Origin of the sequence: Pseudomonas sp. ADAK21, from assembly GCF_012935735.1 — a bacterium.
Lineage (GTDB): Bacteria > Pseudomonadota > Gammaproteobacteria > Pseudomonadales > Pseudomonadaceae > Aquipseudomonas > Aquipseudomonas proteolytica.
In genome coordinates this window covers 4,700,483-4,757,820 of sequence record NZ_CP052857.1, presented here as the reverse complement: position 1 = coordinate 4,757,820, position 57,338 = coordinate 4,700,483, and the positions used below count along the sequence as shown (strand labels likewise).

The following is a 57,338-nucleotide window of genomic DNA, read 5'->3' as shown; positions in this document are numbered from 1 at the left end:
AGCGTGCAATGCCTTGGGCGACGTCCAGCCCCTGGTCATCCACGGCCACCGGCACCAACTGCGCACCGGCTTCGAGTAACGCGTTGCGCGCCATGAAATAGCCGGGTTCTTCCAACCAGCAGCGATCACCGGGATGCATCAGCGTGTGGCTGATCAGGTCCAGGCAGGCGCGATAGCCCGCGCACACGAACACCTGCTCCGGGCGGCAGGTAATCCCTCGGGAAATCCCCAGGTAGCTGGCAATGGCCGCGCGCAAGGGTGCATGGCCGCGCGGGTCCGGGTACACCAGACCCTCAAGGCCAGCCTGGCGCAGTTGACGGCCTGCCAGCCGGGTCCAGAGTTTGCGCGGAAAGGCATCGAGTGCGGGCAGGCCCATCTGCAGCGCGAGCGGCAGCGCCCCGCTATGATTGGGCAGGTACGGCGCCGCAACAGGCGGCGCGTGAACGATGGATGAGGAAACCGCCGCCAGTTGGGGGCTGACAATTGTCCCGGCGGCCCCCCGAGCAATCAGGTAGCCCTCCCCGATCAGCAGTTGGTAAGCCGCCTCAACGGTGCCACGCGCCAGGTTCAATTGCGCCGCCAACGCGCGAACGGCAGGCACGCGGTCCCCGGGGCGCAAGCGGCCATCGGCGATGGATTCGCGAAATCGCTGGTAAAGCTGGCGATAGATCGGCGCACTCTGGCTTCGGTCGAGCGTGAAGGGAGGAATCATGGCCTAGTCATTTATGCACTTTTCGGCCCTGTAGCTTAAGTCATCGTGGCGCTAAGGTCTGCCTTCTCTCTACGGCGTACACCCTATGGCTTATACACTGCGACACCTGGCAGACCCGCAGGCCTTCGAGGCCAGTTTCGACCTTATGCGCGTGCTGCGGCCCCATATCACCGAGCCGGCGAACTATGTGGCGCAGCTGCTGCGCCAAACCGCACAAGGCTACCGTTTATTGGCCGCGTGGGACGCTGGGCGGGTGGTCGGCCTGGCCGGTTATCGCGAGTTGGAAAACCTGCTCTACGGGCGCTTTATCTACGTCGATGATCTGGTGGTGCACCCAGATCTGCAGCGCAGCGGCCTGGGCGCACGGCTGCTGGACGCCGTTCGCGCAGAGGCCGTGCAGCACGATTGCGCCCATTTCGTGCTGGACACCGGGCTGCATATGCCGCTGGCCCAGCGTTTTTACTTTCGCCAAGGCCTGCTGGCCCACGGCATGCACTTCACCCAAAGTCTTCAGACAGAGAATCAGCCATGAACAGTGTTCTATTGATCAACGCCAGCCCCAATGGCCAGGTTTCCCATGCCAACCAATTGGCGTTGGAGTTGGTGGATGCCCTGCGCCAGCAGCACCCCAGGCTTGAACTGGTGGAGCGCGACCTGGGCACTCACCCGCTGCCGCCACTGGGCATGGACTACGCCCGTGGGCTGGCGACAACCACGCCGCTCGATGCACCGGTATTCGAGGTTTCCGAAGCGCTGATCCGCGAACTGGAACGCTGCGACATCCTGCTCATTGCCACCCCGATGCACAACTTCACGCTGCCCGCTGCGCTCAAACTGTGGATCGACTACGTGCTGCGCATCCATCGCACGTTCAGTTCAGGGCCCGAGGGCAAGACCGGCCTGCTGAGCAACCGCCCAGTGTATGTACTGGTCGGCTCCGGCGGTTTTCACCAGGGCGAAAAGGCACGGCAACCGGACTTTCTGACGCCCTACCTGCGCCAGGTACTGGGCACGCTCGGGTTGCTCGACCTGCACTTCACCTACCTCCAGGGCCTGGTGTTCGGTGAAGAGAGGGTTCAGGCCACGGTCCAGGACAGCCGTGCGCGACTGGCCCTGGAGCCGCTGTTCAACTCGCTCGTCAAAGCACTCCGGGCACCACCAGGGTCAACCACGCAACACACGGCCCCACAAGGGCAATGACCGCGCTGTAGATCAACAGGCTGCGCAACACCTTTTCACGCTCCTGCGGCGGTGTATTGGCAACCACCAGTGCGCCATTGGTGGAGAACGGGCTGGTGTCGACGATAGTGGTGGAAATGGCGATGGCCGCGACCACGCCGACTGCACTGATATGGCCCTGGCTCAGGAATGGCACGGCCAGGGGAATGATCACTCCCAGCAATGCGGTGGACGAGGCGAAGGATGAGATGATCGCGGCGGTAAAGCACAGCAGCAACGCCACCAGCAACGGCTCACCCAGGCCGGAGATGCCATGGGCGACATAGTCAATGGTGCCGATGGTCTGCATCACGCCAATGTAGGTGATGATCCCGGTGATCAGCAGCACTGTCGACCAACTGACCTTGTCGATGGCCGCCTTCTGTGCCGTGGGCGCGAACATGGCCAGCACCACCGCGACCGTCATCGCCACCAGACCGATATTGAACTTGAACACCAGGGCCGAAATCGCCAGGGCCAACAACCCGATCAGTGTCGACAGCTTGGCCCCGTCCAGGCCGCTGACGGCCTGCAGCGGTGCGCCGGCGCCTGTCAGGTCAGTGCGGTGATAGGCCGGGGACGCCGGCGTGCCGCCATGCCCGAGAATCGCCAGAGAGGCGCCCGCCGTATGCAAGGTGGGGCCGAACGCGACCGGTGCCAGCGACAGGCGTGCGCTGCGCAAACCACCGAACACGACGAAGACCACCATGGCAATCCCCAGGTTGAACAGCAAGCTGGTGATGAACAACGTGAACGGCGCATAGGGCAGCCCGGAGGACGCCACGATCTGATTGGTAATGCCACCGAAAATACTCACGGGCGAGAAGCTGCCGCCCTGGGCGCCGTGAATCACCATCAACCCCATCAGCACCGGATTGATGCGGTACTGCACGGCAAAGTTCAGCGCAATCGGCGCAAGAATCGCCGCCACCGCCGGGCTCAGGGCACCGAAACCGGTGAGCAATGCCGCCACCACGAACATCACCCAGGGGATCCAGGCAACGTGTCCACGCACCATCAACACGGCGCGCTCGATCAGCCAGTCGATGGTGCCGTTGTTCTGCGCGATGCCGAACAGGTAAGTGACCCCCACCAGGGTGAGAAACAGGTCACTGGGAAAACCGGCAAAGATCGTCGCCGGGGTCATTTCCAGGATCACCGAGCCGACCACAAAGGCCGCCGCAAAGGCCAGCGCGCCCATATTGATGGGCAACACGCTGGCGATGCCGAAGATGACCACCAGCACCACAATCGACAGAATTTCATTGTTCATTGCAATCTGACTCCCCGCAGTCGGACGGCCCCGCAGGTACCGTCCTTGTTATTGTTTTTTCGGGATGTGGCGCGGGGGGCTTGTCCTCCGCTGGGCTGCATAGCAGTCACAAAACCTTGTGCCTCGGCCTACTCGGTAGCCCTTATTGGGGCTGCTGCGCAGCCCAACGGGGGACGAGCCCCCTCGCCACAGGGGCGGTGTTCAATTAGTTGCCGCTGAACACCGCCGGCCGGCGCTCGGCAAAGGCTGCCAGGCCTTCGCCAAAGTCGGCGCTTTCGCAGGCCTGGCGGCGCAGTTCGGCGATCTGTTCCATGGCCTGCACCGGCATCGGTTGCAGGTCTTCGAGGATGCGCAGTTGTTCCTTGACTGCCGCCACGGCCAGCGGCGCTTTGCTGGCAATGCCTTGCGCCAGTTCCACAGCGGTGGCTTCCAGCACATCGCTGTCGACCAGGCGGTTGACCAGGCCATAGCGTTCGGCGCGTTGCACATCAAGCTTGTTTGCCGTGAAGAACAGCTCTTTGAGCACATGAATCGGCAAGTTGTGGAAAAAGCGCAGCAAACCGCTGGTGGTGTACGGCAAGCCAATGTTCACGGGGGTCATGGCGAAGCTCGCGCTGTGATCTGCCACGACCATGTCGCAACTCATCACCAGGTCCACTGCGCCACCCCATACCGAGCCGGACACCAGGGCAATCACCACCCCGGGATAGGCGCGGATGCTGCGCAATACGCGCTCGAGCGGTTTGCCGTAGGCAATCGGGTCGCGGTCGTGTTGCAGTTCACGGATGTCGTGGCCGGCACTCCACACCGACTGGCCGACTTCGCTGCCCAGGATCACCACCGGGATGCGTTGCGCCGCCAGGGCCGCGAGGCTCTCGTCAAGCGCCTGCAGCAACTGTGCGCTGAGTGCATTGCGGTGGGTGGGATTGCTGAAGACCAGCCGCGCGATGCGTGGGTCGACCTGCTGGACGGTCACGGTGGCGCAAGACGTTGGATTCATGGTGCGGTTCCTGTTGTTTGGGCACAGTCTTGGAACACTACTTGCGCGGCGAGCAGTGCGTTGATCGATGCGGCGTCGAAACCCGCTTCACGCAGTACTTCGACGGTGTGTTGCCCCAGCAGTGGCGGCGGTCGGCTGGCGGCGCCGGCGGTGGCGCCAAACACCGGGGTCACGACCTGGCGCAGTGCGCCGAGTGTGGGGTGCGTGAGGGTCTCGGTCAGTTGGCTGTGCAATACCTGGGGGTCGGCGAAAACCTCATCGAGGGTATTGATGGGGCCAGCGGGTAAACCGGCGTCGACGAACATGGCCGTCCATTCGCGCTTGCTGCGGGTTTTCAAGCGGCTCTCCAGAATGCCGCGCAATTCGTCACGCCGTTCGACACGCGCCTCGTTGGTGGCAAAGCGCGGATCGTCCGGCAGCCCGGGCAACTCCAGCAGGACACACAGGCGCCCCCACATGGCTGAAGTAATCGGTGCCAGATTCAGCGGGCCATCCTGGGTCTGGAATACCCCGTAAGGCGCAATCACTGAATGGGCGTTGCCGGTGCGCCGTGGCACATCCCCCAGGCTGAGATAACGTTGGCCGTGCACACTCAACAACCCCACCAGGCTGGCCAGCAGCGAGGTGCTGACATGTTGGCCACAGCCGGTGCGCTCACGCTCCAGTAGCGCCGCCAGCACCGCCGTCACCAGCCACATGCCCGAGGTCAGGTCGCCGATGGCGGTGCCCGTGCGCGTCGGGTCGCCATCGACGAAACCGGTCAGGCTCATCAGGCCCGAGTAGCCCTGGGCGATCTGGTCGAAGCCTGGCCAACTGCTCATCGGCCCGTCGGTGCCAAAGGCATTGATGCTGCCCATCACCAGCCGTGGATTGCGGGCGCTGAGCACTTCATAGTCCAGGCCCATGCTGTGCAGCGTGCCGGGTTTGAAGTTCTCGATGACGACGTCGGCGCCATCGATCAAGCGCTGGACGGTGGCCAACCCCTTGGGGTTGCGCAGGTCAATGCACATGCCGCGCTTGTTGCGGTTGCAGGATAAATAGTAGGTGCTCACGCCGCGGTCGAAGGGGCCCCAGGTGCGGCTCATGTCGCCCGTCGGGCCGGGCTCGATCTTGATCACATCAGCCCCCAGGTCTGCCAGGACCATGGTGCAGAACGGTCCCGACAGCGCGCGACTCAGGTCGACGATTTTCACGCCTTGCAAAGCTTGCATAGGGTTCTCCAGTGAAGAACGCTTGGTGGGTTGTGGTCCGAGTCTAGGCGCCGTATCTCATAAACTAAAAATATGATATTCCTCTGCTCTCATCGGAAAATCATATGGCTCAAGAGGTACCCATGGACCTGCGCCAACTGCGCTACTTCATCAAGGTCATCGAGTGCGGCAACATTACCCGCGCCAGTGAAGCGCTGCATATTGCGCAGCCCGCAATCAGCCAGCAGATGCGCAATCTGGAACTGGACATGGGTATGCCGTTGCTCGAACGCAGCGTGCACGGCGTAGTCGCCACGGCGGCCGGGCAGACCCTTTACCGGCATGCCATCGAGCTGCTGCGCCAAGCCGATGGCACCCGGGAACTGCTGCGCCAGGACGCCGACTTCCCGCAGGGTAAAGTCTCGGTCGGCATGCCATCGAGTACCGCACGCATGCTGGCCATTCCCTTGGCGCGCGCGATTGGCCAGCGATATCCCGGCATAAAGTTGGAGTTGATTGATGCCCCCAGCGCCGAGCTTGGGCGCCTGATCACCGTAGGGCGGGTGGCACTGGCAGTGAACGTTGATGTGGTCGAAACCCGGGGCATGGCGTACCAGCGGCTGTTGACCGAAACCCTGTACCTGGTGGCGTGGCCGGCGTTTGAACTGCCCGATGAACCGGTCTCCATCGAGGCCTTGGCAAACATGCCGCTGGTGCTGCCTTGTGCGCCCAATACCATTCGCAATCGGGTCGAGTTTGCCCTGCAGGAGGCCGGCCTCAAATGCGAGGTTGAGTTTGAAGCCAACTCCACCGACCTGTTGTTCTCAGCCGTCAAGGCGCAGTTGGGTGTCACGATCCTGCCGTGGGCAGCGGCCCACGCCGAGTTGGTGCAACACCGGCTCAAGCTGGCCAGGATCGATCATCGACTGTTCAAGCGCGATCTTTCACTGTGCTGGCATGACACTGTGGTCGAGAGCAACGCGGTACAGAAGGTCAAGGCAACCATCATTGAGCTGTTCGAGGCGTTCGGGCGCCAGCCGGGGTGGGCGGACGGGCAGTGACAAGAGGCTGGGGCTCGACGCGGGCGAATAAACGGTACCATTGCCGCGCCTGGCCCACTGATCGGTTCAAATGAAGGAACAGAAGACATGATCGAAACCCGCCTGCTGCGCCAGTTCATTGCCGTGGCTGAAGAGCTGCACTTTCATAAGGCGGCGATCCGCCTGCACATGGCTCAACCGCCGCTGAGCCAGGCCATCAACCGCCTGGAGGGCAAGCTGGGGTTCAGTCTGTTCAACCGCAGCAAACGCGGGGTAAAACTGACCCCGGCCGGTGACGCGTTCCTGCACGCCGCCTACAGCACCCTCAAGGAACTGGAGCTGGGCATCGAACACGCTCGCCAGGTGTCCGAAGGGATCGCGGGCAAGCTGACAGTGACCGCCGTGTCGATCACCTACTATGAGTCGCTGCTCAATAGCCTGCGGCGGTTCCGCGAACACTTCCCCAAGGTGCAATTGATCATCAAGGAGATGCCCTCCTCCAGCCAGGCCAAGGCGATTGTGGCGGGAGAAGCCGACATTGCCTTCATGCGCAAATTGCCGATTTCGGCGCAAAACGTCGAGTCGCGCCTATTGCTGGATGAAGAGATCGTGATGGCGCTGCCTGCCCACCACCCCAAGGCGGATGCTGGCCAGATCGATTTGCGGCACTTTGCTGGCGAAGACTTCGTGTTCACCCCCCAAGCCCTGGGCACTGGCTATCACAGCCAACTTATCGCCCTGTGTGAAGCCGCCGGCTTTTACCCCAGGGTGGTACAGGAGGCCGCCCAGATCCATACCTTGATCGGCCTGGTGGCCTGTGGCTTCGGGGTCGCGTTGGTGCCTGAATCGATTGCCCACTCAATCATGCGCGACAAGGTCGTGTTTCGGCGGATCGGCCCCGTGGGCGCGACCCCCAACCCGACCATCGGCCTGTATATGAGTTGGAACACCGACAACCCATCACCGTTGCTGGACAGTTTTATCGCCATGCTCGATTTCAATCCTGCCTCGGTGCCATCGACCAGGGGTTAGTCGTCGTCAAAGGTATCAGGCAGAGACTTTTATAGTATTTCCCAGCGGGTGAGCGGCGCTCCATCATCCCCTAAAGCCTCGCTCGCCCTCCTCCCGTCACTGAGTTCTTATGCCTGCCGTCATCTACATTTTTTCACTGTGTACCTTCACATTCGGCTTGTCCGAATTCGTCGTCGCCGGCCTGGTATCGGCAATCTCCCTCGACCTGCACGAGTCCATCTCGCAAGTGGGCTCGGCCATCGCGGCCTACGCCCTGGGTGCGGCCATCGGCGCCCCGGTCATCACCGCCATGCTGGCCACTTGGCGCGACAAAACCGTGTTGCTCCTGACCATCGCCGTGCTGGCCACCGGCAGCGTAGTCATCAGCCTGGCGGCAGATATCGTGACCCTGCATGGCGTACGCTTCGTTATCGGCTTGGCGCACGGTGTATTCATGGCCGTGGCCTCCAACGCCGCGGTCAAGCTGGTTGACCCGCTACGGGCCGGGCGTGCGCTATCACTGGTGTGGATTGGCCTGACCCTGTCAATCGCCTTTGGCGTGCCGATCGGTACCTTTTTCGGCAGCTACTGGTCATGGCGCATGGTATTCCTGGCAATCGGCGGCCTGGGCTTGATCAGCACCCTGGGCCTGATTCTGCTGATGCGCCAGCCACCCGCCGACGCACTGCACAAAGACCACGGCCTGAAACAAAGCCTCGCCGCCCTGCTGCAGCGCGAACTGTTGATGGCTGCCAGCATCGCAATGCTGGTGAGCGTGGCGACTTTCTCATTTTTTACCTTTGTGTCGCCGTTCCTGCTGGAGATCACCCGCGTTCAACCACAGGTGCTGAGTTTTGCGATGCTGGTGTTCGGTGTCTGCTCCATCCTTGGCAACGTGCTGGGCGGTTACCTCGCGGATGCATTCGACGCCGACCGATGCCTGCTCGGCGGGTTGAGCGCATTGATGTTCAACCTCTTGGGTTTGTATGTGTGGGGCGACTCGATCATCGCCACCTTGATGCTGGTGGGGCTGTTGGGGGTGGTGTTCTTTGCCATTGTGACCCTGTCGACCCTACGTTTGCTGCGCCTGGCACACCAGCATATTCCCCAATCCAGTGCAGTGGCTTCAGGGCTCAATATTGCCGCGTTCAACCTCGGCACTGCGCTGGGTGGCATCGGGGCAGGCTGGGTGATCAGCCAGTTCGGGCTGGCCTATATACCCATTGCGGGTGCCGGCGCGGCGTTAGTAGCCATGGGCGTGCTTGGGCTGCAGATGAAGCCCAAAGCAGCCGCGGACAATTGAGCAGTCCCCGCCACCCACCGGTTTTGTAGGAGCTGCATTGATTGCATTGATGATGACTATCAAACCGACCGGCCTGTTTAATTGCCAACGCTGATTCCTATAATCGCCTCCACATTCTCCCCCGGCCTGGCTTCAGGCTGCATTCCCCCCGGATCTCAACACCATGCCAAGCGCCAGCCAGGCCCCTCGCAGCCTTCCCGAACATAATCAACAGAGTGTCAAACAGCAGTGGCTGGCGATTCTCTCGGTGGCCGTGGGTGCCTTTGCCCTGGTGACCAGTGAGTTCCTGCCGGTAGGCGTGCTCAATGATGTCGCCAGTGACCTGGGTATCACTGCCGGTCACGCCGGGCTGATGGTGACCCTGCCGGGCATCATGGCCGCCCTCGCCGCGCCCTTGCTGTCGGTCAGCATTGGCACCATGGACCGGCGCTATCTATTGATCGGCCTGACGCTGATCATGATCATCGCCAACTCGGTGGTGGCTTTTGCCAGCGACTTTGGCCTGCTGCTGTTGGGCCGCGTGCTGCTGGGTATCAGCATCGGCGGCTTCTGGGCGACCGCCATCGCTCTCAGCGGCCGGCTGGCGCCCAAGGGCGTGGGTGTCGCCCAGGCGACTTCGATCATCATGGTCGGCGTGACCCTCGCCACCGTCCTGGGCGTGCCCGTAGGCACCTGGCTGAGCGGCCTGATGGGCTGGCGCATGACCTTCCTGGTCACCGCGCTGATGGGCGTCCCGGTGCTCCTGGCGCAGATATTCCTGCTGCCGCGACTCAACCCCGAGAAAGCCATCCACATCCGTGACCTGCCCGCCTTGTTTATCAACCCCCAAGCGCGGGTCGGGTTGATCGCCGTATTGCTGATCGGCCTGGCGCACTTTGCCGCGTACACCTATGTCGCGCCGTTCTTCAAGCACAGCGCCGGCTTCGACGGGCCAACGATTGGCTCGTTGCTTTTGCTCTTCGGCGTGGCTGGGGTGGCGGGGAATATTTTTGCCGGCTTCGCCGCCAACCGCAGCGTACGTCACACCCTGTTGCTGGTGGCGCTGATGATCGGCACCAGCACCGCCCTGTTCCCCCACTTCGCCACCGGCATGACCGGCGCAGCCATGTTGATTGGGCTCTGGGGTTTTGCTTTCGGCGCCTTCCCGGCCTGCGCCAGCATCTGGATGTTTGTCGTGGCGCCCAAGGATGTCGAACGCGGCATGCCGCTCTTCGTCGCGCTGTTCCAGGTGATTATTGCGCTGGGCTCATTCTTCGGTGGGCGGATCGTCGACCAGTTGGGCAGCTCGGTACTCCTGAGCCTCGCCACGGTGCTGGTGGGCTTCGGTTTTGTGACCGTGCTGGTGCTGGGGCGCAATATCAGCAACAGCCTCGCGGCCCAGCCCTGCTAGTGGGCTGAGCCCCCAAGCGTGGCTCTCCCGTCGGCAGGGGGAGCCTAGTCGATTTTACCAGACAGCCTGACTTTCGCTTTACCGATGGGAAACTCTTGCAGTCCCGCCCTCAATGCCAGGGAAACCCTGGTGTTTTGCGCGTCAACCTTCACTAGCAGGTCGATATCTTTTTGCGTGCCCAGCTTCTGGAAAAGATCAAAGATTTCCTTCTCATCGAAAGCGTCGATCCACACGCCATACCGGCTGGTACCGTTGCGCCAATAGAAGCCACAGAACTTGGGAATGGCCCTTTGTTCATAGCGATTATCCAGTAGAGCCTTTGCGAATATATTTTCTTGCTCGCCGTTGTAGGCGCTGAATGCAAAATCCAGCCATTCGCCCTCTTGCAGGACAACCACAGGTCTCCAGCTATATTTTTCCCGGTAGACGCTATAGGTTTGCGGCGCAGGATAGCCTTGCGCTTGGATTTTTTGCCGGATTTGCGGGCTGAAGGTCTTATAGGACGGATCATTGAGCATGCGGTCTGCATAGCCGTCTTTAAACATGTACTGGGCGTTGCTGTAGGCGCTCTCCTTGGTCATCGTCGTGGCCTGCGCCTGAAAGACCCCGACCTCCTTCTGGTTTCCCGCCCCGCTCAGCCAGAGCACCACCCGACCCTGCGGCGCCAACCCAACGACAAAAGTGTTGTAGGTGTCTTTTTTACGGGTGTCCTGGTCGATAAAGCCCTCATCCAGGAGGAGCTTTATTTGGTCTTTGTCCAAGGCCCAGTTACCGGTATAGAACGTTCGCTCCACCAGCGAGTACCACGTAAATTCCAGCTGATAAGGCACACGCTTTTTTTCGATCGCGGTGGTCATCGTTCCACCGTGGTTGCCCCAACCGGTATTCTGCGTGCCCCAGATCGCGTCAAAACCGTAGGTAAAACCCTCAGCGATGATGGCGCCCCGGTAAACCTCCATAGGGTATTCCTGGGGTGCGGATACTGTTCCCGACCAGCTGTAAGTTTCAGCCACGTCGGTACTCTTGCAAGCCGTCAGGGAAAAACAGGACAAGACAGCAACCATCACTGTCATCAGGCTTTTTATTTTCACGCACCCCTACCTCGTCATTGCCCATCGCCAATCGCTGCAGTTCCTTCTCCCGGAATCAAGACCATGCTCTGGGGGGAAGACAATGTAATGCCCATTTCCTGAAGGCGCGCCAGCAGGATAAACAGCAAATCGCTGCGGGTACCGGACACCGAACGCGGGCTGTTGACGTAGCCGCTGACACCAATGATCAGGCCGTCCCTGGCCAAGTCCTTGAAGGTGACCGAAGGTGCGGGGGTGGCGAGAATCGCCTCATGCTCGGTAAACGACTGCATCAACAGTTCGCGAACTTTCAATACATCGGTGTCCAGCGGCAATGTGAGGGTGATACCCACCACGCCGAGCGCGTTGCCCATGGTGACGTTGCGCACGTTCTGCGAGATGAACTGTGAGTTGGGCACGATCACCGTCGAGCGGTCGGACATCTGGATTTCGGTGGCCCTGACGTTGATCCGCCGAATATCGCCCTCGACCCCACCCAGGCTGACCCAATCGCCGACTTTCACCGGCCGTTCGGTCAGCAGGATCAGCCCGGAGATGAAGTTCTGCACAATGGCCTGCAGGCCGAAGCCGATCCCCACCGACAAGGCACTGACGACCCAGGTCAGGCTGGTCAGGTTGATGCGCAAGGTCGACATCACCAGCAGACTTAACAACACAAAGCCCAGGTACCCCACCAAGGTGACCAGGGACGCACGCATGCCGGCGTCCATGTTGGTTTCCGGCAGCAGACGCTCGCTCAGCCAGCGCTTCAAGGTACGCACGGCGAACAAGCCGATGACAAACATCAGCAGCGCAACGAGGATGTCCTGGGGAATGATATGCAGGTTGCCCAGCGTCTTGCTGGACTCGCCCAACTGGCTGAAACCCTGGAGCAACTCGCTGGGGCTGGAGCCCGCCGGCAAAAAGGCCGCCATCACTGCGGTGAGCAGCAACAACGTACGGCCGACGCCAGCCAGCACCGTACAAGCCTGGGCCTGGTGCCGTGGCGACAGCCCCAATGCGTTGGCCAGTGCCAGGCCGCTCGGCTGTTTGGGCGACAGCAAGGTTTCACAAACGTCGCCGTAAAAGGCGATCAGCAGGTAGGCCGTCGCCGCCACGACGCTGACCCACAGCAGCTTGACGGTCAGGAAGTACGCCAGGGACAGGTAGCCGGTAAACAACGCCAGGACAATCACCGCCACCCATATCGACAGGACAAAAGGCAGCATGCCGGCGAGCCCGCCCGGGCGCTCCAGCGCAAGCTTTTTGCGCACGTGGCGCACGCGCAGCAACGCGGCGATAAAGATCAGCGCCGTGGTCAGCGCCGTCAGGCCATTGAGCGCCACGGTCAACGCCAGGCTGGCGCCCGTGACATTGTTGATCCGCTCTTCGGTGGCCACCAGCATCAAGGCCACCGCCAGAATCGCCGGGAAAGGCCCAAGCGCACTGGCAATCTCATCGGCAATGGCCGGCAACCGCCAGGACGGGCGCGGCAGCATCAGCAAGGCGCGTCCAAGGCCGGCAATAAACGCACAGAAGGTGGCCAGGGTGACCAGATGATCGGAAAGCCGGGCCAGGTTCTCGCTCAAGACGGCATTGCTTTCCAAGCCCCAGCGCATCAGCGAGACGGCGCCCATGATCGTCAGGATCGACGATAACCCCACCGCCACCGCCAACGTGCTGCGCCGCAAGCGACCCTCCGGCAGCCAGCGGATCATCGCCCAGGTCAGCAGATGCTCAAGCAGTCGCCTGCCGAAACTCCAGATCAGCACTGCCGCCAACAGCGTGCCGAAGAACGCCCAACGGCGCTCGGGGCTGACCGCAGTCTTCAAGGCGACAATGCCTTCGGCCTTGAGATTGTCCAGGCGTTGCAGGTCTTCCGGGGTCGGGCGGATCAAGGTCGACCAGAACGTGGGACTGAAGGGAGTATCGGTACGTGAAGTGACCTGGGAATTAAACAGATTGCGCCGCAGGTTGACGATCTGCGCAGCGAGCTCGCGGCTCGTCTGGCTCAGTTGTTTGGCCTGCTGCTCATCGTCCAGCAGGCTGTTCTTTTTGCGCGTCAGGGCATTGCGCTGGTCGGTAAGACTCTGCGCCTCCCCTGGCTGGGCCTCGCCCAGTACCTTGAGTTGATCGTCGAGGCGCTCCATCTCGGTAGCGCGTACCGTGAGCAACAGGGCTGCCTGTTGCTGTACCTGCAGTGCACCCTGTCGAAACTCCGCCAGCTTCTCGTCACTGGTGCTGATCGGCACGCTCTGGCGAATCAGCTCAAGCTGTTGGCTGAGCTGCTTGAGGTCGGCGTCTTCGGGCAACAGCGGCAAACTGTCGACGACATCGACTGGCGCCGGCGCTGCGGCCGCATCTGCCCATCCCGGCAGGCTGATAGCCAAAACCATGGCCAGCAAGGCCTGGCAGATGACGCCCCTATACATTCGCCGCATCACTTCACCCTTTTGTGTCTTTTTTCCATTGGCATTATGGACCGCCAGGGCAGAAAGGAAATTCCGCCCTGACGGCAAAAGAGTAGAGGCGGCGTTTTCTTCTCAGTCAACCAGCGTGGCCTTGGGCGCCAATGCCCACGGCGCCATCAAGCGTTGCGGGGTCTGGCAGGTCTTGCGCTTGAACACGAAGTTACGGCACTTCTCGGCGAACTGTTGGCGGTTTTCCACCATGTCCAAGCGCATCTGAGCCAGCTCGTTTTCGCGGCAGCGTTCAATCTGCTCAAGGTCCAACTGGGCTTTGCGCGCTCGATGCAGGGCGTACTTTTGATCGGTCAACGCAGCACTGGCCTGTTGCAGCAACCAGGCGCCAAATGCCCGCGGGCAATGTGGACCGATATCCTGGATCATCCCCCACTGCCGGGCCTGGAAGGTACTGATCGGCAGGCATTCTTCGATAAGTTTATGGGCGATTTCACTGCCGACCGCGCGCGGCAGGCTGTAGGTCCAGTATTCAGAGCCATACAAACCCATGGTTTTGTAATGCGGATTGAGTACCACACCTGCCCGGGCGAATACGATGTCAGCCGCCAGCGCCAGCATCACGCCGCCGGCTCCGGCGCCACCCGTCAGGCCACTGACCACCAGTTGCCGGGCCGTCAGCAGCTCCTGGCAGACATCGTCGATAGCCTGGATATTGGCCCAGGCCTCCAGCCCCGGCACCTCGGCCGCCTGAATCACGTTGAGGTGCACACCATTGGAAAAGCTCCCGCGCCCGCCCCTGATCAGCAGCACCTGGGTGTCCCGGGCCTTGGCCCAACGCAGCGCAGCGACCAGCCGCTGGCACTGTTCGGTGCTCATGGCACCGTTGTAGAACTCGAAGGTCAGTTCGCCAACATGACCGGACTCTTGATACCGAATCGGTTGATACGCCATCTCGTCGAACCCTTGGCTGGCAATCGAACCATCCAGCACCGGTACACCCGCCAACTGCCCAGCAAGTACGTGACGGGCCGGCAATTTGAAGGTTTCCTCGCCGGGCTGGGCCTTGCGCTTGAGTGAGCCGATCCACAGGCTGTGATCGCCGGTCGCGACCAATACCGCGTCATCCTGCACCGCGAGGATTTCCCCCGGCGTACCGCGGCGCGAATCCAGGTGCGCGTCATACAAGTAATACTGCCCGCCGGCGAGGCTCGCCAACACACCGGGCTGGCCGTCGGCAGCATCGATATTGCGTTTGATGAACCGGGCGCAATCGTACCAACCGAAGGTGCGATCAGCCTGCTTCATGTTCGGCTGCAAACGTCCGATCACGTCAGGTTGCGTGTAGTCCAGGGGCGTCGGTACGAAACCGCTGGCAAACTTACCCACCACGTCACGGATGCAATAGAGCGCAGCGTCACTCACCGGACCGTTGTACAACTCGGATTTACGCACATCGGCGGGCATGTCGAACTCACAGGTCGACCAGACCGGGCCGGCGTCCATCTCCTCCACCGCCTGCAACGCGGTGACGCCCCAGCGCCTGACCTGCTGGGTGATGGCCCAGTCCAGGGCGCTGGCGCCACGATCGCCCACGATCCCCGGATGAATGATCACCACCGGGCGGTCCGCATTGCTCCAGAGCTGCTGCGGTACGCGGTCCTTGAGAAACGGGCAGATCACCAGATCCGCCGCCGACTCCTCGATCTGCTGGCATACCGTGGCTTCATCGGTGAACAACACCACACTGGGCTCGTGCCCCGACTGCCGTAAATCCAGCCAGGCCCGTTGGGTCAGACCGTTGAACGCCGACGACAACAAAATAATCTTCAATGACTGCATGACTGACTCTTCCTTGAGAATGCATGGCCGGTGGCTCTCCATGAGCCATCCTTGGCCTTTTATGGAAACGCCAGCATAGAGGATGTGTCAGGAGGGGTAGATGATCGAGATCAATCTTGTGCCAGCAAGTGTGTCTGGTGAAGCGCGGGGGCGTTATCCATCATGCGCAGCGCCTCAGCATTGCGTGACGCTGTCGCACCGCCCCTCTGACGATGGATGCCAGTTTGGTGGGCTCTGCGCTCAATCGCAGCACTATCCAGTCGACCTTGAAAGATCGCTCCTACGTCTTTACCAAGCGCTTCCGAAGGCCCCGTCCGAAAAACCCGACAGTCACGAAAAATGACGAGCCCTTCTTTGCAATAAACGTTATGTATTCAGTTGTTCTGGGCAAGAAGCCCACATATCCATTCATCTCATGAAGAATGAGGATCATGCTAAATACTTCGTTTTTACCCACGCTGCGTGCCGCCCTCGGTACATCCCTGCGGCCCCGACAGCTCGACCGAGAGGAAGAGCGATTGATCCGCTACTACCGTTTATTGTCAGAGCAGGATCGTGAAGCAGTGCGCTGCCTGTTGTTTGCAGTCAAGGAAACCAGCCGGTCCGAATGCATTAAGCAGTCGCAAGTGATATCAGCCGATTCAGCGACCAAATAAAGCGGAAGGCTCTAGGTCCGATCGGACTATTAAGACCTACGACCAGAAACACAATGTTTTTGCGCACCTCTTTGGCAGTACGCTCCAGTTGCTGATGGGCCCGGGCATTGACCCACTGAAAAGTGCGCCCACAAGAACTGGATAGGCGTGTTTCAGGGAAGAGCGCAGCAAAAGCCATAGAAAGACTTTTCTTGGGACGAAAAAAATGGACCTCTTTTCAGAGATCCATTTTTTAATGTTTGGAGCGGGAAACGAGACTCGAACTCGCGACCCCGACCTTGGCAAGGTCGTGCTCTACCAACTGAGCTATTCCCGCGTCTTGGTGGTGTGCATTCTATAGATTCCAGAACACACGTCAAGCCCTTGATTCAAAAAAGTTTTATTTCTTTTCCACGGTCGTGCGCAAGTGGGGCCACGCGGCGCGCAGGTATTGCAGCATGGACCACAGGGTCAGGCCGGCGGCGATCAGTAGCAAGGCGTAGCCCAACAGCACCCAGAAGGTGAAGTTCGACGGGTTGGCCAGCAGGATGACCAGCGCCAGCATTTGCGCGGCGGTTTTCCATTTGCCCATGTTGGACACGGCTACGTGGGCGCGTGCGCCGATTTCGGCCATCCACTCGCGCAAGGCCGATACGACGATCTCGCGACCGATGATCACGGCAGCAGGCAGGGTCAGCCACAGGTTGCCGTGCTCCTGGACGAGCAGCACCAATGCCACGGCGACCATCAGCTTGTCGGCCACAGGGTCAAGGAACGCGCCAAACGGCGTGCTCTGCTCCAGGCGTCGTGCCAGGTAGCCATCCAGCCAGTCGGTCGCGGCCGCGAAGGCAAAGACCGAACTGGAGGCCATGTAGCTCCATTCATAGGGCAGGTAAAACAGCAAAATGAAGATCGGAATGAGCAGGACGCGTAGAACGGTGATCAGATTAGGGATATTCATCGGCACAACTGGCTACGAGGTGAGAAGGCATTCTACTCGCTGTGTAGGTTTGCATAAATCAACTCAGCGAGCTTTTTACTGATACCGGGGGCTTTGGCTATTTCTTCAATGCTGGCACGGGACAATTCCTGCAATCCACCAAAATGTTTCAACAGTTCACGCCGCCGTTTTGGCCCTACCCCTGCAACCCCTTCCAGGGTTGAAGTACGCCGGGTTTTACCACGTCTGGCGCGGTGGCCGGTAATGGCAAAGCGGTGGGCTTCGTCACGGATCTGCTGAATCAGGTGCAGCGCCGGTGAATCGCCCTTCAAGGTGAACTCATGGGCCGCATCATTCAAGTACAACGTTTCGAAACCAGCCTTGCGCGTCGTGCCCTTGGCCACGCCGAGCAGGATCAGGTCGGGCACCGCCAGTTCGTTAAGTACATCACGGGCCATGGACAACTGGCCCTTGCCACCGTCCACCAGCAGGATATCCGGCAGCTTGCCCTCGCCGTCCTTGAGTTTACTGAAGCGCCGGGTCAAGGCCTGGTGCATGGCGGCATAGTCGTCGCCCGGGGTGACGCCTTCGATGTTATAGCGGCGATAATCGGACTTGATCGGCCCTTCCGGCCCGAACACCACGCAAGATGCCACCGTCGCCTCGCCGCTGGAGTGGCTGATGTCGTAGCACTCCAGGCGTTGCGGCGGCTCGTCGAGTTTGAGCACGTCAGCCAGCGCTTCAAAACGCGCGGCCACATGCTGGCGGTTGGCCAGGCGGGCACTCAGGGCCTGCTCGGCGTTGGTCACCGCCAGTTGTTGCCAGCGCGCACGGGTGCCGCGCACCCGGTGGCTGATGTCCAGTTCGCGGCCGCGCAGTGCATGGATCGCGTCGATCAGTGCGGGGAAATCCTCATGCACCACGTTGACGATCAGTTCGCTCGGCAGGTCGCGCTCGGGGCTGCTGACGTAGTACTGGCCGAGGAACGCCGCCATGACTTCGGCCACCTCCTCCTCGATTCCCGTCTGGGGAAAGAAGTTCTTGCTGCCCAGCACCCGGCCGCCACGCACGCTGATCAGGTGCACGCAAGCGCCACCTGGATTGACGAAGGCCGCGATCACGTCGACATCACCGGTGCCACCTTCCATGCTTTGCTGATCCTGCACCCGCCGCAACAAGGACACCTGGTCGCGCAGTTCGGCGGCCCTTTCGAAGTCCAGGACACTGGCTGCCTGCTCCATGGCGCCGGACAGTTCGTCCGCCAGGGCATTGCTGCGCCCTTCAAGGAACATCACCGAGTGCCGCACGTCTTCGGCATATTCCTGGGGCTCGACCAGCCCGACACAGGGCGCCTTGCAGCGCTTGATCTGGTATTGCAGGCACGGGCGGGTACGGTTCTTGTAGAAGCTGTCTTCGCACTGGCGCACGAAAAAGGTCTTTTGCAGCAGGCTCAAGCTCTCGCGGATCGCCCCCGCGCTGGGGTAAGGGCCAAAATACTTGCCCTTGCGCTTCTTTGTCCCGCGATGGATGCTCAGGCGTGGAAAGTCACCGTCCGACAGAAACACGTACGGGTAGGACTTATCGTCACGCAACAGAATATTGTAGGGCGGCCGCCACTCCTTGATCAGCGTCTGCTCTAGCAGCAGCGCCTCGGTTTCATTGGCGGTGATGGTGGTTTCAACCTGGGCGATACGCCCTACAAGCGCAGCCGTCTTCGGCGCCAGGCCGGTCTTGCGAAAGTAGCTGGCTAGGCGTTTCTTGAGGTTCTTGGCCTTGCCGACGTACAGCAGGCGCGCCTCGCTGTCGAACATGCGATACACGCCAGGCCGGCCACTGCAGGTCGCAAGAAATGCACTCGGGTCAAACGCGGCGGTTATTTCAGTGGCTTGCATTTCAGGCGCTGGCGTCCACCATGCCGTGGCGAACCGCCAGCAAGGTCAGTTCCACATCACTGCTGATGGATAGCTTCTCGAAAATTCGATAACGGTAGGTGTTCACGGTTTTCGGCGACAGGCAGAGCTTGTCGGAAATCGACTGGACCTTCTGACACCCCACAATCATCAGGGCAATCTGAATTTCGCGCTCGGACAAGGCATCAAATGGCGAGTCACTGACCGGCTGAAACGACTTGATTGCCAGTTGTTGGGCAATCTGCGGGCTGATGTAACGCTGGCCAGCGAATACCAGGCGGATGGCCTGGACCATTTCCGCGAGCCCTGCACCTTTTGTCAGGTAGCCTGCCGCGCCTGCCTGAAGAAGCCTTGTGGGAAAAGGATCTTCTTCACAGACCGTCACTACGACGACCTTGATATCCGGATGACTGCGCAACAACTTGCAGGTAGCGCCAAGACCACCAATCCCCGGCATCTTGACGTCCATCAAGACCACATCGGGCTTCAATTCACGCGCTTTGATCAGGGATTCCTCCCCCGACTCGGCCTGACCGACTACTTGCAGGCCATCGATGTCAGCCAGCATTCGTGTAATGCCTGTACGAACGAGATCATGGTCATCGACTACTAGCACCCTAATCAAGCAGACACCTCGCGAAATGGTCTTATAGGTTGCCGGACACCTTAGCAAAAAACCACGGCACAGACCTAGCTGAACGCGTCATATATATAGAGTTTCAATACACTACGAACGCCTGCCGAGCGGCAGGCGGGGGTGTTTCCTGGGTAAAAGGTCAGGATTCCTTGGGGATCGGCGGGGATTTTCCATTCACCACAGAGCAATGCTCTGCCAAGGTGCTGGTCAGCCGGCGGATCGCATCCTGATCCTCTTTAAACATCGCGCGATAGTTACCCAGAACCTTTTCTTCGACCTGGCTCAGGTTTTCCAGCTGGATGGGCGTGGGGCTCCCTGTCAAAACAAACAGGATATCGACACCCTTCTCTGCAACGCGCGATAAGTAATCAGCCTTGGGCGCGCGACCACCGCTTTCGTATCGACCTTGGGCGTTAGCCTCCACGCCTCCTATTTCACCGAAAACCTTTTGCGACAAACCCAGCCGCTCCCTCTCTTGCCTTAAGCGCGAACCTATTCCACTCATTTGGATGTAATATCCTTTATGGCACACCCCAAGAGGTGACGATGTCATCTCGTTTTACACAAACTTGAACGGTTTTGAACTATGCCCGGAATCCGTACCGCTGCACAAGCCAAAGCCTGGCTGGAACATCAAGGAAAATCGGTCCAGGCATTCGCCAGGGAGCATGGCGTGGACCCGGCGACCACCTATCAAGTGCTCGCTGGGCGCAAAAAGGGGCGGCGTGGGGAAGCCCATAAGGTCGCGGTCCTTTTGGGCATGAAAGACGGGATCATCCTTAACGAGGCAAATAGCCTGGGCAATGATCAGGAGATCGGCTCCTAAAGGGCAGTATGCACCGATTCAAGTCGAGCGCGAGGTTTAACGCGACGACTGCGCTGGCAGACAAACGGACTCCATGCGCCAGAAACAACCCTCTTCACCGACGATACTCAGGCCCTGGCGTTGATACAGCCTTTTTGCCGGATTGGTCTTGAATACCGTCAAGCGCAAATAGCCCCGGTTTTCGACACGCGCCTTGGCAATCATCTGCTCCAGCACCCAACTGCCTGCGCCCTGGCGGCGAAAAGTGTCGAGAATGTGCAACTCGCGAATGTATAGCGCGTTGTCATCCCGGCTCAGACTGACAAACCCTACCAGCCTGTCATCCTGGCAAATCAACCAATTTTCCCGCCCGGCCCAGGCGGTATCGAAGCCTTTATCGGACCACGTCAAATCGTACTGCCGATAATAATGGCCCATCGCCTGATGTGTCAGGGTGCGCGCAAAGGCCAGGTGCTGGTCCGATGCGGCCTTGAGGGTGAATGCCATCGCGCTGGCCTCCATTACGTCACAGCATGACCTGCCAGCCGCTCCAACTGCCAGCCTCCCTGCGCGCTATTACCAGGGCATCGCCCATACCGGGCGCAGCCGCAATCAACTCGCCATCAGGCCCCCAGATAGCACTGCGCCCGGCACACGCCCAACCGCCGGACGGCCCGCCATGATTGGCCATCAACACCACCATCGAGTGCTCGGCGGCGTATCCCTGAAGCAACGCACTGTCTACGGCGTAACCACCCTCGCTGATCAAGACACCGGCCGCATAGACCGTAGCGCCGAGCTTCGCCGCATCATGTGGATGGCTGGCGTGGGAAAAGTCGGCGCAGACCGCCAGGGCGATCCGATCCTCACCCCACACCAACGCCTCTCCACCCGAACCTGCCGTAAATGCCGCCTCTTCGCCAGGATGCAGATGCTGCTTGCTGTAGACCGCCATAGAACCATCCGCCGCCAACACGAGCGCACCAATCAGCACCCCGCTGCTCGACGGCACACGAATCGGCATGCCAACCACCACCGTCATGTGCAGCTCACGCGCCAGCTCCCGCAGGGGCGCCAGCACTGCATTGTCCGGCGCAATCGCCAACCCCGCCGCCAGCGCAGGCTCGTAGCCGGTCAGGGACAATTCCGCAAATACCAGCAGTTGCACCCCCTGCTCGGCGGCCGCGACCATAAATGCCAGGTGACGCTGGATATTGCCCGACAGGTCGCCAGCGATGGCACAGGTTTGGGCACTGGCAAGGGTCAAGGTGGTCATGGTCGCGTCCTGGCTATCATTGTGAGTATCCATCCAGCATATCGGGACACCCCCCATAGTGGTAAGCCCCTCATCGCGATAGAAATTACTGATTGAATCCACCGCCATGCCTCAGTTAAGCTCCACCCCATCATTTGGAGAAACACCATGTTGCAACTCACCCTCACCCAGGCTTGCCCTACTGCCAACGCACAGCGTTCGGTCGTGGTTACCCGCGTGAACGGTTTGAGCGCACTGGTCAGCTTTTATTTTGGGTATTGGTTTAGCCACTGGCGCGCCTGATACCTGAAATCGGCGCCCACTACTCAAGGGGTCGCCTGCCAGAGAAATCTAACCCCCGGTCGGCTCCCCGACCGGGGGTTTTGTTTTTTCAGCCCTGAACAATTTTTGCTACACACCGAACTTAAAGGAAATCACACCATGAACTACTCCACTTATTACCGTTATGACACCTGCACCGCCTGGCGATTTAGCAAGCTCCGTTCGGGACAGCCTGCCGCCTCCGATCGGTCACCTATTGGTGGCAAGCCAACACACGCAGCCAATATGGCCAATTGTCGAACACCCCAGTAGGGCAGAGCGTGCGGGAACAGCCCGCCGCTTGCCCAGGAAGCAGAAACCATGAACTCATCCATCGCCGCCCTGCCCGTCACCACCCTTGCCAGCGCCAATGAAGCGCTGACCCAGCGCTTGCCCAGCGCCCTTGAGCTCAAGCATCAGTTGCCCCTGAGCCCGTTCCTGACCGAGCAAGTCAACGCTCATCGCCAAGCCATCCGCGCGATTCTCAAGGGTGAAGACTCCCGCCTGCTGATCATAGTCGGCCCCTGCTCGATCCATGATCCCGAATCCGCCATGGAATACGCGCGCAATCTGAAAAAGCTGGCCAATGACGTCAGTGACCAGATGCTCCTGGTGATCCGCGCCTACGTCGAAAAACCGCGCACCACCATCGGCTGGAAAGGCCTGGCCTACGACCCGCACCTCGATGGCAGCGATGACATGGCCGCCGGCCTCACGCTGTCGCGGGAATTGATGCGCGAAATGCTGCGCCTGGGCTTGCCGGTTGCCACCGAGCTGCTGCAGCCGATGGCCGCCGGCTACTTCGATGACGTGCTCAGTTGGGTCGCCATCGGCGCCCGTACCACCGAATCGCAGATCCACCGGGAAATGGCCAGCGGCCTGGGCATGCCCGTGGGCTTCAAGAACGGCACCGACGGCGGCGTGGCCATCGCCTGTGACGCCATGCGCTCTGCGGCTCACCCGCACCGCCACTTCGGCGTCGACAGCCAGGGGCACCCGGCGATCATCCAGACCCCGGGCAACGCCGATACCCATCTGGTATTGCGTGGCGGCCACCGTGGCCCGAACTACGATCGCCAGAGCGTGGCCCAGGTCAAGACCGACCTGGCCAAAAGCAAAGTGGCCACGCGGATCATGGTCGATTGCAGCCATGCCAACAGCGGCAAGGACCCGATGCGCCAGCCTGGGGTATTCAATGACGTGCTGGAGCAACGCTTGCAGGGTGACACCTCATTGATCGGCATGATGCTGGAAAGCCATCTGTTCGAAGGCTGCCAACCGCTCAGCCCGTCGATGCGCTACGGCGTTTCGGTGACCGACGGCTGCCTGGGGTGGGACGGCACCGAGCAATTGCTGCGTGAAGCGGCCGCACGCCTGCGCGCTCAGAAAACGCCGGGGTCTGCGTAAGCGAACTGGCCGTGCCGTTGAACGGTAACGGGCTTGTGGTGGCGAGCGGGCTTGCCCCGCGCTGGGCTGCGCAGCAGCCCCAGTAAGCCCGCTGCGGTTTTTCAGATAAACCGAGGCTGTAAGTTTTAGGGCCGCTGCGCAGCCCAGCGCGGGGCAAGCCCGCTCGCCACAACAATCCTGCTTGTCACAACAACCCCTCCCACTACAACCGATACCCTGCCTACAACAGGCACTCCAGCTACATTCTCCGATGCCTGAACCCGACCCGATAATTCAGTGGAACTTTGCCGGGAAATAACCGCCTGAATCCGGTACGCTCACCTTTTTTATTCAAGGAGTTACCCACCATGCCCAAAGCTACCGCCCGTCACATCCTGGTTGCCACCGAAGACAAGTGCAACGAACTCAAAGCCCAGATCGAAGGCGGCGCTGATTTCGCAGAAATCGCCAAAGCCAACTCCAGCTGCCCATCGAGCCGTGATGGCGGCAACCTGGGTTCGTTCGGCCCAGGCCAAATGGTCAAGGAATTCGACACTGTCGTATTCAGCGCCCCGGTCAACACCGTGCAAGGCCCAGTGAAAACCCAGTTCGGTTATCACCTGCTGGAAGTGACCAGCCGCCAGGACTGATCCCCGTCTTTGCAAAACACAACGGCCCGCCTTTTGGTGGGCCGTTGTGTTTGTGTGGCAGCAGGGTGACTGGCGACCCGCACGCGGTTAGGGTACAAGTCCCCTTCCTTCTTCACCCGGCGCCCAAGGCTGATAATGCGACTGGACTTCCTCACGTTGGTTGGTTCTACCCTGGCCCTGCTGCTGGCGAGCACTGTCTCGTTCGCGGCCCCTCAACACGCACTGACTGTCTACGGCGAGCCCGCCAAGTACCCTGCCGGGTTCAGTCATTTCGACTATGTAAACCCCAATGCCCCCAAGGGCGGCAGCCTCAAGCGCTCGGCCCTCGAAGTCGGCCGCTTCGACCATGTGCTGCCGTATATCGACAAAGGCATCGGCGTCAGCCAACTGGACGGCTGGGTGTATTCGCCCCTGGCCTACCGCTCGCTGGATGAGCCCTATACCGTCTACGGCCTGGTGGCTGAAAAGATGGAGCGCGCCGAGGATGGCCTTTACCTGCGATTTTTCCTCAACCCCAAGGCGCGGTTTGCCGACGGCAAGCCGATCACCGCCCAAGATGTAAGCTACAGCTTCAACCTGCTGATGACCCAGGGCAGCCTGCGCTTTCGCACGCTGTTTGCCGACGTCAAGCGCGTCGAGGTCGAAGGCCCCTTGCAAGTGCGCTTTGACTTCTCCAGCAATCAAAACCGTACCCTGCCCCTGGATGTCGCGACCCTGCCGGTACTCCCCGAACATTGGTGGAAGAGCCGCGACTTCGCCAATGGCGGCGGTTATGAAGCACCGCTGGGCAGCGGCCCGTACAAGGTCAGCAAGATCAATTCCGGCAGCACCATCACCTTCCAGCGCGACCCCGATTGGTGGGGCAAGGACCTGCCCGTCAACCGCGGCCTGTACAACTTCGATCGCCTGAGCCTGGAATACTTCGGCGATACCGAAGTCGCCCGCCAGGTCCTGCGTGGCGGCGCCTACGACTTCAACCGTGAGTTTTCCGCCACCGGCTATTCCATCGGCTACAACGGCCCGGCCCTGGATGATGGCCGCCTGCAACGGGCGCACTTGGCCAAGGATGCGCCGCAAAACTCCCAGGGCTACGTGTTCAACCTGCAAAAACCGATGTTCCAGGACCGCCGTGTGCGCCAGGCCCTGGCCATGCTCTGGGATTTCGAGTGGGCCAACCGGCAGATGATGCGCAACCTGTACATCCGCCAGCAAAGCTACTTTTCCAACAGCCCGCTGGCCGCGACGCAACTGCCAGACGCCCAGGAGCTGGCGATTCTCGAACCCTTGCGCGGGCAAATCCCCGACGAAGTGTTCACCCAGGTGTTCAAGGCGCCCACCACCGACGGCACCGGGATGATTCGCGACAAGCAGTTGCAAGCCCTGGCCCTGCTGGAAGCAGCAGGCTGGACGCCCAAGGGCGACAAACTGGTGAATGCCGCCGGCGAGCCGCTGGAGTTCACTTTCCTCAATGTGCAAAACGGCCTCGAACGCCTGCTGCTGCCCTATAAGCGCAACCTGGCGCAGATCGGCATCACGCTGAATATCAGGCGCATCGACTCCTCGCAGTACGTCAACCGGCTGATGAGCCGCGACTACGACATGATCGTCACCGGTTTCCCTGTCACCACCTCGCCGGGCCTTGAGTTGTACAACTACTTCGGCTCAGCCGCGGCGTTCGACCGAGGCGCCAACAACTACTTCGTCCTGCAAAACCCGGCGGTCGACACCCTGATCACCGGCCTGGTGCGCGCCACCACCCAGACGCAGATGCTCAGCTACGCCCATGCCCTGGATCGGGTGCTGCAATGGAATTACTACTGGATCCCCAATTACTACCCGCCCGGCACCTCGGCGGCCTGGTGGAACCGCTTCGGCCGCCCGGCCATCGAAGCCAGCAACGACGAGGCGCTGGAATCGTGGTGGGAAGTCAGCCCGACACCCCTGACCAATGAGCAGATGAAAGCCCAACTGAGCAAGTCGCGAGGTGCCCACTGATGTTTGCCTATATCGTGCGGCGCCTGCTGCTGATCATCCCGACCCTGGTGATCATCCTGCTGGTGAACTTTGTGATCGTCCAGGCCGCGCCCGGCGGGCCGGTGGAACAGGCCATCGCCCATCTGCAAGGCATCGGCGGCGCAAGCGTCGGCGGGTCGTCCGGCGACGGCGTCAGCAGCGGCTCGCGAGCCAGCCGCGGCCTTGACCCGAAACTGATCAAGGACATCGAAAAACAATACGGCTTCGACAAACCAGCCCACGAACGCCTGTGGCTGATGCTCAAGAGCTATGCCCAACTGGACTTCGGCAACAGCTTCTTTCGCGGCGCCACAGTGACCGACCTGATCCTGGAAAAACTGCCAGTGACCGTGTCCCTCGGCCTCTGGGCGACGCTGATCACCTACCTGGTGTCGATCCCCCTGGGGATCCGCAAGGCGGTGCGCCATGGCAGCAGTTTTGATGTCTGGAGCAGTACCGCCATCGTCATCGGCTACGCGATGCCGGCGTTCCTGTTTGCGATGTTTTTGATCGTGGTCTTCGCCGGCGGCACCACCCTGAACTGGTTCCCGGTGCGCGGCCTGGTGTCGGAGAACTTCGAGCAACTGAGCACCGTTGGCAAGATCGCTGATTACTTCTGGCACCTGGTGTTGCCCGTCACTTCACTGGTGATCGGCGGGTTCGCCACCTTGACCATTCTCACCAAAAACTCGTTCCTCAATGAAATCACGCGCCAGTACGTGGTCACGGCACGGGCCAAGGGCCTGAGCGAACGGCGCGTGCTCTACGGCCATGTATTTCGCAACGCCATGCTGCTGGTGATTTCCGGAATCCCCCAGGCGTTTATCAGTGTGTTCTTCGCCGGTTCCTTGCTGATCGAAGTGATTTTCTCCCTCGACGGCCTCGGCCGCATGAGTTACGAGGCCGCCGTGTCGCGGGACTACCCAGTGGTCTTCGGCTCGCTGTTTATCTTCACCCTGTTCGGCCTCTTGATAAAACTGATCGGCGACCTCTGCTACACCGTGGTAGACCCGCGTATCGACTTCGCCGCGAGGAACGCCTGATGCTCAATCTGTCTCCCGTGGCCCGCAGGCGCTTCGAACGCTTCAAGCAAAACCGCCGCGGCTGGTGGTCGCTGTGGCTGTTTATCGGCCTGTTTATCCTGACCCTGGGTGGCGAGCTGATCGCCAACGACAAACCACTGGTGCTCAGCTACCAGGACGAACTGTACTTCCCCGTGTTCAAGCGCTACACCGAGCAGCAGTTCGGCGGGCAACTGCCGTTCCAGGCCGACTACCGCAGCGACTACGTGCAGCAACTGATCAAGAAGGACGGCGGCTGGATGCTGTTCCCGCCAATCCCCTTCAGCGATGACACGCCCAACTACGAACTGACCCGCCCTGCCCCCAGCCCGCCGTCCACGGTGAACTGGCTGGGCACCGACGACCAATCCCGGGACGTGCTGGCGCGGGTGATCTTCGGTGCGCGGGTGTCGATCCTGTTCGCCCTGGCGCTGACCGCCATCAGCGCCACCATCGGCATTGCCGCCGGCGCCTTGCAGGGCTATTACGGCGGCTGGGTCGACCTGCTCGGCCAGCGCATCCTCGAAGTGTGGTCGGGGCTGCCGGTCCTGTACCTGCTGATCATTCTCTCGGGGTTTGTCGAGCCCAACTTCTGGTGGCTGCTGGGGATCATGGCGCTGTTTTCCTGGCTGGCCCTGGTGGATGTGGTCCGCGCCGAGTTCCTGCGCGGGCGCAACCTGGAATACGTCAAAGCCGCACGCGCCCTGGGCCTGGGTGACGGCAAGATCATCCGCCGGCATATCCTGCCGAACGCAATGACGGCCACCTTGAGCTACCTGCCCTTTATCCTGACCGGGGCGATTTCCACCCTCAGCGCCCTGGATTTCCTCGGCTTCGGTATGCCGGCAGGCAGCGCGTCCCTCGGTGAATTGATCGCCCAGGGCAAGCAGAACCTGCAGGCGCCTTGGCTGGGATTGACGGCGTTTTTCACCCTGGCACTGATTCTGTCGCTGCTGGTATTTATCGGCGAGGCGTTGCGCGATGCCTTCGACCCACGTTCATGAGTGAATCCGTATGAGCGACAACCTGATCGAGATCCGCAACCTGTGCGTCGCCTTCAGCGGCCAGACCGTGGTGCGCAATCTGTCCCTGGATATCCGCCCCGGCGAGTGCCTGGCGCTGGTGGGCGAATCCGGTTCGGGCAAGTCGGTGACCGCCCATTCGATCCTGCAATTGCTGCCCCAGGCCGGTACCGCGAGCAGCGGCTCGGTGCGTTACCGCGGTCAAGAGTTGATCGGCGCCGGGCCCAGCGCCCTGCAAAAACTGCGCGGCAACCGCATCGCGATGATCTTCCAGGAGCCGATGACCTCCCTCAACCCCCTGCACAGCATCCAAAAGCAGATCGGCGAAACCCTGCTGCTGCACAAGGGCCTCGCCGGCAAAGCGGCCCAGGCTCGTATCCTCGAACTGCTGGACCTGGTGGGCATCCGTAACCCCCAGGAGCGCCTCAAGTCCTACCCCCATCAGTTGTCGGGCGGGCAGCGCCAGCGGGTGATGATTGCCATGGCCCTGGCGTGCGAGCCGGAATTGCTGATCGCCGACGAACCAACCACCGCGCTGGATGTGACGGTGCAGCGCAAGATCCTGCAGTTGCTCAAATCCTTGCAGCAACGCCTGGGCATGTCCTTGCTGTTGATCAGCCATGACCTCAACCTGGTGCGCAGCATTGCCCAGCGCGTGTGCGTGATGCAGGCCGGGGAAATTGTCGAGCAGGCCGACTGCCAAACCCTGTTCAGTGCCCCGCAACACCCCTACAGCCGCCTGTTGCTGGATGCCGAACCGGTCGGCACGGCGCTGGGCCAGGATCAACGCGAAAATGTCCTGCAGGTCGACAGCTTGAGTGTGCGCTTCCCCATCGGTGGCGGGCTGTTCCAACGCAAGCAGTACCTGCAGGCGGTGGACGGCATCAGCCTGGACCTGCAACGGGGCAAGACCTTGGGTATCGTCGGCGAGTCCGGCTCCGGCAAGTCCACCCTGGGCCAGGCGATCCTGCGCCTGCTGGACTCCAGCGGCAGCATCCGCTTCCAGGGCGAGGCCCTCGATGGCCTGAGCCAGAAGCAGATGCGGCCCTGGCGCAAGCAGATGCAGGTGGTATTCCAAGACCCCTACGGCAGCCTCAGCCCGCGCATGTCTGTGCACCAGATCATCAGCGAAGGCTTGGAGGTACACGCACCCTGCAGCGTGCAGGAGCGTGACGCGCAGGTGATCAAGGTGCTGCAGGATGTGGGCCTCGACCCGGCCAGCCGCTATCGGTACCCCCACGAATTTTCCGGTGGCCAGCGCCAGCGCATCGCCATTGCCCGCGCGCTGGTGCTACGCCCGGCCTTGATGCTGCTGGACGAACCCACCTCGGCCCTGGACCGCACCGTGCAAAAACAAGTCGTGACGCTGCTGCGTGAACTGCAGGAAAAGTACGGCCTGACCTACCTGTTTATCAGCCATGACCTGGCCGTGGTACGGGCCATGGCCCACGATATGATCGTGATCAAGGACGGCAAGGTGGTCGAACGCGGCCCGAGCGCTGAGGTGTTCGACTCACCACAACATCCCTACACCCAAGAACTGCTCGCAGCCACACAACTGCCCTTGTAGGAGCGAGCTTGCTCGCGAAGATCGTTAACGATAACGCGAAAAGCCTGCCACCCCGAGGCGTCCTCAGGTTTTTCGCGAGCAAGCTCGCGCCTACAAGGGGCGGCGTGATCCTATTCACCTTTTTATTGGCGGCGCCAGCATGAACACCAGCGAAAGCCTCAAGGACTACCAGCACGTTCGCGGCCTGGCGATCCAGTCCCTGTTCGAAATCATCGAGCAGTCCAGCGAAGGCACTGTGATTGTCGACCGCGACGCCAATATCGTGTGGATGAACGAGCGCTACGCCAAGCGCTTTGGCCTGAAAAGCGCTGACCAGGCCATCGGCCAACCCTGCGAACAGGTCATTTCCAACAGCCTGCTGCGCCAGGTGGTACGCAGTGACCAACCGATCCTCCTGGATATCCAGGACACGCCCAAAGGCCCGCTGGTGGTGATGCGCCTGCCGATCCACGATGATGCCGGCAAGGTGATCGGCGCCATCGGCTTTGCCCTGTTCGATGAGTTACGCAACCTCTCGCCGATGATCGAGCGCTACCTGAGCATGCAACAGGAACTGGCCTCGACCCGTTCGCTGCTGCGCTCACGCCAGAGCAAATACAACTTTGCGCACTTTATCGGCACCAGCGCCGCCAGCCTGGAAGTCAAGCGCCGCGCTAGGCGCAGTGCGAGCGCCGAGTCACCGGTGTTGCTGCTGGGCGAGACCGGCACCGGCAAGGAGCTGCTGGCCCAGGCCATCCATGGTGCCTCGCCACGCGCCAATAAAGCCTTTGTCAGCATCAACAGCGCCGCCATCCCCCACGACCTATTGGAAGCCGAGTTCTTCGGCACCGCACCCGGCGCATTTACCGGTGCCGACCGCAAGGGCCGCCCCGGCAAACTGCAAATCGCCCAGGGCGGGACGTTGTTTCTCGATGAAATCGGCGACATGCCCTTGCCCCTGCAAAGCAAACTGCTGCGGGTGTTGCAGGAAAAAGAGTTTGAGCCGGTGGGCTCCAACGAGATGATCCACAGCGACGTGCGCGTGATCGCCGCGACCTCCACCGACCTGGAAGCCGCGATCAAGCGCGGCGAATTTCGCGCCGACTTGTACTACCGCCTCAACGTGTTGCCGATCCAGGTCCCGCCCCTGCGCGAACGCCTGGATGACATCCCGGCGTTGAGTGAAGCGATCCTTGAAGAACTGCGCAGCCAGCATGAACTGGACCGCGAAGCCCTGGCGTTGCTGGCCCAGCATGCCTGGCCGGGGAACATCCGCGAATTGCGCAACGTGCTGGAGCGGGCCGCCTTGCTCAGTGATGATCTGGTGCTGGATGCGCGGGAGATTCGCGCAGCAATCGGTACGTTCAGCCCGGTGGAACGCGATGCCGTGGCACCCGTTGAAGTCGAAACCTTCAGCATGGCGCGGGAGCGCTTTGACCGGCAGTTGATCGCTGCAGCATTGCGCCAGTGCGAGGGTAATGTGGTGGAGGCGGCCAAGCGGCTGGGGCTGGGGCGCTCGACGCTGTACAAGAAAATGGTGGCGTTGGGCATCGCCAAATCTCAATAAAGAGACACACATCTCAAACAAAAGACAATCCCATTGTGGGAGCGGGCTTGCTCGCGAAAGCGGCCTATCAGCAACAAAATCATTGGCTGACACACCGCTTTCGCGAGCAAGCCCGCTCCCACATTGGAACTTCGTTTGTCTTGATATAGAGACAAGACTCGAAAACCAATCACAAAAATCTTTAATTATCCTTATATATCAATGAGTTACAAACCTGGCACAATTCCCGCTATAGCCCCTTCCTACAGCTTTACCCCACAACAATAACAATCCGATGGAGACACACCATGAGTGTGATCATTGCCCTGGCGGCGCTCGCGCTGCTGATGCTGGCTGCCTACCGTGGCTACAGCGTCATCCTGTTTGCCCCCATCGCCGCCCTCGGCGCCGTCCTGCTCACCGACCCTTCCGCCGTAGCCCCTGCGTTTACCGGGGTGTTCATGGAAAAAATGGTCGGTTTTATCAAACTGTATTTCCCGGTGTTCCTGCTCGGCGCGGTGTTCGGCAAGTTGATCGAGCTGTCGGGCTTTTCGCGCTCGATCGTGGCAGCGGCCATCCGCTTGCTCGGCACCCGCCAAGCGATGCTGGTGATCGTGCTGGTCTGCGCCCTGCTGACTTACGGCGGCGTGTCGCTGTTCGTGGTGGTGTTTGCGGTGTACCCGTTTGCCGCCGAGATGTTCCGCCAGAGCAATATCCCCAAGCGCCTGATCCCGGCGACCATCGCCCTGGGCGCGTTCTCGTTCACCATGGACGCCCTGCCCGGCACGCCGCAGATCCAGAACATCATCCCCAGCACGTTCTTCAACACCACCGCCTGGGCCGCGCCCTGGCTGGGCTTGATCGGCACGATCTTTGTGTTCTGCGCCGGCATGCTGTACCTGGCACGCCAGCGCAACAAGGCCCAGCGTGCCGGTGAAGGCTATGGCACCGACTTGCGCAACGAGCCGGAAACCGCCGAAGACCTGAGCCTGCCCAACCCGTGGATCGCCCTGTCACCGTTGATTCTGGTGGGGGTGATGAACCTGCTGTTCACCCACTGGATCCCACAGTGGTATGGCAAGACCCACAGCCTCGCGCTGCCGGGCATGAGTGCGCCGGTCACCACGGAAATCGCCAAGCTCACCGCCATCTGGGCGGTGCAGGCCGCGTTGCTGGTGGGGATCATCATGGTCCTGGTGTTCGGCTTTTCGGCGATCAAGAGCAAGCTGGCCGAAGGCAGTAAGAGCGCCGTCAGCGGCGCCCTGTTGGCGGCGATGAACACCGCCTCGGAATACGGCTTCGGAGCCGTCATCGCCTCGCTGCCGGGGTTCCTGGTATTGGCCGACTGGCTCAAGGGCATCCCCAACCCGCTGGTCAACGAAGCGATTACCGTGACCCTGCTGGCCGGTATCACCGGCTCTGCCTCCGGCGGCATGAGCATCGCCCTGGCGGCGATGTCCGAGAGCTTTATTTCGGCAGCCCATGCAGCCAATATCCCCCTGGAAGTGCTGCACCGCGTCGCAGCCATGGCCAGCGGCGGCATGGACACCCTGCCGCACAATGGCGCGGTGATCACCCTGCTGGCGGTCACCGGGCTGACCCACCGCGAAGCCTACAAGGATATTTTCGGCATCACGATCATCAAGACCCTCGCGGTGTTCGTGGTGATCGGTACTTTCTACGCCACCGGCATTGTGTGAGGTTTTCATGACGACATTGAACGGCAAGACCGCCCTGGTCACCGGCTCCACCAGCGGCATCGGCCTGGGCATTGCCCTGAGCCTGGCCAAGGCCGGCGCCAACCTGATCCTCAACGGTTTCGGCGATGCCAGCGCGGTGATCGCCCAGGTGCAAGCCTTTGGCGGCAAGGTCGGCCACCACCCGGCCGATGTCAGCGACCCGGCGCAGATCGCCGAGATGGTCGCCTACGCCGAGCGCGAGTTCGGCGGTATCGACATCCTGGTCAACAACGCGGGCATCCAGCATGTGGCGGCGGTAGAGGACTTTCCAGTGGAGCGCTGGGATTCGATCATCGCCATCAACCTTTCATCGGTGTTCCACAGCACGCGCCTGAGCCTGCCGGGCATGAAGGCCAAGGGCTGGGGGCGGATCATCAATATCGCCTCGGTACACGGCCAGGTCGGCTCGGTGGGCAAGGCGGCGTATGTCGCAGCCAAACACGGCGTGATCGGCCTGACCAAGGTCGTGGGCCTGGAAACCGCCACCAGCAATGTGACCTGCAACGCCATCTGCCCCGGCTGGGTGCTGACGCCGCTGGTGCAAAAACAGATCGATGATCGCATCGCCGCAGGCGTTGACCCGCAGCAGGCCCAGCATGACCTGCTGGCCGAGAAGCAGCCGTCATTGGAATTCGTGACCCCATCGCAACTGGGCGAACTGGTCCTGTTCCTGTGCAGCGAGGCCGGCAGCCAGGTGCGTGGCGCGGCGTGGAATATCGATGGCGGTTGGCTGGCCCAATAACCCAAACACCGCAAATCCCCTGTGGGAGCTGGCTTGCCTGCGATAGCGGTGGGCCAGCCACCGCCGCTATCGCAGGCAAGCCAGCTCCCACAGTTTGGATGTGTGGTGCCTGGCAGATTTCATACAAGAACAAGAGAGTGCGCCATGTCCGACATCCTCTGGCAACCCAGCCCGGAACGCATCCACAACACCCGGATGGACCAGTTCCGGCGCTTTATCAATGATCGCCACGCGTTGCAGATCAACGATTACCCCACCCTGCACCAATGGAGCATCGATCAGCGCCCGGCCTTCTGGGCGGCGATTGTCGAGTTCTTCGAGGTGCAGTTCCGTACGCCGCCCAGCACCGTGCTGGTGGAAGGCGCACAGATGCCCAGTGCCCAGTGGTTCCCCGGCGCTACCCTGAACTTTGCCGAGCACCTGCTACGTCGCCGCGACGACCATCCCGCCGTAGTCGCCATCGGCGAAGACGGCCAGCGCGAACAATTGACCTATGCCGAACTGGCTCGCCACGTCGCCGGCCTGCAGCGCAGCCTGCAAGCGGCCGGCGTGGGCGTGGGCGACCGGGTGGCGGCGTGCATGCCCAATACCTGGCAAACCCTGGTAGGCATGCTCGCTACCACCAGCCTGGGGGCGATCTGGTCTTGCTCCTCGCCGGACTTTGGCACCCAAGGGGTGATCGATCGCTTCGGCCAGATCGAACCCAAGGTGCTGATCACCTGCGCCGGTTATCGCTACGCGGGCAAGCTGATCGACCAGAGCGCCAAGCTCAATGAAATCCTCGACCGCCTGCCGTCCCTGCAACAACTGATCATCGTGCCCTACGCCCGGCCCGAAGCGCGTGTCGACGACTACCAGACCCAGGCCGAAGTAACCCTGTGGGGTGACTTCTACCGCCCAGGCGGCGAACCGCAGTTTGCCGCCGTACCCTTCGACCATCCGCTGTACATCCTCTACTCCAGCGGCACCACCGGCGTGCCCAAGTGCATCATCCACGGCACCGGCGGCGTGCTGCTGACCCACCTCAAGGAGCACGGCCTGCACGCCGACCTGTCGCGCGACGACTGCCTGTTCTACTACACCACCTGCGGCTGGATGATGTGGAACTGGCTGGTCTCGGTATTGGCCATTGGCGCCACGGCGGTGCTGTATGACGGCTCGCCGTTTCACCCCGGGCCAGAGCGTCTGATTGACCTGATCGACCAGGAGCGCATCAGCGTGTTCGGCACCAGCCCGAAATTCCTCGCCACCCTGGAAAAGGCCGGCCTGCAACCACGCCTCAGTCACGACCTGGGCAGCCTCAAGGGCCTGATCTCGACCGGCTCGCCGCTCTCGCCCCAGAGCTACGACTATGTGTACCGCGAGATCAAGCAGGAGCTGTGTCTGTCGTCGATGTCGGGGGGCACCGATATCGTCTCCTGCTTCGTGATCGGCAACCCCGTGTTGCCGGTAAGGCGCGGCGAGATGCAATGCAAGAGCCTGGCGATGGCAATCGAAGTGTGGGACGACCAGGGCCGCCCACTGATTGGCGACAAAGGCGAACTGGTGTGTACCCGGCACTTCCCCGCCATGCCCATCGGGCTATGGAATGACCCTCACGGGGACAAGCTGCGCGCCTCGTATTTCAACCAGTTCCCCGGCGTGTGGGCCCAGGGCGACTATGCCGAACAACGGCCCAATGGCAGCCTGCTGATCCATGGCCGTTCGGATGCGGTGCTCAACCCGGGGGGCGTACGCATCGGCACGGCGGAGATTTACCGCCAGGTAGAAAAAGTCCCGCAGGTCCTGGAAAGCCTGGCCATCGGTCAACGCTGGCAGGACGATGTGCGCGTGGTGCTGTTTGTGCGCCTCAATGACGGCGAGCACCTGGACGCCGCCCTGGAACAGCAGATCCGCGAGGTGATCCGTGCCAACACCACGCCGCGCCACGTGCCGGCAAAAATCCTCGGCGTCAGTGATATTCCGCGCACCATCAGCGGCAAGGTCGTCGAGCTTGCGGTAAGAAACGTCGTGCACGGGGAACCGGTGAAAAACACCGATGCCCTGGCCAACCCCGAAGCCCTGGAGCAGTTTCGCAACCGGCCGGAGCTGGGATAAAAAGATGAAAGGTTTCAGCGTCCATGCACTCATTTGAAGATAAACCCCTCAAGCATGCTATTTTTCGAGGGGTAGTCAGCCGTTTCCGCAGCACGGGATAATCGGCTTCTGTCATTCTTCAAGCGTTACGCGCGGGACACTTACATGAACGGATCACCCACCGGCAGCCAGGCCGCGGCCCTGATCGCACGGCTGGACTGGGCCACAAGCCCCCTCGGTGATGCCAGCCACTGGCCGCAAAGCCTGCGCACGGCAATCGATATTGTCATCCACTCGCCGATGCCAATGTTGTTGCTGTGGGGCGACGAACTCACGCAAATCTACAACGACGGGTTTGCCCTGCTGGCCGGCAACAAACACCCCCAGGCTTTCGGCCAGCCGACACACGCGGTCTGGCCGGAGCTGCAACACTTCACCGCGCCGATCTACAGCGCCGTATTGACCGGCCAGGTGCGCACCTTCAGCGAGCAGCGTTTTGTCCTGCAGCGCAACCACCGCGATACGGAAATCTGGCTGGACCTGACCTACAGCCCGATCCGCGACGAACGTGGCCGGGTTGCCGGGATCCTGGTGACCGCCATTGAAACCAACGAACGCCGGCAACTGGCCGAGGAGCTGCAGCAACGTTCCGAAGCCAGTCTCAAGGCCCAGCACAACACCGAGCAACGCTTGCAACTGGCCCTGGCCGCCACCGACGCGGTGGGCACCTGGGACTGGGATATCAGCGAAGACAACTTTATCGCCGACAGCCATTTTGCCCAGCTGCATGGGGTCGATCCGCTCAACGCCCACCAATTGCCCATCAGCGACTACCTGCAAGGCGTGCACCCGGAAGACCGTGGCATGGTGGCGCGCAGCATCAAGCATTGCATTACCCATGGCACCGAATACGCCGAGGAATATCGCCTGCTTCAGGCCGACGGCCAGGTACGCTGGGTGTTTGCCCGTGGCCGCTGCTACAAGGATCATCATGGCCGGCCGGTGCGCTTTCTCGGCGCAGCGCTGGACCTGACCGAACGCAAGCACACCGAACAGGCCCTGCGCCAGAGCCAGACCGAGCTGCAACTGATCATCAACGCCATGCCCGTGCTGATCGGCTATGTCGACCACGAAGAACGCTTTCGCCTGAACAACAGCGCCTACCTCGACTGGTACGGCCTGACCCCGCAAGAACTGTATGGCAAGAGCATTCGCGAAGTGATCGGCGCCGAAGTGTATGCCGGGCGCGCCGATAAAATCGCCGCCGCGCTCAAGGGCAAGGCCTGCAGCTTCATCACCATCTCCCCCCATCGCGATGGCCGGCCCCGGCACGCACTGATGAAGTACCTGCCGCGCTTCAGCGCCGATGGCTCGGTCAATGGCTTCTACATCTTTGTGATCGACGAGACCGAGCGCAAACTCACCGAAGAGGCCCTGCGCCATCTCAACGATAACCTCGAAGAGCGCGTGGCCCAGCGCACCCAGGCCCTGGCCGAGGCCAACCAGCGCCTGCAAAACGAGATGTTCGAGCGTGAGCGCGCCGAAGACGCGTTGCGCCATGCGCAAAAAATGGAAGCGGTCGGCCAGCTTACCGGCGGTATCGCCCACGACTTCAACAATATGCTCACCGGGATCATTGGCAGCCTGGACCTGATGCAACGCTACATCGCTGCCGGGCGCAGCGATGAGATCGGTCGTTTCACCGATGCCGCCGTGTCCTCGGCCCATCGTGCGGCCGCCCTGACCCACCGCCTGCTAGCCTTCTCCCGGCGCCAGTCGCTGGATCGACGGCCACTGGACCCCAATCAGTTGGTGGCGTCCCTGGAAGAACTGTTCCGGCGTACCAAAGGCGCCCATATCGACCTCAAGGTAAAACTGGGCAACGACATCTGGCCGGTCAACACCGACGCCAGCCAACTGGAAAATGCCCTGCTCAACCTGGTGATCAACGCCCGCGACGCCATGCCCGATGGCGGGCAACTGAGCATCGAGACAGCCAACAGCTACCTCGACGGCACCGATATCACCACCCTGGAACCGGTCAAGGCCGGCGACTACGTGATGCTCGGCGTATGCGACAACGGCGCCGGCATGACCCCGAAAATCCTGGCCAAGGCCTTCGACCCGTTCTTCACCACCAAGCCCATCGGCCAGGGCACCGGGCTGGGGTTGTCGATGATTTATGGCTTTGCCCAGCAATCCGGCGGCCACGTCACGATCCATAGCGAGCCGGGCCGAGGCACCTGTGTGCGCTTGTACCTGCCGCGCCTGCACGGCACCGCACTGGAAAAACCCCAGCCCCAGAGCCCGATGGAAGCTCCAGTGGCGCGCGATGGCGAAGCCGTGGTGGTGGTCGAGGACGATGCGGCGGTGCGCATGCTGGTGATCAACCTGCTCGATGAGCTGGGCTACACCGCCCACCAGGCCGCAGATGCGCGAGCGGCGCTGCCGTTGCTCGAATCCGATCTGCGGGTGGATTTGCTGGTGACCGATGTCGGCCTGCCCGGCATGAACGGTCGGCAACTGGCGGAAATCGCCCGCCAGCAACGCCCCGAGCTCAAGGTACTGTTCATGACCGGCTACGCCGAAACCGCCGCCGAACGCCAGGGTTTCCTGGAAGACGGCATGGACATGGTGGCCAAGCCATTTTCTATCGACCAGTTGGCCACAAAAATCCGCAGCATGATCGGCGTCAAAGGCCAAGTTGATGCATAATCCCGCGCCTTCAAGCCCGACCGTTGCAAGGTAACTGCCCGATGAAAGCCCAAGCCCGCCACATCCTGGTGAAGACCAGCGAGGAAGCCGAACAGCTCAAGCAGCGTATTGCCAAGGGCGAAGCCTTTGATGTGCTGGCCAAGAAATTCTCCACCTGCCCATCCGGCAAGCGCGGCGGCGACCTCGGTGAAGTGCGGCCGGGGCAAATGGTCGGAGTGATCGATGCGGTGATTTTCAAGAAACCCCTGCGGGTGGTACACGGGCCGATCAAGAGCAAGTTTGGTTACCACCTGGTGCAGGTGTTCTACCGCGACTGACGAACTCAGTGGCAAGCAACCATTGTGGCGAGGGGGCTCGTCCCCCGCTGGGCTGCACAGCAGCCCCAGTCAGCCTCACCTCGGCCTTTCAGAAACACCGAGGTGACCGGTTTTGGGGCTGCTTCGCAGCCCAACGGGGGACGAGCCCCCTCGCCACAACTAGCCCCATCAGCTCGACTCGTTCAGGGGAAGCAGCGCGCCCGCAACCTGAATAACCCGGCTCGCCAGCCGGTGCCCAGCCAAGGCCGCCTCTCGCGGCGAACCGCCCCTGAGCCGGCTGGCCAGGTAAGCCGCACTGAACGAATCCCCCGCCGCCGTGGTGTCCACCACCTTCTCGACCACTGCCGCCGCCACCGCGAAACGCTGGCCGCTTTGGCGAATCAGGCAGTCATCCGCGCCGCACTTGAGCACCACTTCATCAATCCCCGAATAGGCCGCAAACACCTGCTCGCTGTCGGCATAGCCGAACAAGGCACGCTCGTCGTCCTCGGTCAGCAAGGCCAGATCCACATGCTCCAGCACCTGCCGGTAAGCCTCGCGGGCGGCTTCGACACTGGCCCAAAGACGTGGCCGGTAGTTGTTGTCGAACACCACTCTGGCACCCCGCTGACGGGCTTCGACCAACACAGCCAGTAGGCGTGTACGCCCGACTGCACCCAACACCGCGAGGGTGATCCCGCTCAAATACAGCACATCGTAGCCCGGCAGGGCCGCCAGGATCGGTTCCGCCCCAGGGGTGGTGAAGCAATCGCGCACCGCCGCTTCGTTGCGCCAGTAGAGGAATTTACGCTCGCCATTGGCATCGGTCTGGATGCAGTACAACCCCGGCAGACGGCCCGGCAAGCGCTGGACTCGCTGCAGGCCAAGGCCTTCGGAGGCCCATTGCGCGCACATGGCATCGCTGAAGCTGTCATCGCCCAGGGCGGTGACGTAGTCCACCGTGCTGTCTGCCCCCAGTTCGCGGCGCAGGTAGACGGCGGTGTTCAGGGTGTCGCCGCCGAAGCTCTGGTGCAGGCTACCGTCGGCGCGGTGTTGCAGTTCGATCATGCATTCGCCGATCAGGGCGATGCGCGGATGTGGGTTCATGTTCGGATTCTCGGGTGGGTTTGGGGGCCTCATCGCAGGCAAGCCAGCTCCCACATTTGAATGTGTTCACAAATCCAAATGTGGGAGCTGGCTTGCCTGCGATGGCCGCGACGCGATCTAGAAACAGGTCTGCAATGTCTCGATTACCTGCAACTGCTCATCCACCAGGCACCCCACTTGCCACTTATCGAACGTCAAGCATGGGTGCGATGTGCCAAACGAGATGATGTCGCCAATCCGCAGCTCAACCCCCGCCGCCACGCTCATGAACGCATGCTGGTCCATCACCGCCGTGACCTTGCAGCCACTCACGTCATCGCCCACCGCCGGCAGCACGCCGGCCTTGTAGCGCTTGAGCGGCATCGGCAAGCCCGCGTCGTAGGCCACGTCACGCTTGCCCAGGGCAATCACCGCAAACCCAGGCTCCGGCAATGACTGCACATGGGCCCAGACTTCCAGGGCCGGACGCAGGCCTTCGCTGAGGTCGCTGCGCCGGTCCAATACGCAGCATTGCGCGTCCTTGTAGATGCCGTGGTCGTGGGCCACATAGCTGCCGGGGCGCAGCACGCTGAGGAAGCGCCCCTCGGCATTTTGCGCGGCAAAGGATTCGGCGATCAGGTCATACCACGCAGAACCCGAGGCGGTGATGATCGGCTGGCCAAGGTCGAAAGCACCGCTGTTCTGCATATCCACCGCCAGGCGCACCAGCGACGCGGCAAACTCGCGGATACCGCTGATGGCATGCTCGCCGTGGATCACCCCTTCGTAGCCTTCGATACCGGTGAGCGCCAGGGCCGGTTGGGCCTTGATCGCCCGCGCCAGGTCCAGCACCTCTTGCTCGCTGCGGCAACCGCAGCGGCCGCCGACCACACCGTATTCGATCATCACGTTCAGGCGCAGGCCACGGGCGGCGAAGAACGCGCCCAGGTCAGCCACGTTGTCCGGGTGGTCGACCATGCAATGGAAGTCAAAGCCTGGGTCCGCCAGCAGTTCGGCGATCAACGCCATGTTCGGCGCGCCCACCAATTGGTTGGCCATTAATACCCGGCGCACACCACCGGCATAGGCGGCGCGGGTCTGCACAGCGGTGGCCAGGGTGATGCCCCAGGCGCCTTGCGCCAACTGACGCTGGAACAGCGCCGGCATCATGCTGGTCTTGCCATGGGGCGCCAGTTGCGCGCCGCTTTTGCTGACGAAGTCCTGCATCCACTGAATATTGTGTTCCAGCGCCGCGCGGTGCAGCACCAGGGCAGGCAAGCTGACATCGCGTACCAGATGGGCACCGCTGGCGGCAGCGCCTTTTTCAACGGCATTGAAGACCGGCATGGGATTACTCCGTTTGGCTATTCATTGATACGACGGGCCAGGTTGTTTGCGCTGTCGATCAGCACCCGGCGGTAGTCGTTGTAATGGTTCTGGGCGTCGGCCCGTGGGGCGACGATGCACAGGGTCGCAATAGCGATGCCCAGGGCATCGCGCACCGGCGCGGCAAAGCAGTGGGTAAAGGTGTCGGCGACACTGTCGAAGGAAAAGAAACCATCGAGGCTGGCCTGGCGGATCTGCCCGAGAAAGGTGTCCAGGGGCAGGCGTTGGCCGTCCGGCAGGATGAAGTCATCGTGGTCGATCAGATCGATGATCTGCTGGTCGCTCAAATGCCCCAGCAGCAAGCGCCCGGAGGCGGTCCAGGGGATCGGCGCGTTCTCACCGATATCCGAAGAAATCCGGAAATGCCGCTGGCCCTCGCGCATCAGCGCCACCGTGTACTTGCGCCCGTTGAGCAGGCACATCTGCGCGGTCTCGTGGGTTTGGCGGACAATTTCCTGCAACGCGTGATCGGCCTCGCGGGTCAGGTCGAAATGGCGCAAGTGAGCCTGGCCGAGGAAGTACAGTTGGCGGCCCAGGTAGACATGACCGTCCTTGCCCACGGTTTCGAGAATCCGCCGCTCCAGGAGGGACGCGACCAACTCGTAGACCGTGGACTTGGGGCTGCCGATGCCACTGGCAATATCGTTGGGGCGCAGGGGCTGGCCGACTTCCTTGAGAAAATCGAGGATATCGAACGCCCGGTCGAGGCCTTTGGCGCGGCGTTTGATGGTGTCTTCGGTCATGGCAGTCTTCATCGGCATAAAAGGTCCATGTGGGAGCGGCGCTTGTGTGGGAGCGGGCTTGCTCGCGAAAGCGCTGTGTCAGCCAACAAATCTGGCACTGATACAGCGCTTTCGCGAGCAAGCCCGCTCCCACCCAAACCGAGTCCACTTTGGATTGGAGTGGGCTTTAGATCAGGCATTCAGCCTTTTTTCTTGTAGGCCACGCAATCGATCTCGACCTTGCAATCAACCATCATGTTTGCCTGCACACAGGCCCGTGCCGGGGCGTGTTCGGGGGTGAAGTATTCGCCGAAGACTTTGTTGAAACTCCAGAAATCCCGTGGGTCTTCCAGCCATACGCCCACCCGGACCACGTCTTTAAGCTCGAAACCGGCCTCTTCAAGGATTGCCACCAGGTTCTTCATGGTCTGGTGGGTCTGCTCGACAATCCCGCCATTGATGATTTCGCCATCCACTGCCGGCACCTGCCCCGATACGTACAGCCAGCCATCCGCCTCCACTGCACGGGCGAATGGGCGGGGTTGGCCACCGCCGGCGGTGCTGCCGGCGCCGTAACGAGTAACGCTCATAAAATTGCTCCTTGATTAAAAATGGATATTTTTCAGGAATTGCGCCAGGCGTGGCGGAAGCCGCTTATTCCGCTGTAACGGAACATGGTATGTAACAACGGAATAAGCAGCAGAAAGTGTGCCACAGCCAGTCCCAGGAAAACATTCAAACGTTAAAGTCGTCTTAAATCATGCACATAAGAAATAGCCAAGCCACCGACGCCCCGCCCGTGACGACCCGCGCACTGCTACCGCGCCCCACAATCCGTTGCGATCCGACACATTGGGGTGCGCTACCTGTGAATTCTGACAGTAGACCGCCTGCCCCACCCGGCTTAGGGTTTGGCCACGGACCTGAGAAGGAGACTGTCATGGGACTGATCAACACAGTGATCGATGACGCGGATGCGTATAGACGGGCGCTGCAGACACAACGCACGGTGTTCATGCTCTTTGTATCGCCCCAGTGCCCGGCATGCGGAACGGCCAAGCCACTGTTCAGTAAAGTGGCCAGCCGCTATCGCCGCCAGGCCGCCCTTTATGTGCTCGATACCAGCCAGACGCCTCGGCACCCCGCTGTCACCGGCACACCGACGCTGCTGATACTAAAAAACGGCAAACTGGTCGAAACACTCAAAGGGTTCGGCCCCTGGGAAACCCAGGAGCAGACCCTGAAGAAAACCTTCGCGCGGCACACCCGTGGCGTGCCGACCAAAAGGGCCAGGCCCCGTTAACCCACCGCGAGCGGGGTCAACAGCACCTGCGTCACCCGCCGCTCCTCCACCGCTGCCACGGTCAGGCGCCAGCCGGCGTGTTCCAGGCTGTCGCCCACTACCGGTAGGCGATCCAACAGGCTCATCACCAGGCCGGCGAGGGTCTGGTAATCCTCGGTGGCCATCGCCTGAAAACCGGTGCGCTGGCGGATCAGGTTCAGGTTCAACGCACCGTTGGCGCGGTAGCCGCCCTGCTCTTCGACGATATCCGGGCCTTCTACTTCACTGGCATCCGGCAATTCACCGGCGATGGATTCAAGAATGTCGGTCATGCTCAACACCCCCATGAAATCGCCGAATTCATTGATCACAAAGGCAATGTGCGTCGACTCCTGGCGCATCTGCTCCAGGGCGTTGAGGATCGAGAAGCTGTCGAGCAGGTTGATCGCCCGTCGCGCCAGGTGTTCCAGGTTCGGCTCATTGCCGGCCAGGTACTCCTTGAGCAGTTCCTTCTTGTGCACGAAGCCCAGGGGCTCATCCACCGCGCCGTTACGGATCAACGGCAAGCGCGAGTAGGACGAGTGCATCAGTTTCAGGCGAATGGTCTCCGGATCGTCAGCCAGATCGATGTAGTCCACATTCGCGCGCGGGGTCATCAAGGTGCGGATCGGCCGTTCGGCCAGCTGCAATACGCCGCTGATCATGATCCGTTCGCGGCGATCGAACAGCGGGCCTTGGCTATTATCGGCGCCATCCAACAGGTCGGTAACGTCCTCACCCACCTCTTCCACCGCCAGGCTGCGACCACCCAGCAAACGCATGACCGCATGGGCCGTGCGCTCACGAATCGGCCGCAGGCCTTGCGCGGACTTCTTGCGGCGCGCCCGGGCGATCTGGTTGAACACCTCGATCAGGATCGAGAAACCGATGGCCGCGTACAGGTAGCCTTTGGGGATATGGAAGCCCAGGCCTTCGGCGGTCAGAGCGAAACCGATCATCATCAAGAAGCCCAGGCACAGCATGATCACTGTCGGGTGCGCATTGACGAAGCGGGTCAGCGGCTTGCTGGCCACGATCATTACGCCGATGGACACGATCACCGCGATCATCATCACCGCCAGTTCATCCACCATGCCGACCGCAGTAATCACCGCGTCGAGGGAGAACACCGCGTCCAGCACCACGATCTGCGCCACGATCGGCCAGAACATCGCGTAGGCCGCATTGCCGGTGCGTTCGGTGACATGCCCTTCGAGCCGCTCATGCAACTCCATGGTGGCCTTGAACAACAGGAACACACCACCAAACAGCATGATCAGGTCGCGTCCGGAGAAGCTCTTGTCGAACACCTCGAACAACGGCTGGGTCAAGGTCACCAACCAGGAAATACTTGCCAACAGGCCCAGGCGCATCAGCAGTGCCAGGGACAAGCCAATCAACCGCGCACGGTCACGCTGCTCCGGTGGCAGCTTGTCCGCCAGGATCGCGATAAACACCAGGTTGTCGATGCCCAGTACCAGTTCCAGCACAATCAAGGTCAACAGGCCGAGCCAGGCCGTTGGATCCGCTAACCATTCCATATAGAAGTCTCTGTCTCTTTATTGATATTCAGAATGCCGGGCACAACAAAACGCGGTCCGATGGCCGGGAAAAGGTTAGCAGTCTGAATAGGGGATGCTTCAGCGGGAACGGCGGCAATAGAGGTCTTGGGGAAAGACGACTGGGAGGCTCCGAGAGGGTGTTCATGCAAGTCCTGCAGTGAGAAAAGGACTTTAATCCTACAGCCGAAATACAAACTTCCTACAATTTAAAACTATTACAAGATCTGTAAAAGCACCCCGCAACCCCCCTGTAGGAGCCGGCTTGCGATGCACGCCCCTCGATGTATCCGTCACGCTGCGGTGATGCTATCGCAGGCAAGCCAGCTCCCACACAAGCCAGCTCCATGAGCGAGCGGGTCAGGTTTTGCGGGTTGCGTCGTCCAGCGCCAGGATGGTGTGGGCATTCGTTACCGTGGTTGCCAGGGTATTGATCACCCCCGAGCGCAGCGCCCCCAGCGTCGCCGCCGCCTTGGTGTTTTCACTGGCGATTGCCACTACATCTGGGATACGGAACAGCTCCTGTACCGTCAAGCCGATCACCCGCCCTTGAATGGCGTTGACCGCCGGCTGGCCATGGATGTCGATAAAGTCGTAGCCCATCATGTCGCCCACAGTGCCGGACAAACGCGCCTGGGCGATTTCCTGGGGTGAGAACCAGCCCATGCGCACCATATTGCTGTTTTCGCTCATGTCACCGATGCCGATCAGCGCCATGTCGGCCCGCCGTGCACGGTCGAGGGTGGAGCGTACGGTGTCGTTGCTGATCAGTACGCTGCGCAGTTCCGGGTTGGCCACCAGTGCCGGGGCGTACAGGCTTTCGCTTTCACCGCCAAAGCGCAGGGCCAGGCGTCGGCAGATGTGGTCGGGGTTCATGTATTCGCCAGCCTTGAGCGAACCGCCAATGGCGCAGACAAACGTGCAGTTGCGCGTCACCGGCAAAAACACATTATCGGCCACCGCTCCCACATTGCGGCCCATGCCCACGGCGACGATCATCCCGTCGCCCAGGGTCTTGTTCAGGTAGTTGGCCACCAGGCTGGCCACGGCGGAGCGCTGGGTGTCGGCGTCGCTGTGGTCGACCGCGATCAACGCACGGTCCAACTGGAAGCGCTCCACCAGCGCCTGCTCCAGTTCATTGTTCATTGCCGGATGCTGCAACACCCGCACTTCGACAATCCCTTCATCGCGCGCACGCTTGAGCAGCCGGCTGACTTTGGCCCGGGACAGGTCGAACCGCTTGGCGATGGCTTCCTGAGTGACGTTCTCAAGGTAATAGAGCATCGCCACTTCGGTCATCAGATCGATATCGCTGGCGGTGCGCAGGGTGCTGTCACTCATGGGGACGGGCTTCCGTTTCGGCGTCAAAGGCGCATTCTCCCGACTCTTGCCCCGCTACGTCCACTACTGATGCCCATCACGCTCAATGGCATTGATGCGCTCGACCTTGGCCCCGGACCGCGCCGCCTCGAACTCCGAGGCCAGAAACGCGGTGACGATGCTCTTGGCCAGCTCCGCACCCACCACCCGCGCACCGATGGACAGGATCTGCGCATCGTTGCTCTTGCGCGCCCGTTCTGCCGAATAGGTGTCGTGGGCCTGGGCCGCGCGAATCCCCAGCACTTTATTGGCCGAGATGGCCATGCCGATGCCCGTGCCACACACCAGCACGCCCAGGCGCTGCTGCCCGGCGTTGATGGCCGTGGCCACCGCCAGCGCAATATCCGGGTAGAGCACCGGGGCCGTGGAATGGGTGCCAAAGTCGGTCACCGGATACCCCAGCGCCTCGATATGGCGCTTCAACAGCCCCTTGAGCTCAAAACCTGCTTCATCACATCCGATAGCCACCGGGAAAGGTGTGTTCATGGCATTAGGCTCCGCTGCCGTGGTGAAATTTAAGACTGATCATATGATCACTCAGTGAAATTTAGATCAGTCATTTCTCGGATATTCCCCGACAACTGTCAAGCACGATTTAACTGACCTGCCAGTCAAACCCCTCTAAAACGCCACGAATTAAGAAATAGCAGGCAATTACAAGTTTTCAATGAAAGAGATTGACTGATCAGAATTTCATTTGATACACATATGCTCACGCAGCAACACGACTGTGTACCTAATAAGAATTCACAGCACGAGGACACGCCGATGGCTACGCCATTACTGCTCCAGGCTGAACACGTCGCCAAGGCCTACGCCGGCATCCCTGCCCTGCGTGACGGCCGCCTCTCGCTGCGGGCCGGCAGTGTGCATGCCCTGTGCGGCGGCAACGGCGCCGGCAAATCCACGTTCCTCAGTATTTTGATGGGCATCACCCAGCGTGACGCCGGCAGCATCCTGCTCAATGGCGCCCCTGTGCATTTCCATCGCCCCAGTGAAGCGCTGGCGGCGGGTGTCGCGATGATCACCCAGGAGCTGGAACCGATCCCCTACATGACCGTCGCCGAAAACATCTGGCTGGGCCGCGAACCACGGCGCGCCGGCTGCATCGTCGACAGCAAGGCGCTGAGCCGACGCACCCGCGAACTGCTGGAAAGCCTGGAGTTCGACGTCGAGGCTACCGCGCCCATGCATCGCTTGAGCGTGGCGCAGATTCAGTTGGTAGAGATCGCCAAGGCGTTCAGCCATGACTGCCAGGTGATGATCATGGACGAGCCCACCTCCGCCATTGGCGAGCGCGAAGCCGAAACCCTGTTCAAGGCCATCCGCCGCCTCACCGCGCGGGGCGCCGGGATCGTGTATGTGTCCCATCGCCTCAGCGAACTGGCGCAGATTGCCGACGACTACAGCATCTTCCGCGATGGCGCCTTCGTCGAAAGCGGGCGCATGGCCGATATCGACCGCGCCCACCTGGTGCGCGGCATCGTCGGCCAGGAATTGACGCGCATCGACCACAAGGTCGGCCGCGAAAGCGCCGCCGAGTGCTGCCTGGACGTCCAGGGCCTGAGCCGCAGCGGCGAGTTCCAGGACATCAGCCTGCAATTGCGCCAGGGCGAAATCCTCGGCATCTATGGGCTGATGGGCTCGGGGCGCAGCGAGTTCCTCAATTGCATTTACGGCCTGACCACCCCGGATGCCGGCAGCGTCACCCTGCAAGGCAAACCGATGCCCATCGGCCTGCCCAAGGCGACCATCCGCGCCGGCATGTCGCTGGTCACCGAAGACCGCAAGGAAAGCGGCCTGGTGCTCAGCTCCAGCATCCTCTCGAACATCGCGTTATCGGCGTACAAGCAGCTGTCGAGCTGGTCGCTGATCAATGCGCGCAAGGAAAACCAACTGGCCGAAGACATGGTCAAGCGCCTGCAGATCAAGACCACTTCCCTGGACCTGCCAGTGGCGTCCATGAGCGGCGGCAATCAGCAGAAGGTGGTGCTTGCCAAATGCCTGTCGACCCAACCGGTGTGCCTGCTGTGCGACGAGCCGACCCGGGGCATCGATGAAGGCGCCAAGCAGGAGATCTATCACTTGCTGGACCAGTTCGTGCGCGCCGGTGGTGCGGCCATCGTGGTGTCGTCGGAAGCCCCGGAGCTGCTGCACCTGAGCGACCGTATCGCCGTCTTCAAGGGTGGCCGGCTGGTGACTATCAGCAGCGACACCGCCCTTTCCCAGGAAGCCTTGTTGAGTCTTGCCTCATGAATGCCAAAACCATTACCGCCCCGCTGACCACCCCCGCGCGCAGCCGCCTGCGGCTTTCCCTCGACCGCTTTGGCCTGCCGCTGGTGTTTATCCTGCTGTGCGTGGTCATGGCGTTCTCCAGCGAATACTTCATGACCTGGCGCAACTGGATGGACATCCTGCGCCAGACCTCGATCAACGGCATCCTTGCGGTGGGCATGACCTATGTGATCCTGACCAAGGGCATCGACCTCTCGGTGGGCTCGATCCTCGCCTTCGCCGGCCTGTGCAGCGCACTGGTCGCGACCCAGGGCTACGGCCTGCTCGCCGCCGTCAGCGCCGGGATGTTTGCCGGGGCGATGCTGGGGGTGGTCAACGGCTTTATGGTGGCCAACCTGTCGATCCCGCCCTTTGTCGCCACCCTGGGCATGCTCAGCATTGCCCGGGGCATGACCTTCATCCTCAACGACGGCAGCCCGGTCACCGACCTGCCGGACGCCTACCTGGCCCTGGGCATCGGGAAGCTGGGGCCGATTGGCGTGCCGATCATCATCTTTGCCGTGGTTGCGCTGATTTTCTGGATGGTGCTGCGCTACACCACTTACGGGCGCTATGTGTACGCGGTGGGCGGCAATGAAAAAAGCGCGCGCACCTCGGGAATCGGCGTGCGCAAGGTGACGTTCTCGGTGTACGTGGTCTCGGGCTTGCTCGCCGGCCTGGCAGGCGTGGTGCTGTCTGCGCGCACCACCTCGGCCCTGCCCCAGGCCGGCATGTCTTATGAGCTGGATGCGATTGCCGCGGTGGTGATCGGCGGCACCAGCCTGTCGGGCGGCGTCGGCACCATCGTCGGCACGCTGTTCGGCGCCCTGCTGATCGGGGTGATCAACAACGGCCTGAACCTGCTCGGCGTGTCCTCCTATTACCAGCAGGTCGCCAAGGGCCTGATCATCGTGCTCGCGGTGTTGATTGACGTGTGGCGCAAGAAAAAACGCTAGTCGCTTTTCCTCTGAACGAACTGAACGACCACAACAATAAACGGAGTTCTCATCATGAAAGTCGCTACATCATTTGCCGCCGTTGCGGCCCTCACCCTGCTCGCCAGCAGCATCACCCTGGCCGCCGATGGCAAGACCTACAAAGTCGGCGCTGCCGTGTACGGCCTCAAGGGCCAGTTCATGCAGAACTGGGTACGCGAGCTGAAAGAACACCCGGCGGTCAAGGACGGCACCGTGCAGTTGACCGTCTTCGACGGCAACTATGACGCGCTGACCCAGAACAACCAGATCGAAAACATGGTGACCCAGCGCTACGACGCGATCCTCTTCGTGCCCATCGACACCAAGGCCGGCGTTGGCACCGTGAAGCAGGCGATGTCCAACGATGTGGTGGTGATTGCCTCCAACACCAAGGTCGCCGATGCCAGCGTGCCGTACGTGGGCAACGATGATGTCGAGGGCGGGCGCCTGCAGGCCCAGGCCATGGTCGACAAACTCCAGGGCAAGGGCAATGTGGTGATCATCCAGGGGCCGATTGGCCAGTCGGCGCAGATCGATCGGGAAAAGGGCGAGCTGGAAGTACTGGGCAAGCACCCCGGGATCAAGATCATCGAGAAAAAGACCGCCAACTGGGACCGCGCCCAGGCCCTGACCCTGACTGAAGATTGGCTGAACGCCCACCCCAAAGGCATCAACGGGGTGATCGCGCAAAACGACGACATGGCCCTCGGCGCCGTGCAGGCCCTCAAGTCCCATGGCCTGACGTCCAAGGACGTGCCCGTCACGTCCATCGACGGCATGCCCGATGCGATCCAGGCGGCAAAAAGAGATGAAGTCACCACCTTCCTGCAAGACGCCCAGGCCCAGTCCCAGGGCGCACTCGATGTGGCCCTGCGCCAATTGGCCGGCAAGGACTACACGCCCAAGTCGGTGATCTGGGAGCGCTATGCCAAGGACGTGACCTGGGGCGACGGCACTGCCAAGAACTACATCCTGCCGTGGGTGCCGGTGACCAATGCAAATGCGGATGCGCTGTACCAGCAGGTCAGTGGCAGCAAGTAAATATTGATGTGCAATACAGCCCAGTGTGGGAGCTGGCTTGCCTGCGATGCGAGCACCTCGGTGTATCAGGGTTACCCAGTCGCTGCTATCGCAGGCAAGCCAGCTCCCACATTTGATCTGCACTGTTTTTGAGAATGGAGTTAAACCAATGTCTGGATTCTGGAACCAAGCCTTCGACCTCAGCGGCCGTTGCGCCGTGATCACCGGCGGGGCGGCGGGGATTGGTCTGGCGTGCGCCAGCCTGCTGGTGGAGCGTGGTGCCCGCGTGGCCTTGCTCGACCGCGATCCGGCCGTGGTTGAAGTGGCCGCCAGCCTCGGCGCCGGGCATATCGGCCTTGCCGTCGACCTGCGCCAACTCGACCAGGTGCAGAGCAGCATCGACTACGTGTTCGCGCACTTCAAGCGCCTGGACTACCTGGTCAACAGCGCCGGCGTGGTGATGCTGGACAAGGCCATCGACGTCAGCGAAAACGCCTGGGACATCACCCTGGACATCAACCTCAAGGCCAGCTTCTTCGTGGCCCAGGCCTGTGCCAAATACATGCTGGCCCAGGGCAGCGGGCGCATCGTCAACCTGGCGTCCCAGGCAGCGGTGATCGGCCTGGATCGACATGTGGCGTATTGCGCGAGCAAGGCTGCGATTGTCGGCATGACCAAGGTCCTGGCCATGGAATGGGCACCGCACATCAATGTAAATGCCATCTCCCCCACCATCGTCGAGACCGCCCTGGGCAAGAAAGCCTGGGCAGGCGAAGTGGGCGAACGGGCCAAATTGCAGATCCCGGCGGGCCGTTTTGCCCAGCCCGATGAAATCGCCGGGCTGGCGTTGTACCTGCTCAGCGATGCCGCCCAGATGATCACCGGCGCCAATATGGTGATCGACGGCGGCTACAGCATTCAGTAACCCATCTATTCGTCGTGAGGTTTGTCATGTCCACCGCTACCGAACGTACCGCCGAACAACTCCACCCGGTGATCCCCAAGACCATGCAGGCCGTGGTCTGCCATGGTCCGGAAGACTATCGCCTGGAAACCGTCGACGTGCCCACCCCCGGCCCCGACGAGATTCTGACCAAGGTCGAGCTGTGCGGCATCTGCATGGGCGATATCAAGACCTATCGCGGCGCGCCATCGTTCTGGGGCGACGCCGAGCAGCCGCGCTACGTCAAGCCGCCGATGATTCCCGGGCATGAGTTTGTGTGCCGCGTGGTCGCTCTGGGCCCCGGCGCCGAGAAGCGTGGGGTGAAGGTTGGCGACCGGGTGATTTCCGAGCAGATCGTGCCCTGCTGGGGCTGCCGCTTCTGCAACCACGGCCAGTACTGGATGTGCCAGAAACACGACCTCTACGGCTTCCAGAACAACGTCCAGGGCGCCATGGCCCAATACATGATTTTCACCAAGGAAGGCATCATCCACCAAGTGCCGGACTCCATCGCGCCGGACGAGGCGATCCTGATCGAACCCCTGGCCTGCTCGCTGCACGCGGCGGAACGGGCCAATGTGGATTTCGACGATGTGGTGGTGGTGGCCGGCGCCGGCACCCTGGGCCTGGGGATCATCGGCGCGGTGCGCATGCGCAACCCCAAACGCCTGATCGTGCTCGACATGAAACCCGAACGCGCCGAACTGGCCCTGCGCATGGGTGCCGATGAGGTGTGGAACCCGGCCGAGGTCGATGTACTGGCGAAAATCCGCGAAATCACCGACGGTTATGGCTGCGACATTTACATCGAAGCCACCGGGCACCACAAGGCGGTGAACCAGGGCCTGGCGATGCTGCGCAAGCTGGGGCGCTTTGTCGAATTCAGCGTATTCAACGACGAGGCCACGGTAGATTGGTCGATCATTGGCGACCGCAAGGAACTGGACGTGCTGGGTTCGCACCTGGGGCCCTACATGTACCCACGGGCCATCGACTTTATCGGCAAGCGCAAGATCGACATGCGCGACGTAGTGACCCACAAGTTTGCGTTGGCGGATTTCAAGGAAGCGTTTGCGGTGATGGAGCGCGGGGACAAGTCCTTGAAGGTTGTGCTCGAACCCTGACCCCAACACATATCCCAAATGTGGGAGCGGGCTTGCTCGCGAAGGCGGTGTGTCAGAAGACACATCAGTTGGCTGACCCACCGCTTTCGCGAGCAAGCCCGCTCCCACATTTAACCGACTGCGTCCAAGACAACAAGAACAGGAACCCGCGTTATGAATCGAGTCATCAACGATCCGGACCAAGTGGTCGAGGACATGCTGCGCGGCATTCTGGTCGCCCATCCCGAGCTGCGCCAAAGCGAAACCAACCCCCGCGTCATCAGCAAGGCCAAGCCGTCCAGACAAGGCTGCGTGGGCATCGTCACCGGCGGTGGCTCCGGCCATGAGCCGGCGTTTCTCGGCTACGTGGGGCCCGGCCTGGTGGACGCCGTGGCCGTCGGCGAAATTTTCTCTTCGCCCACCGCCAAAAGCTTCTTCGATGCCTTCCGCGCCGCCGATCACGGCGCGGGCGTGGCCTGCCTGTACGGCAACTATGCCGGCGACAATATGAACGTGAAGCTGGCGATGAAAATGGCCGCCAGCAAAGATATGCAGATCCGCACCGTAGTCGCCAACGATGACGTGGCGTCGGCGCCCAAGGCCGATATCGCCAAGCGGCGCGGGGTGGCCGGGGAAATTTTCATGTGGAAAATCGGCGGTGCCGCCGCCGCCCAACACTATGACCTGGACGGGGTGATCCGCGTCGCGCAGAAGGCCGTCGATCACTGCCGCTCGATCGGTATCGGCCTGACGCCCTGCACCATTGCGGCCGTGGGCAAGCCGAACTTCCAGATCCCCGATGGCCAGATGGAATTGGGTATCGGCCACCACGGCGAACCCGGCATCGAAGTGATTCCGATCGAGTCCGCCGCTGCCATGGCCACGCGCATGCTGGCACCGATCCTCGCGGATCGGGATTTCAGCCAGGATGACAGCGTGGTGGTGCTGGTCTCGGGCCTGGGCGCGACGCCGGTGATGGAGCTGTACATTTTCTACGCCGAAGTCGAAAGCCAGCTCAAGGCCAAGGGCCTGAAGATCCATCGCTGCTACGTCGGCAACTACTTCACCTCCCTGGAAATGATGGGCGTGACCCTGACCCTGCTGGGCCTGGATGCCGAGCTGAAAACCCTGATCGACCAACCTTGCCGCTCCATCGGCATGACCCAGGCGGAGTAAACCATGAGCCAGCATTTCTCTACCCACGACGGCAGCGCGATTGTCACTGACCTGGTGAGCGTGATCGTCGCCAACCGTGAATACCTCAGCGCGGTCGACGGCGCGATTGGCGATGGTGACCACGGCATCAATATGGCCAAGGGCTTCGCCCATTGTGGCCGCACCATTGAGGGCCGGCAGTTGACCCTGGCCGAGGCCCTGGATGAACTGACCCTGAGCCTGATGGAAGGCATCGGCGGCTCCATGGGCCCGCTATATGGCAGCCTGTTTATCGGCATGGCCGACGAAGTACGCGGCTGCGAAGACATCGATGGCGCCACCTTCGCCCATTTACTGCGCGGCGGCCTGACCTCGTTGCAGGACATCACCGAAGCCGGCGTGGGCGACAAGTGTTTGATGGACACCTTGATTCCCGCGGTGGAGGCGTTTGAACGGGCGCAGGCGGGGGGCGCCTCCTTCGGCGATGCCCTTGAGGCGATGAAAAGTGCAGCCTCCCAGGGCCGCGACTCGACCAAGGACCTGGTGGCCAAGATCGGCCGGGCCAGCCGCCTGGGCGAACGGTCGCTGGGGGTGCTGGACGCCGGGGCGGTGTCCTGCTGCCTGATCCTCACGCAACTGGCAGACTCGATCCAACCCCGCCTGGCCCTGTAGGGGCCAGCTTGCCGGCTCCTACAGGGTGGGGTTGTGTTTGATGTGCTGGATATACCGCGCCACGGCCGGGGCCTTTTCAAAGCGCCGGTAAATCAGCGACAGCCACGACGACGCATCGCTGCCCTGGATGTGGCGGTACTGCACGCCCGGCAGGCTGACATGCCCCACCACCGATTCCGGCACTACCGCCACCCCCTGCCCCAGCGACACCAGGGCAATCACCGCCACCAGGCCTCCCGGCTGCGGCCCCAGGCGCGGGGCATACCCGCCTTGCGCGGCCACCTGCAAGGTGCCGCTGATCTGTTCGGGCAGGATGAAGGTCTCGTTCTGCAAATGCTCGCAGGTGATCGCCTTCAAGCCCAGCAGCCACGAGCCCTGGGGCAGCGCCAGGACAAAACCTTCGCTGCCCAGGCGTAGCGCCTCCACACCGTCGGGCAAGGTCATCGGTGAGCGAATGTAGCCAATGTCGTAGCGCCCTTCGGCCACCAGCCCCGGCAACAGGGCCATGGGGCTTTCCCGCACGCTGAGGCTCACATCGGCAAACTCCGCGCAAAACGCCTGCACCTGGCGTTGCAGCACCCCCGAATACACCGCCGACGCCACATAACCCAATTCGATATGGCCGATTTCGCCACGCCCGGCGCGCTGGGCATTGCGCTGGGCAAACTCGAACTGGCGCACGGTAGCCTCGGCTTCGGCCAGCAGCGCGGTACCCGCCTCGGTCAGACTGACGTCACGCTGACGCCGGATAAACAGACGGGTGCCCAGGGTGCGCTCCATATCCTGGATCTGCCGGCTCAAGGTGGGTGGGGCAATATCCAACTGCTCGGCGGCACGCGTGAAGTTGCGGTGCCGGGCAACGGCCAGGAAGTAGCGGAAATGACGTATTTCCATTGCAGGATTAGCTCAAAGGTAATGATGTGCTTCGCCTCGGCTAACAGAACCACTGGGCGCCGACGTTAAGCTGACAGGACGCCCACAGTAGAGAGTCGCTACGATGCCCGTCAAATCCAGCTTGCCTGTTGCCTGCCAGGTAATCATGCCATGAGCCAGGTCAGCCCACGCCTTACCTTGTTGACCGCCTCGGGGGTCTGCTCGCTGATTGTCCTCGATACCAATATTGTCGCCGTGACCCTGCCGACTATCGCCCGCGACCTGGGGGCCAATTTTGCCGATATCGAATGGGTGGTCAGCGCGTATATGCTGGCGTTCGCCGCCCTGCTGTTGCCGGCAGGGAGCATTGCCGACCGCTTTGGTCGCAAGAAAACCCTGCTCTGTGGCCTGGTTATTTTTATCCTCGCCTCCCTGGGCTGTGGCGCCGCCCCCAACGTGCTGCTGCTGGATATCGCCCGCGCCGTCAAAGGTGTCGGTGCGGCGTTACTGCTGACATCAGCCCTGGCGTCCATCGGCCACGCCTTTCACGACGAACTGGAACGGGCCAAGGCCTGGGCCTTCTGGGGCGCCTGCATGGGCGTGGCGATGACCGCCGCGCCGACCCTCGGCGGCCTGATTACCCACTACCTGGGCTGGCGCTGGATTTTCTACCTCAACCTGCCGGTGGGCCTGGCGTTACTGGCGCTGGTCCTGCATGCCATACCGGAATCGCGCGACAGCCAATCGGCGCGCCTCGACCCTTGGGGCAGCCTGACCTTCAGCGCCAGCCTGCTATGCCTGATCTGGGGCCTGATCGAAGCCAACCGGATCGGCTGGGACAACCCGTTGACCTCTGCGCGACTACTCGGCGGCGCGTTCCTGCTGGGCCTGTTTGTGTGGGTGGAGCGCTTGCAACACCGACCGATGGTGGACCTGCAACTGTTCCAGTCGCCACGGTTTGTCGGCGCGTTGCTGGGGATGTTTGCCTATGCCGGCTGTGCCCAGGTGATGATGACGCTGCTGCCGTTTTACCTGCAGAACGGCCTGGGGTTTTCGGCGATTGCCTCGGGCTTGGGGATGCTGCCGTTTGCCCTGACCATGCTGATCTGCCCGCGTATCGGCGCACGCCTGGCCAGCCGCTTTGCCCCGGCCACCCTGATGGCGGCCGGGCTGGCCCTGGTGGGCAGCGGCAACCTGCTCAGTGCCTGGGCCGTGAGTGTCGGCGGTTATCTACCGTTCGCCCTGGCAATTGCAGTGACCGGCGCCGGTGCCGGGCTGCTTAATGGCGATACCCAGAAAAACATCATGGCCTGCGTGCCGAGGGACCGGGCGGGCATGGCCTCGGGCATGAGTACCACCATGCGTTTCAGCGCGATCATGTTGGCGATCGGGGTATACGGGGCGCTGCTGGCCAGCCATAGCGAGCACCTGCTGCAAGCCAGCCTTGGCGCGCAATGGCAGGCTCAGGTACCGGGGATTGCCTCGCGGGTGGTGGCCGGGGACATGCCTGCGGCCATGGCGCTGCTGCCGGAATCGGCGCAAGGGCAAGTGCAACCTTTGGCCTGGCAGGCGTTTGTCGGTGGGTTTGGCCGGGTATTGTGGGTGGCGGGAGTGTTGAGCCTGCTGGGGGCGCTGGTGGTGGGCCTGCTGATGAGGCATCCGATTCCCACACCTTGTAGGAGCGAGCTTGCTCGCGAAGGTCGTCAACGGTAACGCGGGTTTGTTGGATGACCGCGTTGGTCTTGAGTTCTTCGCGAGCAAGCTCGCTCCTACAGAGGCGGGCCCGGCTCCAGGCGGGCCGTGTTACCAGAAGCGCTGCTGGGTCAGGCGGCTCCACCAGGTCAGCAGTACCCGGTCCACCGAGCCGCTGGCCGCCAGGCCAACCCGCTCCTGCAGGCTTTTGCGCTCGGCATAGTGCAGGTGGAACAGTTCGGCGGTCTTGGCCTTGGTCGCCAGGTATTCGTCGCTGGTCTGCAGGGCGTCCACCAATTGCTTGTCCAGCGCTGCGACGCCCAGCCAGACTTCGCCGGTGGCCACATCATCAATCGCCAGTTGCGGGCGATAGCGCGAGACGAAGTTCTTGAACAGTTGGTGGGTGAT

At 61.6% G+C, this 57,338-nt stretch carries 51 protein-coding genes and 1 tRNA gene (2 of these 52 running past the window's edge); 29 read left to right on the top strand and 23 right to left on the bottom strand.

From position 1 onward, the window contains the following. Positions 1–712 carry the beginning of a MocR-like pyridoxine biosynthesis transcription factor PdxR gene (pdxR, locus tag HKK57_RS21585; protein ID WP_169390735.1) on the bottom strand. Its footprint begins 737 nt before the window's first position, so only the first 712 of its 1,449 coding nucleotides appear in the window; the start codon lies at positions 710–712; the stop codon falls past the left edge of the window. 85 nt (positions 713–797) lie between these two features. Here pdxR and HKK57_RS21580 point away from each other — a divergent pair, with 85 nt between their 5' ends. Both HKK57_RS21580 and HKK57_RS21575 read left to right on the top strand, forming a co-directional pair. After that, positions 798–1,244: a GNAT family N-acetyltransferase gene (locus HKK57_RS21580; RefSeq protein WP_169390734.1), complete on the top strand. Its 447-nt coding sequence runs from the start codon at positions 798–800 to the stop codon at positions 1,242–1,244. Continuing rightward, positions 1,241–1,912, top strand: coding sequence for an FMN-dependent NADH-azoreductase (locus tag HKK57_RS21575; RefSeq protein WP_169390733.1), 672 nt, complete (start codon positions 1,241–1,243; stop codon positions 1,910–1,912). Before HKK57_RS21580 ends, HKK57_RS21575 begins: the two co-directional genes overlap by 4 nt. Here the strand turns inward: HKK57_RS21575 and HKK57_RS21570 are convergent. From HKK57_RS21570 to HKK57_RS21560, 3 genes are all read right to left on the bottom strand, one after another. Next, positions 1,851–3,203 (bottom strand): SLC13 family permease, encoded by a 1,353-nt coding sequence (locus HKK57_RS21570; RefSeq protein WP_029293786.1) that lies wholly within the window; start codon positions 3,201–3,203, stop codon positions 1,851–1,853. The two genes, HKK57_RS21575 and HKK57_RS21570, sit on opposite strands and share 62 nt — an antisense overlap. Before the next feature lie 205 nt (positions 3,204–3,408). After that, the gene (gene scpB, locus HKK57_RS21565; protein WP_169390732.1) at positions 3,409–4,203 is read right to left on the bottom strand and encodes a methylmalonyl-CoA decarboxylase; all 795 of its coding nucleotides are present in this window, start codon (positions 4,201–4,203) and stop codon (positions 3,409–3,411) included. Then, a complete protein-coding gene (locus tag HKK57_RS21560) occupies positions 4,200–5,414 on the bottom strand; it encodes a CaiB/BaiF CoA transferase family protein (protein ID WP_169390731.1) in 1,215 nt (404 codons plus the stop codon). The genes scpB and HKK57_RS21560 overlap by 4 nt, the downstream gene beginning before the upstream one ends. Positions 5,415–5,536: 122 nt before the next feature. Here HKK57_RS21560 and HKK57_RS21555 point away from each other — a divergent pair, with 122 nt between their 5' ends. The 4 genes from HKK57_RS21555 (at position 5,537) to HKK57_RS21540 (ending at position 10,137) form a co-directional block, all read left to right on the top strand. Next, positions 5,537–6,454, top strand: a complete 918-nt coding sequence (locus tag HKK57_RS21555; protein ID WP_169390730.1) for a LysR substrate-binding domain-containing protein — start codon at positions 5,537–5,539, stop codon at positions 6,452–6,454. An 87-nt stretch (positions 6,455–6,541) separates the two neighbouring features. Next, positions 6,542–7,465 (top strand): LysR family transcriptional regulator, encoded by a 924-nt coding sequence (locus HKK57_RS21550; RefSeq protein WP_169390729.1) that lies wholly within the window; start codon positions 6,542–6,544, stop codon positions 7,463–7,465. 109 nt (positions 7,466–7,574) lie between these two features. Next, on the top strand, positions 7,575–8,747 hold the full coding sequence (locus HKK57_RS21545) for an MFS transporter (protein WP_169390728.1): 1,173 nt from the start codon (positions 7,575–7,577) through the stop codon (positions 8,745–8,747). A 163-nt stretch (positions 8,748–8,910) separates the two neighbouring features. Next, positions 8,911–10,137: an MFS transporter gene (locus tag HKK57_RS21540; RefSeq protein ID WP_029293780.1), complete on the top strand. Its 1,227-nt coding sequence runs from the start codon at positions 8,911–8,913 to the stop codon at positions 10,135–10,137. A gap of 44 nt (positions 10,138–10,181) precedes the next feature. Here the strand turns inward: HKK57_RS21540 and HKK57_RS21535 are convergent, their stop codons facing one another. From HKK57_RS21535 to HKK57_RS21500, 8 genes are all read right to left on the bottom strand, one after another. Next, positions 10,182–11,228 (bottom strand): DUF2931 family protein, encoded by a 1,047-nt coding sequence (locus HKK57_RS21535; RefSeq protein ID WP_169390727.1) that lies wholly within the window; start codon positions 11,226–11,228, stop codon positions 10,182–10,184. A gap of 14 nt (positions 11,229–11,242) precedes the next feature. Further along, positions 11,243–13,651: a DUF3772 domain-containing protein gene (locus HKK57_RS21530; RefSeq protein WP_428984952.1), complete on the bottom strand. Its 2,409-nt coding sequence runs from the start codon at positions 13,649–13,651 to the stop codon at positions 11,243–11,245. 99 nt (positions 13,652–13,750) lie between these two features. Further along, positions 13,751–15,469 carry a hydrogenase maturation protein gene (locus tag HKK57_RS21525; RefSeq protein ID WP_169390725.1) on the bottom strand — a complete coding sequence of 573 codons (1,719 nt, stop codon included), beginning with the start codon at positions 15,467–15,469 and terminating at the stop codon, positions 13,751–13,753. An 896-nt stretch (positions 15,470–16,365) separates the two neighbouring features. Continuing rightward, positions 16,366–16,441, bottom strand: a tRNA-Gly gene (locus HKK57_RS21520). Positions 16,442–16,504: 63 nt separating this feature from the next. Then, the gene (gene pgsA, locus HKK57_RS21515; RefSeq protein ID WP_029293776.1) at positions 16,505–17,065 is read right to left on the bottom strand and encodes a CDP-diacylglycerol--glycerol-3-phosphate 3-phosphatidyltransferase; all 561 of its coding nucleotides are present in this window, start codon (positions 17,063–17,065) and stop codon (positions 16,505–16,507) included. A gap of 32 nt (positions 17,066–17,097) precedes the next feature. Beyond that, the gene (gene uvrC, locus HKK57_RS21510) at positions 17,098–18,921 is read right to left on the bottom strand and encodes an excinuclease ABC subunit UvrC (protein WP_169391229.1); all 1,824 of its coding nucleotides are present in this window, start codon (positions 18,919–18,921) and stop codon (positions 17,098–17,100) included. Between the two features lie 16 nt (positions 18,922–18,937). Further along, positions 18,938–19,579, bottom strand: a complete 642-nt coding sequence (gene gacA, locus HKK57_RS21505) for a response regulator transcription factor GacA (RefSeq protein ID WP_029293774.1) — start codon at positions 19,577–19,579, stop codon at positions 18,938–18,940. 151 nt (positions 19,580–19,730) lie between these two features. Next, positions 19,731–20,096, bottom strand: a complete 366-nt coding sequence (locus tag HKK57_RS21500) for a helix-turn-helix domain-containing protein (protein WP_070996119.1) — start codon at positions 20,094–20,096, stop codon at positions 19,731–19,733. Positions 20,097–20,177: 81 nt separating this feature from the next. Between HKK57_RS21500 and HKK57_RS21495 the strand changes: the two genes are divergently transcribed. After that, positions 20,178–20,417 (top strand): DNA-binding protein, encoded by a 240-nt coding sequence (locus HKK57_RS21495; protein ID WP_029293771.1) that lies wholly within the window; start codon positions 20,178–20,180, stop codon positions 20,415–20,417. 36 nt (positions 20,418–20,453) lie between these two features. On the opposite strand, the gene HKK57_RS21490 is transcribed toward HKK57_RS21495, so the two are convergent. Together HKK57_RS21490 and HKK57_RS21485 are read right to left on the bottom strand one after the other, a co-directional pair. Beyond that, on the bottom strand, positions 20,454–20,903 hold the full coding sequence (locus HKK57_RS21490) for a GNAT family N-acetyltransferase (RefSeq protein WP_104912572.1): 450 nt from the start codon (positions 20,901–20,903) through the stop codon (positions 20,454–20,456). A 19-nt stretch (positions 20,904–20,922) separates the two neighbouring features. Continuing rightward, positions 20,923–21,672 carry a carbon-nitrogen hydrolase family protein gene (locus HKK57_RS21485; protein ID WP_169390724.1) on the bottom strand — a complete coding sequence of 250 codons (750 nt, stop codon included), beginning with the start codon at positions 21,670–21,672 and terminating at the stop codon, positions 20,923–20,925. A 147-nt stretch (positions 21,673–21,819) separates the two neighbouring features. Between HKK57_RS21485 and HKK57_RS27180 the strand changes: the two genes are divergently transcribed. From HKK57_RS27180 to HKK57_RS21425, 13 genes are all read left to right on the top strand, one after another. Continuing rightward, complete coding sequence (locus HKK57_RS27180) at positions 21,820–21,954, top strand: hypothetical protein (protein WP_272899025.1); 135 nt, start codon at positions 21,820–21,822, stop codon at positions 21,952–21,954. Positions 21,955–22,293: 339 nt separating this feature from the next. Next, the gene (locus tag HKK57_RS21480) at positions 22,294–23,379 is read left to right on the top strand and encodes a 3-deoxy-7-phosphoheptulonate synthase (protein ID WP_092239311.1); all 1,086 of its coding nucleotides are present in this window, start codon (positions 22,294–22,296) and stop codon (positions 23,377–23,379) included. A gap of 347 nt (positions 23,380–23,726) precedes the next feature. Next, positions 23,727–24,008, top strand: coding sequence for a peptidylprolyl isomerase (locus tag HKK57_RS21475; RefSeq protein WP_133714773.1), 282 nt, complete (start codon positions 23,727–23,729; stop codon positions 24,006–24,008). 135 nt (positions 24,009–24,143) lie between these two features. Beyond that, entirely contained in the window at positions 24,144–26,003 is a 1,860-nt protein-coding gene (locus HKK57_RS21470; protein WP_169390723.1) for an extracellular solute-binding protein, read from the top strand. Further along, a complete protein-coding gene (locus tag HKK57_RS21465) occupies positions 26,003–27,064 on the top strand; it encodes a microcin C ABC transporter permease YejB (protein WP_169390722.1) in 1,062 nt (353 codons plus the stop codon). The genes HKK57_RS21470 and HKK57_RS21465 overlap by 1 nt, the downstream gene beginning before the upstream one ends. Then, a complete protein-coding gene (locus HKK57_RS21460; protein WP_029293756.1) occupies positions 27,064–28,086 on the top strand; it encodes an ABC transporter permease in 1,023 nt (340 codons plus the stop codon). Before HKK57_RS21465 ends, HKK57_RS21460 begins: the two co-directional genes overlap by 1 nt. Before the next feature lie 10 nt (positions 28,087–28,096). Next, positions 28,097–29,674, top strand: a complete 1,578-nt coding sequence (locus HKK57_RS21455) for an ABC transporter ATP-binding protein (protein ID WP_169390721.1) — start codon at positions 28,097–28,099, stop codon at positions 29,672–29,674. A 139-nt stretch (positions 29,675–29,813) separates the two neighbouring features. Then, on the top strand, positions 29,814–31,220 hold the full coding sequence (locus HKK57_RS21450; RefSeq protein ID WP_169390720.1) for a sigma-54 interaction domain-containing protein: 1,407 nt from the start codon (positions 29,814–29,816) through the stop codon (positions 31,218–31,220). 287 nt (positions 31,221–31,507) lie between these two features. Then, a complete protein-coding gene (locus HKK57_RS21445) occupies positions 31,508–32,899 on the top strand; it encodes a GntP family permease (RefSeq protein ID WP_029293751.1) in 1,392 nt (463 codons plus the stop codon). 7 nt (positions 32,900–32,906) lie between these two features. Then, positions 32,907–33,680, top strand: a complete 774-nt coding sequence (locus tag HKK57_RS21440) for a 3-hydroxybutyrate dehydrogenase (RefSeq protein ID WP_070996113.1) — start codon at positions 32,907–32,909, stop codon at positions 33,678–33,680. A gap of 144 nt (positions 33,681–33,824) precedes the next feature. Continuing rightward, entirely contained in the window at positions 33,825–35,777 is a 1,953-nt protein-coding gene (locus HKK57_RS21435) for an acetoacetate--CoA ligase (RefSeq protein WP_169390719.1), read from the top strand. 144 nt (positions 35,778–35,921) lie between these two features. Then, positions 35,922–38,471: a PAS domain-containing hybrid sensor histidine kinase/response regulator gene (locus HKK57_RS21430; RefSeq protein WP_169390718.1), complete on the top strand. Its 2,550-nt coding sequence runs from the start codon at positions 35,922–35,924 to the stop codon at positions 38,469–38,471. Positions 38,472–38,512: 41 nt separating this feature from the next. Further along, a complete protein-coding gene (locus HKK57_RS21425) occupies positions 38,513–38,788 on the top strand; it encodes a peptidylprolyl isomerase (RefSeq protein WP_029293742.1) in 276 nt (91 codons plus the stop codon). Positions 38,789–38,956: 168 nt separating this feature from the next. Here HKK57_RS21425 and HKK57_RS21420 read toward each other — a convergent pair whose 3' ends face one another. From HKK57_RS21420 to HKK57_RS21405, 4 genes are all read right to left on the bottom strand, one after another. Beyond that, the gene (locus HKK57_RS21420; RefSeq protein WP_169390717.1) at positions 38,957–39,874 is read right to left on the bottom strand and encodes a sugar kinase; all 918 of its coding nucleotides are present in this window, start codon (positions 39,872–39,874) and stop codon (positions 38,957–38,959) included. Between the two features lie 117 nt (positions 39,875–39,991). Continuing rightward, positions 39,992–41,200, bottom strand: a complete 1,209-nt coding sequence (locus HKK57_RS21415) for an amino acid deaminase (RefSeq protein WP_169390716.1) — start codon at positions 41,198–41,200, stop codon at positions 39,992–39,994. A 17-nt stretch (positions 41,201–41,217) separates the two neighbouring features. After that, positions 41,218–41,982: an IclR family transcriptional regulator gene (locus HKK57_RS21410; protein WP_169391228.1), complete on the bottom strand. Its 765-nt coding sequence runs from the start codon at positions 41,980–41,982 to the stop codon at positions 41,218–41,220. A gap of 179 nt (positions 41,983–42,161) precedes the next feature. Beyond that, positions 42,162–42,551, bottom strand: a complete 390-nt coding sequence (locus tag HKK57_RS21405) for a RidA family protein (RefSeq protein ID WP_169390715.1) — start codon at positions 42,549–42,551, stop codon at positions 42,162–42,164. Between the two features lie 350 nt (positions 42,552–42,901). Between HKK57_RS21405 and HKK57_RS21400 the strand changes: the two genes are divergently transcribed. After that, on the top strand, positions 42,902–43,264 hold the full coding sequence (locus tag HKK57_RS21400; protein ID WP_133714781.1) for a thioredoxin family protein: 363 nt from the start codon (positions 42,902–42,904) through the stop codon (positions 43,262–43,264). Here HKK57_RS21400 and HKK57_RS21395 read toward each other — a convergent pair. From HKK57_RS21395 to rpiB, 3 genes are all read right to left on the bottom strand, one after another. Continuing rightward, a complete protein-coding gene (locus HKK57_RS21395; protein ID WP_029293728.1) occupies positions 43,261–44,823 on the bottom strand; it encodes a TerC family protein in 1,563 nt (520 codons plus the stop codon). The genes HKK57_RS21400 and HKK57_RS21395 overlap by 4 nt on opposite strands. Before the next feature lie 378 nt (positions 44,824–45,201). Continuing rightward, the gene (locus HKK57_RS21390) at positions 45,202–46,182 is read right to left on the bottom strand and encodes a sugar-binding transcriptional regulator (protein WP_029293725.1); all 981 of its coding nucleotides are present in this window, start codon (positions 46,180–46,182) and stop codon (positions 45,202–45,204) included. A 63-nt stretch (positions 46,183–46,245) separates the two neighbouring features. Beyond that, positions 46,246–46,707, bottom strand: coding sequence for a ribose 5-phosphate isomerase B (gene rpiB, locus HKK57_RS21385; RefSeq protein ID WP_169390714.1), 462 nt, complete (start codon positions 46,705–46,707; stop codon positions 46,246–46,248). 282 nt (positions 46,708–46,989) lie between these two features. Here rpiB and HKK57_RS21380 point away from each other — a divergent pair, with 282 nt between their 5' ends. The 7 genes from HKK57_RS21380 to dhaL all read left to right on the top strand — a co-directional run bounded on the left by HKK57_RS21380 (position 46,990) and on the right by dhaL (position 54,365). Beyond that, positions 46,990–48,477 (top strand): sugar ABC transporter ATP-binding protein, encoded by a 1,488-nt coding sequence (locus HKK57_RS21380; protein WP_169390713.1) that lies wholly within the window; start codon positions 46,990–46,992, stop codon positions 48,475–48,477. Beyond that, the gene (locus tag HKK57_RS21375; protein WP_029293719.1) at positions 48,474–49,451 is read left to right on the top strand and encodes an ABC transporter permease; all 978 of its coding nucleotides are present in this window, start codon (positions 48,474–48,476) and stop codon (positions 49,449–49,451) included. The genes HKK57_RS21380 and HKK57_RS21375 overlap by 4 nt, the downstream gene beginning before the upstream one ends. A 54-nt stretch (positions 49,452–49,505) precedes the next feature. Beyond that, the gene (locus HKK57_RS21370; RefSeq protein WP_029293717.1) at positions 49,506–50,513 is read left to right on the top strand and encodes a substrate-binding domain-containing protein; all 1,008 of its coding nucleotides are present in this window, start codon (positions 49,506–49,508) and stop codon (positions 50,511–50,513) included. 148 nt (positions 50,514–50,661) lie between these two features. Continuing rightward, a complete protein-coding gene (locus HKK57_RS21365; protein WP_029293715.1) occupies positions 50,662–51,417 on the top strand; it encodes an SDR family oxidoreductase in 756 nt (251 codons plus the stop codon). A gap of 26 nt (positions 51,418–51,443) precedes the next feature. Further along, positions 51,444–52,559, top strand: coding sequence for an MDR/zinc-dependent alcohol dehydrogenase-like family protein (locus HKK57_RS21360; RefSeq protein ID WP_029293713.1), 1,116 nt, complete (start codon positions 51,444–51,446; stop codon positions 52,557–52,559). Between the two features lie 153 nt (positions 52,560–52,712). Continuing rightward, positions 52,713–53,714 (top strand): dihydroxyacetone kinase subunit DhaK, encoded by a 1,002-nt coding sequence (locus HKK57_RS21355; RefSeq protein ID WP_070996106.1) that lies wholly within the window; start codon positions 52,713–52,715, stop codon positions 53,712–53,714. A 3-nt stretch (positions 53,715–53,717) separates the two neighbouring features. Continuing rightward, complete coding sequence (dhaL, locus tag HKK57_RS21350) at positions 53,718–54,365, top strand: dihydroxyacetone kinase subunit DhaL (RefSeq protein ID WP_029293709.1); 648 nt, start codon at positions 53,718–53,720, stop codon at positions 54,363–54,365. Positions 54,366–54,383: 18 nt separating this feature from the next. Here dhaL and HKK57_RS21345 read toward each other — a convergent pair whose 3' ends face one another. Beyond that, positions 54,384–55,259 carry a LysR family transcriptional regulator gene (locus HKK57_RS21345; RefSeq protein WP_070996104.1) on the bottom strand — a complete coding sequence of 292 codons (876 nt, stop codon included), beginning with the start codon at positions 55,257–55,259 and terminating at the stop codon, positions 54,384–54,386. 150 nt (positions 55,260–55,409) lie between these two features. Here HKK57_RS21345 and HKK57_RS21340 point away from each other — a divergent pair, with 150 nt between their 5' ends. Continuing rightward, a complete protein-coding gene (locus HKK57_RS21340) occupies positions 55,410–56,951 on the top strand; it encodes an MFS transporter (RefSeq protein WP_169390712.1) in 1,542 nt (513 codons plus the stop codon). Between the two features lie 90 nt (positions 56,952–57,041). Here the strand turns inward: HKK57_RS21340 and sohB are convergent, their stop codons facing one another. Beyond that, on the bottom strand, positions 57,042–57,338 hold the 3' portion of the coding sequence (gene sohB / locus HKK57_RS21335) for a protease SohB (RefSeq protein WP_029293703.1). Its footprint extends 726 nt past the window's final position; the window shows 297 of its 1,023 coding nt (coding positions 727–1,023); its start codon lies off the right edge, out of view; the stop codon is at positions 57,042–57,044.

What these genes read in the sequence shown, in the direction of transcription:
- HKK57_RS21560 (WP_169390731.1), bottom strand. Translation starts at nt 5,414, where the DNA reads ATGCAAGCTTTGCAAGGCGTGAAAATCGTCGACCTGAGTCGCGCGCTG.
- HKK57_RS21345 (WP_070996104.1), bottom strand. Translation starts at nt 55,259, where the DNA reads ATGGAAATACGTCATTTCCGCTACTTCCTGGCCGTTGCCCGGCACCGC.
- HKK57_RS21340 (WP_169390712.1), top strand. Translation starts at nt 55,410, where the DNA reads ATGAGCCAGGTCAGCCCACGCCTTACCTTGTTGACCGCCTCGGGGGTC.
- HKK57_RS21465 (WP_169390722.1), top strand. Translation starts at nt 26,003, where the DNA reads ATGTTTGCCTATATCGTGCGGCGCCTGCTGCTGATCATCCCGACCCTG.
- scpB (WP_169390732.1), bottom strand. Translation starts at nt 4,203, where the DNA reads ATGAATCCAACGTCTTGCGCCACCGTGACCGTCCAGCAGGTCGACCCA.
- HKK57_RS21355 (WP_070996106.1), top strand. Translation starts at nt 52,713, where the DNA reads ATGAATCGAGTCATCAACGATCCGGACCAAGTGGTCGAGGACATGCTG.
- HKK57_RS21360 (WP_029293713.1), top strand. Translation starts at nt 51,444, where the DNA reads ATGTCCACCGCTACCGAACGTACCGCCGAACAACTCCACCCGGTGATC.
- HKK57_RS21480 (WP_092239311.1), top strand. Translation starts at nt 22,294, where the DNA reads ATGAACTCATCCATCGCCGCCCTGCCCGTCACCACCCTTGCCAGCGCC.
- HKK57_RS21400 (WP_133714781.1), top strand. Translation starts at nt 42,902, where the DNA reads ATGGGACTGATCAACACAGTGATCGATGACGCGGATGCGTATAGACGG.
- HKK57_RS21555 (WP_169390730.1), top strand. Translation starts at nt 5,537, where the DNA reads ATGGACCTGCGCCAACTGCGCTACTTCATCAAGGTCATCGAGTGCGGC.
- HKK57_RS21500 (WP_070996119.1), bottom strand. Translation starts at nt 20,096, where the DNA reads ATGAGTGGAATAGGTTCGCGCTTAAGGCAAGAGAGGGAGCGGCTGGGT.
- HKK57_RS21460 (WP_029293756.1), top strand. Translation starts at nt 27,064, where the DNA reads ATGCTCAATCTGTCTCCCGTGGCCCGCAGGCGCTTCGAACGCTTCAAG.
- rpiB (WP_169390714.1), bottom strand. Translation starts at nt 46,707, where the DNA reads ATGAACACACCTTTCCCGGTGGCTATCGGATGTGATGAAGCAGGTTTT.
- HKK57_RS21455 (WP_169390721.1), top strand. Translation starts at nt 28,097, where the DNA reads ATGAGCGACAACCTGATCGAGATCCGCAACCTGTGCGTCGCCTTCAGC.
- HKK57_RS21405 (WP_169390715.1), bottom strand. Translation starts at nt 42,551, where the DNA reads ATGAGCGTTACTCGTTACGGCGCCGGCAGCACCGCCGGCGGTGGCCAA.
- HKK57_RS21410 (WP_169391228.1), bottom strand. Translation starts at nt 41,982, where the DNA reads ATGACCGAAGACACCATCAAACGCCGCGCCAAAGGCCTCGACCGGGCG.
- HKK57_RS21580 (WP_169390734.1), top strand. Translation starts at nt 798, where the DNA reads ATGGCTTATACACTGCGACACCTGGCAGACCCGCAGGCCTTCGAGGCC.
- HKK57_RS21525 (WP_169390725.1), bottom strand. Translation starts at nt 15,469, where the DNA reads ATGCAGTCATTGAAGATTATTTTGTTGTCGTCGGCGTTCAACGGTCTG.
- HKK57_RS21420 (WP_169390717.1), bottom strand. Translation starts at nt 39,874, where the DNA reads ATGAACCCACATCCGCGCATCGCCCTGATCGGCGAATGCATGATCGAA.
- HKK57_RS21475 (WP_133714773.1), top strand. Translation starts at nt 23,727, where the DNA reads ATGCCCAAAGCTACCGCCCGTCACATCCTGGTTGCCACCGAAGACAAG.
- HKK57_RS21430 (WP_169390718.1), top strand. Translation starts at nt 35,922, where the DNA reads ATGAACGGATCACCCACCGGCAGCCAGGCCGCGGCCCTGATCGCACGG.
- HKK57_RS21545 (WP_169390728.1), top strand. Translation starts at nt 7,575, where the DNA reads ATGCCTGCCGTCATCTACATTTTTTCACTGTGTACCTTCACATTCGGC.
- HKK57_RS21490 (WP_104912572.1), bottom strand. Translation starts at nt 20,903, where the DNA reads ATGGCATTCACCCTCAAGGCCGCATCGGACCAGCACCTGGCCTTTGCG.
- HKK57_RS21425 (WP_029293742.1), top strand. Translation starts at nt 38,513, where the DNA reads ATGAAAGCCCAAGCCCGCCACATCCTGGTGAAGACCAGCGAGGAAGCC.
- HKK57_RS21390 (WP_029293725.1), bottom strand. Translation starts at nt 46,182, where the DNA reads ATGAGTGACAGCACCCTGCGCACCGCCAGCGATATCGATCTGATGACC.
- HKK57_RS21415 (WP_169390716.1), bottom strand. Translation starts at nt 41,200, where the DNA reads ATGCCGGTCTTCAATGCCGTTGAAAAAGGCGCTGCCGCCAGCGGTGCC.
- HKK57_RS21570 (WP_029293786.1), bottom strand. Translation starts at nt 3,203, where the DNA reads ATGAACAATGAAATTCTGTCGATTGTGGTGCTGGTGGTCATCTTCGGC.
- HKK57_RS21575 (WP_169390733.1), top strand. Translation starts at nt 1,241, where the DNA reads ATGAACAGTGTTCTATTGATCAACGCCAGCCCCAATGGCCAGGTTTCC.
- HKK57_RS21365 (WP_029293715.1), top strand. Translation starts at nt 50,662, where the DNA reads ATGTCTGGATTCTGGAACCAAGCCTTCGACCTCAGCGGCCGTTGCGCC.
- pgsA (WP_029293776.1), bottom strand. Translation starts at nt 17,065, where the DNA reads ATGAATATCCCTAATCTGATCACCGTTCTACGCGTCCTGCTCATTCCG.
- HKK57_RS21435 (WP_169390719.1), top strand. Translation starts at nt 33,825, where the DNA reads ATGTCCGACATCCTCTGGCAACCCAGCCCGGAACGCATCCACAACACC.
- HKK57_RS21375 (WP_029293719.1), top strand. Translation starts at nt 48,474, where the DNA reads ATGAATGCCAAAACCATTACCGCCCCGCTGACCACCCCCGCGCGCAGC.
- HKK57_RS21395 (WP_029293728.1), bottom strand. Translation starts at nt 44,823, where the DNA reads ATGGAATGGTTAGCGGATCCAACGGCCTGGCTCGGCCTGTTGACCTTG.
- HKK57_RS21540 (WP_029293780.1), top strand. Translation starts at nt 8,911, where the DNA reads ATGCCAAGCGCCAGCCAGGCCCCTCGCAGCCTTCCCGAACATAATCAA.
- HKK57_RS27180 (WP_272899025.1), top strand. Translation starts at nt 21,820, where the DNA reads ATGTTGCAACTCACCCTCACCCAGGCTTGCCCTACTGCCAACGCACAG.
- HKK57_RS21440 (WP_070996113.1), top strand. Translation starts at nt 32,907, where the DNA reads ATGACGACATTGAACGGCAAGACCGCCCTGGTCACCGGCTCCACCAGC.
- HKK57_RS21445 (WP_029293751.1), top strand. Translation starts at nt 31,508, where the DNA reads ATGAGTGTGATCATTGCCCTGGCGGCGCTCGCGCTGCTGATGCTGGCT.
- HKK57_RS21450 (WP_169390720.1), top strand. Translation starts at nt 29,814, where the DNA reads ATGAACACCAGCGAAAGCCTCAAGGACTACCAGCACGTTCGCGGCCTG.
- dhaL (WP_029293709.1), top strand. Translation starts at nt 53,718, where the DNA reads ATGAGCCAGCATTTCTCTACCCACGACGGCAGCGCGATTGTCACTGAC.
- HKK57_RS21470 (WP_169390723.1), top strand. Translation starts at nt 24,144, where the DNA reads ATGCGACTGGACTTCCTCACGTTGGTTGGTTCTACCCTGGCCCTGCTG.
- HKK57_RS21380 (WP_169390713.1), top strand. Translation starts at nt 46,990, where the DNA reads ATGGCTACGCCATTACTGCTCCAGGCTGAACACGTCGCCAAGGCCTAC.
- HKK57_RS21370 (WP_029293717.1), top strand. Translation starts at nt 49,506, where the DNA reads ATGAAAGTCGCTACATCATTTGCCGCCGTTGCGGCCCTCACCCTGCTC.
- HKK57_RS21495 (WP_029293771.1), top strand. Translation starts at nt 20,178, where the DNA reads ATGCCCGGAATCCGTACCGCTGCACAAGCCAAAGCCTGGCTGGAACAT.
- HKK57_RS21485 (WP_169390724.1), bottom strand. Translation starts at nt 21,672, where the DNA reads ATGACCACCTTGACCCTTGCCAGTGCCCAAACCTGTGCCATCGCTGGC.
- HKK57_RS21550 (WP_169390729.1), top strand. Translation starts at nt 6,542, where the DNA reads ATGATCGAAACCCGCCTGCTGCGCCAGTTCATTGCCGTGGCTGAAGAG.